We start from the raw sequence: 57,671 nt of genomic DNA, 5'->3' as shown, positions 1-57,671 counted from the left end.
TCTCGGGGCTTTCTAACTCCACAGTTATTCTATTTGCAGGTATGTTTGTGATTGGCGGTTCTATGTTTCACACAGGTCTCGCTCAAAAAATGGGAGAAACCGTCGTGAAATATGCCGGTAAGAGTGAAAATGGTTTGATGATTGCTGTGATGCTTATTACTGCAGTTCTATCGGCTGTTAGCTCCAATACAGGCACAACAGCAGCACTTATGCCTGTCATTATTGGTATCTGCGCTGTGGCTAAGATTTCAGCTTCTCGTCAGCTTATGCCTCTGGCATTTGCTGCTGGCTTAGGAGGCATTATAACTCTTGTTGGTACACCGCCTAATATTATTGCGGCTGGTGCGTTAAAAGCTGCCGGTTTTGAGCCTTTTGGTTTCTTCGAATTTGCTTGGATCGGTATTCCGCTTACGATTGCTGGTATGTTATACATGATGTTTATCGGGAAACATTTGTTACCGAAAATGGAAATTTCAACGGATCAAGAAATTGAACAAGAGATTGAAGTGAGTGTGAATGATCCTAAAAAGATGTGGATTTCGGGTATCATCTTGCTTGCTGTAGTGATTGTTATGGGACTTGATCTTAAATCAATACCTCTTGAGATTGCTGCCATAATTGGGGCGATTCTTGCTGTGCTTACGGGCTGCTTAAAGGAAAAACAAGCCTATCATAGTATTGACTGGGTAACTATTTTTCTCTTTGCAGGTATGATGCCGATTGCTGCTGCTATGGAAAAGAGTGGGGCTGGCAAGATGATAGCGGATATTGTTGTGAATGCGATGGGGGGGAGTCCATCACCGATGGTAGTGACTGCAAGTCTCTTTATTCTTTCTTGCGGATTGACCCAATTTATGTCTAATACTGCTTCAACTGCTTTGTTAGCACCGATTGGTATTTCCATTGCCAAAGGAATTGGGGCCAGTCCCCATGCTGTATTGATGGCGATTGCTGTTGCTGCATCCTGCGCTTTTGCCACTCCTGTTGGAACTCCGCCGAATACGCTGGTGCTCGGTCCTGGTGGATATAAATTTATGGACTATGTGAAAGCTGGGAGCGGTCTTGTTCTTGTCTGCTTTATCGTTTCCATTATTATTATTCCGATTGTATGGCCATTTTTTCCGAAATAAGATAATCTTTTATCGAGGGGGCAAGAAGATACTTGCTCCCTTGATTGTATTTACGATATGATAATAGTAAGAGTTTTCTTGAATAAGGGTCTTGCATTCTAAAAGACTGGAACACAGGAGGTATTATGGTAAAATATCAAGAAACATCACAATTTTGTAAAGAGAAGCTTTTCTGGATGGGTTTATCTGTCATTGCACTTATCATATGGATGGGAATTGAGGTTCAATCATATATTGCAGGGAAACCCAGTTTCCTTGGTATAGCCTATATTGGTTTGTTTTGTGGATTATTACTGTGGCGTTATGCTGTACGCTATACCTATGTGCTAACCAATCAAGAGCTAATCATTACAAGTCAATTCCTCTATGCTTCTCGCACGTTTACAGTCAACTTGGACTCTCTGGAGAGCTATTGTAATCAATATAATTGTAGTCAATATAAAGGAAGCATCTTTAAACGTAAGGGTGTAAGCCGTCTTATTCATCGCTATTCTGCTGCTGATGGCAGAACTACTCGAATTTTGACATTTTCTGAAAAAGAAAAACCCTGTGGTTTGCTCCTTAAAATCAGCGATACATTTATGAATAAGCTGAAGACCTTGCGACCGAAGATATATGAAACCATGTAAACCAATAGAATCACTAACTTGGATGTAAGAATGGCTCGGAAAAGTGAGGCATTCTTACATCTATTTTTTGATGCGAAGAAGAATTTAGACTGTGAACTTTACGGAGATAATGATATACTACAAAGTATACTATTTTAGTAGCTATATTTTATTATAGAGAGGAGCAGTGCGCAACTAGCGCCAAAGGATAATGGATTTTGTTGCAATTGATTTTGAAACGGCCAATGCCAGCCGAGCGAGTGTATGTAGTATGGCGGCTGTAACAGTAGAAAATGGACAGATTGTGCGCTCGGCTTATTCGTTAATTCGGCCACCTGTGCTAAAGTTTGATTTTCGGAATATACAGGTTCATGGTATATATCCAGAGCAGGTAGTAAATAAACCCACCTTTGATCAACTGTGGGAAAGAATCCGGCCGCATCTTGAAAATAAGATCGTGGTCGCTCACAATGCGACCTTTGATATTAGTGTATTACGAAGTATCTTACGAGAATATTCTTTACCTGTTCCTGCGTTTAAGCATGCTTGTACGGTTCAAATTGCCAAAAAAGCATGGCCAGGTGGAGAAAACTATAAGTTAAATACCTTGGCTCAGCGTTTTCGGATTGATTTTGATCATCATAATGCTTTGCATGATGCTCGAACTTGTGCTCAAATCGCTCTGCTTGCCGGGCAGGAATTAAAAGCGAATAATTTTTTGCAGCTGATGCATTTGCTAAAGCTTTCGGTAAAAGATTTTATGTGAGTGTAATGGACATGAAAAGTAATCTTGTGGTAAAATGTTTTTAGTTTACGTAGCCTGATATCGTTATTTATATGGTGCTAATATATACTTGGAACAAATACATATGGGAACGTTTATGGAGGAGTCTGTCACCCGATAGGCTTCTTTTTGCATTTTTGGGGAAGACTAAGGGAGAAAAGGGGTTGAATTTAATGATTGGAACAAAATTGCAATGAATAAATTTATAGGATAATTATCAAATACGAGGAGATAAGAGGAGACGTTATATGGAAAAATCACTTATTGCGGTTATCGTTTTTTTAGTGGCATATGCCTTAATTATTTCAGAAAAGATCCATCGTACTGTTACTGCTTTGGGAGGGGCTGTTTTATTAATTCTATTTCAGGTAATTAATCAAGAAACCGCGTTTCATCATATTGATTTCAATACGATTGGTCTTTTAATCGGGATGATGATTATGGTCTCGATTGTTAGTCAAACAGGCTTATTTAATTATTTAGCAATATGGGCAGCTAAAAAAGTGAATGCTGATCCTGTGAAACTCTTAGTTTCTCTTGCTGTTTTAACTGCTGTAAGTTCGGCACTTTTAGATAATGTAACAACGGTGCTTTTAATGACTCCTGTTATTTTTAGCATAACAGCTCAGCTGAAAGTTCCGCCAATACCTTATTTAATCACAGAAATTATATCGTCAAATATTGGCGGTACGGCAACCCTGATTGGTGATCCTCCGAATATTATGATTGGCAGTGCCGTGAAAGAGTTAACATTTGCAGCATTTGTTAATAATTTAGCATTGATTTCATGCTTCATTCTGATTATTACCTTAGGGATATTGGTGCTTATTTATCGCAATCGTTTGAAGACTACGGAAGAACTTAAAACGAAAGTAATGGAACTGGATGAGAAAAAGCAACTTCAAGATATTCCTCTGCTTAAAAAATCGTTGTTTGTACTTTCAATTACTATCGGTGCTTTCTGCTTCCATCAGGTTCTTCATTTAGAGTCGGCTACGGTTGCCCTTTCCGGAGCAGTACTATTATTAGTGATGACTTATGCCCAATCGGAGCATGAACTGGAAAGAATTTTTCACAAAATCGAATGGTTAACGATTTTCTTCTTCGTTGGCTTGTTTATCCTGGTCTCTGGGTTAGTCGAGACGGGTATTATTTCCGTATTAGCCCAAGATCTAATGAAATTAACGGCAGGTAATTCCGTGGCTACTGCAATGGTGATCTTGTGGCTGAGTGCTATTGCTTCGGCTTTTGTTGATAATATTCCTTTTGTGGCTACGATGATTCCCCTTATCAAAGAAATGGGAACCATGGGCGTTGCTAATCTTGAACCTCTCTGGTGGAGTTTAGCCCTGGGAGCTTGTTTAGGAGGAAATGGAACGTTAATTGGAGCTAGCGCTAATGTAATAGTTGTGGGGCTAGCCGCACAAAATGGTCATAGCATTTCTTTCATGAAATACTTTAAAGTGGCATTTCCTTTAATGATACTATCAATTGTGATTTCTAGTATCTATATTTATTTAAGGTATCTTGGATAACTATAGGCATGAGATAAGCTGCTAATTGACTAGATATTTATTTTCTAGAGTATAGAATCTTGTATGTATTCTTGACAAATACTATATACTATGGGTATAGTATATAGTATATATTTTTAGAGGCTATGATAGGAAGGAGTACGTTATTGCCGCCGTATAGAGAGGAGATCCGTGGCTGAAAGATCTCTCGGAAGTGGGATAGCGGAAGGTAGTCCTGGAGCTATTGCATTGAACTGATAGTAGGTGCAGTCGGTATGCCCCGTTATGGCGTCGGAGTTTGAGTGATTCTAAAGAGTAGAGTTATCTCAAAGAAACAAGGTGGTACCACGAAAGTATGCTCTTTCGTCCTTTTAGGATGAAAGAGCTTTTCTATTTTTTCAGTGTTTTTAGTGCTTCTGTGGTTAAAAGGACGCCTAAATATTAAAATGGTAGGAGGATCTCTAGATGGAAAAGAATATTCCAACTGTGTATGACCCACAGGCAGTGGAAGAAAAGTGGTATAAATATTGGGAAGATAATGGTTTCTTTCATGAGGAAGTAAATAAGGACAAAAAACCTTTTAGCATTGTGATTCCCCCGCCTAATGTAACTGGGCAGTTACATATGGGCCATGCTTTAGACAATGCCTTGCAGGACATTCTAATTCGTTTTCGCCGTATGCAAGGCTACAATACCTTGTGGATGCCAGGAACCGACCATGCTGGTATTGCTACGCAAATAAAAGTAGAAGAAATGTTGGTTAAAGAAGGCAGCTCTCGCCACGATCTGGGGCGTGAGAAGTTTATCGAAAAAGTTTGGGAATGGAAAGAGCAGTATGGGGATCGGATTATTAAACAATTAAAAAGTTTAGGTGCTTCTTGTGATTGGCAAAGAGAGCGCTTTACCATGGATGAAGGCTGCTCTGAAGCAGTGCGTGAGGTTTTTGTCTCATTATACGAGAAGGGACTTATTTATCAGGGCAACCGCATTACCAATTGGTGTCCTCGTTGTAATACTGCACTTAGCGATATTGAAGTAGAACATGAAGAAAAACCAGGGAATTTATATCATGTTCGTTATCTGGTAAAGGGAAGCCAAGGGGAATATGTGACGGTGGCTACGACTCGGCCAGAAACCATGTTGGGTGATACAGCAGTAGCTGTGAATCCAGAAGATGCTCGTTATCGTGATTTAATTGGGAAACAATTAGTATTGCCTTTAGTAGGACGACTGATTCCAGTTATTGCAGATGAATATGTAGATCCTGCTTTTGGTACAGGTGCTGTTAAGATTACGCCTGCTCATGATCCGAATGATTTTGAAATGGGGCTGCGTCATAATTTACCCCAAATCGTTGTAATTGCTAACGATGGTACAATGGCAGCGGATACTGGTAAATATGCAGGGCTGGATCGTTATGAGTGTCGTAAAATATTGGTTGCTGACTTAGATGAAATAGGCTCTTTGGTAAAAGTGGATGACCATATGCATGCTGTAGGGCATTGTCAGCGTTGTACTACTGTTGTAGAACCATTAGTATCTAAGCAGTGGTTTGTTAAAATTCAGTCATTAGCAGAACCAGCGATTGAGGCTGTGACAACAGGTGCCATTCAGTTTGTGCCTGAACGATTTACTAAAACCTATATTAATTGGATGGAGAATATTCGGGATTGGTGTATTTCTCGCCAGCTTTGGTGGGGACATCGTATTCCAGCTTGGTATTGTGAATGTGGTGAAACCATTGTAGCCCGTGAAGCAGTTACTGCATGCCCTAAATGTGGTAGTCATCGTATAGAACAAGATGAGGATGTATTAGATACTTGGTTTAGTTCCGGCTTATGGCCTTTTTCTACCATGGGATGGCCAGAAGATACAGAAGAATTAGAGCAGTTTTATCCTACAAGTGTACTGGTAACTGGTTATGATATTATTTTCTTCTGGGTAGCCAGAATGATTATGATGGGTTTAGAATTTAAGAAGGAAATTCCTTTTAAACATGTATTTATTCATGGTTTGGTGCGTGACTCACAAGGACGTAAAATGAGTAAATCCTTAGGAAATGGGATTGATCCACTAGAGGTTATTGACAAAAATGGTGCAGATACTCTGCGTTTTACATTAGTGACTGGTAATACGCCGGGAAATGATATGCGTTTTTATTGGGAGCGGGTAGAGTCTAGTCGTAATTTTGCCAATAAGCTTTGGAATGCATCTCGCTTTGTATTGATGAATTTAGAAGATGTAACCACTGTGGAACAATTAGCAAGTTATGGTGCCACAGCCAAGAAGGAGGATTATTTTACATTAGCAGATAAATGGATCTTAAGTCGTTGCGCTAAGACGGTGAGTGAGGTAACTCGTAATTTAGAACGCTTTGAATTAGGAGAAGCAGCTCGTCTGTTATATGAATTTATTTGGAATGAATATTGCGACTGGTACATTGAAATGGCAAAAGCCAGATTGTACAACAAGGAAGCAGTCGAGGCTCGGAATACTGCTCAGTATGTCTTATGGTATGTATTAGAAAATACGTTAAAACTATTGCATCCATTTATGCCATTTATTACAGAAAGTATTTGGCAGCACTTGCCTCATGACGGACAGAGCATCATGGTAGCTGATTGGCCTACTGACAGTTCAGCAACACTCATTAATGAAGATACGGAACAACAGATGGTTATAATGATGGAAACCATTAAGTCAATTCGTAATATGAGAGCGGAAGTGAACGTGCCACCAGGGAAAAAGAGTGAAGTTATTTTGCAAATTACAGCTAGTGAATTTCAGCAGGTGTTTGCAAGTAATTTACAGTATATAAAAACTCTGGCTTCAGCAGAGTCGGTCCAATTGTTAGGAGCCGATGACGCCAAACCAGATAATGCGATGACTGCAGTAGTGAGTGGTGTGGAAATTTACCTGCCATTAAAAGGTTTAATTGATATAGAAAAAGAATCTCTTCGATTAAATAAAGAATTAACAACATTAGGGAAAGAAATTGCTCGTATTGATGGAAAGCTTTCCAATGAAGGTTTTGTAGCGAAGGCTCCAGCAGAAGTGATTGCAAAAGAAAAAGCAAAAGCAGAAGAGTATCAAGAAAAGCAAACAGCAATTCGGGAACGCTTGGCTTATTTGGCTACGCTGTAGAGAGTATAAGGTAATAAATATAGTGGTATGATTTGTGAACCACAAAGGTAAGTGTCGATATAAGGCATATAAAGTAGGTATGTAGAGTTAATTATAGTTTCCTTTGTGTCCTTTGTACTTTTGTGGTTCCATTATTTTTCTCTACTTTGTCAGTTTATTTCGGAAGGTGTGAAAACAATGACATATGAAGAATCCCTAACCTATTTAGCTAATCTAACTAAGTTTGGAATTAATTTAGGTTTAGCTAGAATTGAAAAACTATTAGAATTAATGGACCATCCTGAAAGAAAATTTAAAACCATTCATGTAGCAGGTACTAATGGCAAAGGATCAACGACAGCAATGTTAGCATCCATTCTAAGGGCTTCAGGAATAAACACAGGTATGTATACATCGCCGCATTTATCTGCGTATACAGAACGTATGATTGTGAATGGAAAAGAAATTGCTCCTGATGAATTTGGAGAGGCTATTGCGTATACAAGTAGATTTATGGGTAAAATAGTAGCACAAGAATTAGGTCATCCGACTGAATTTGAAGTGCTAACGGCAGCTGCGTTTTATTATTTTGCAGCCTGCGGCGTGGAGTATGCTGTCATTGAAGTTGGTTTGGGCGGGCTTTTAGATTCAACTAATGTGATTATGCCTGAAATATCAGTGATTACCAACGTTACTTTGGACCATACAGATAAATGTGGCAACACCGTAAGGGAAATTGCCCATCATAAATCAGGAATTATTAAAAAAAATGTCCCGGTGATTACAGGTGCCCAAGGAGAAGCTTTAGATGTTATAAAAAATATCTCACAAAAAAGCGCAGCGACTTGTTACGTATACAGAGAAGATTTTTCAGCAACATTTCTTGAAATGGAAGGGGAATGTCAAAGAATAGTGGTAGCGGTTGGAACCGAAAGAAAAGCAGTTCCCTTTCTTGTTAATCTTCTGGGTGGACATCAAGTCGATAATTGTGCAGTAGCAGTTATGACTGCAATGGTTCTGGGAAAAAATGAAAAACGTATTGATCTATCTGCAATCGAAAAGGGACTACTAACAGTACGATGGCCTGGACGGTTTGAGGTAATGCCTGGAAGACCTACTGTGATTATTGATGGTGCACATAATCCTGATGGAATAAGAGCACTGCGGGAAAATTTAGATCGATTTTGTAAAGGGAAAAAAATAGTTTTCTTGTTAGGAATTTTACAAGATAAAGATGTGAAGACTATGGTTACGACATTAATACGATCGCAAGATAAAGTAGTCGTTGTGGCCCCTATGTCTGAAAGAGCAGGAAAACCAGAAATAGTTGCCCGGGAAATAAAGGCTGAACATGTAGAAGTCGCCTCTTCAATTGAGGAGGGGGTAAAACGTGCCAAATTATTAGCCGGTGAAGAAGATATTCTCTGTGTTGCGGGTTCCTTATATCTAATTGGTGCCGTTCGAAAAATAATATGTAGCTAGACAAATGACTCTTTCTTAGCTATAATTAAAAATGGTATTGAATTTGGCAGTTACTAAATAGTATGAGTACGTAGAAAATACTAAATGGTAAGTGCTATTAGACGGGTGAATTTATGTATATAACATATAGAACTACCCATACTCAGTATTTTTTAGAATATTTGATTGAGCACTGCATACTGGCGGTGACCTTTTTTTTGCCATTGTCCCTCAAATGGAGCAGTATCTTTCTAGGTCTGGGTGCTTTATTATGGCTGGGAAAGATCATAGTTCTACAAAAACTGGATTTTAAGGCGACCCCCTTCGATGCTGGTATAGCCTTGTTAGTTCTATTATCAGCTGCTTCTATTTTGGCATCTCCTGATAGAGACTTTAGTTTTTATAACTATTACAACTTAATGGGACGATACCTATTACTTTACTATTTGGTTGTCAATAATATGCGTTCTAGCAGTCAAGTAAAGCGGCTTATATGGAGTATGTTAGCATCAGCGGTAGTGGTTGCTATGTATGGCTTTTATCAATATTTTTTTGGGGCTACCCTCTCAGCTCTTGAGTGGGTAGATGGAGAGCAGTTTCCAGATCTAAAGATGCGAATTTTTTCTACTCTGGAAAATCCTAATTTGTTGGCTGGGTTTTTAGTTACCATGATGGCGATTGCTTCAGGTATGGGATATAAAGCGCAGGAGAATAAGTATAAAATAGTATATTCTGTGTTAGTAATCATGTTTGGGGGATGTTTACTTCTTACCTATTCGCGAGGTGCCTGGCTTAGTGTATTAGCCATTGTGGCTATGTATGGTATGTTGTGCAATCGTAAAGTATTTTGGCTACTGTTGTTATTGCCTGTTATTGCATTTTTTGCTCATGATGCATTACTAGAGCGACTTATGTCAATTATGAATCCTACCGATACTTCATCAACGCTGCGGCTGGCTCTATGGGAAAGCACAATCGCTATGATTGTGAATAAGCCATTTCTAGGCATTGGTTGGGGAGCCTATTGGATGGTATATCCCGACTATGATTTTTTCATAAATAATCCGAATACTAAGATTTTTCATGCTCATAATATGTATTTAAATATTGCTGCTGAAATTGGTATTCCAGGTTTGATTACTTTCTTAACGATCATGTGTGGACACTTGCGTTTAGCCTTATCTTCAGTAAGAGAGTCTATTCGATGGTCATCCGGAATTATGTTAGGAATTGTGGGAGCGATATTTGGTCTGATTGTAAATGGATTTACGGATTATGTAATGTTTAATATACAGCTATCCATGTTGTTTTGGTTGCTGAATGCACTCATTGTAGTAGTGTGGCAGCAAAATTCTCAGCGGCAAGATCAGAATTATCGATTGAAAAAAGTAATATAGGTATTGTTACAAAAAATAGAGCCATTGTGCTCTATTTTTGCTATCAAGGGAAACAAAGCCTTTAAGAATGCGGTTTATGCGTTAATTGCATATTACATAGAATAGAAGGAGTTAAAATGTATTTTTGGCATAAGAAGTAAGAATATGTTGAAAATAATTAAAAAATTTAAATAAAAATAAAATAATATCTTAATAAGAGGCAGGATTTTTTAGTTTATGTGAGAAATTGTACATACTAGAGAAATGAGAGAAAATAGAGAAAAGAATGTTAACTGCTCATTCGCCACTTACATTCGAGGGAGGATTCTGGGTTGAAAGACAGTAAAGACAAAATTTCCATTTCCAAGGCTACGATAGATCGTTTACCATTGTATTTTCGGACCTTGAGGCTAAGTCAGGAAGAAGGTATGGAGATTATTTCTTCTGAGGAGCTGGGGCAACGTCTAGGAGTGACTCCGGAACAAATTCGTAAAGATTTAGCTTCTTTTGGTCAATTTGGTAAAAAGGGTGTTGGCTATTATGTGAGTGAACTCATTCGCAATATAGGAGAAATCTTAGGACTTGATTACAATTGGCATATTGCTGTGGTGGGTGTAGGACACTTAGGCTGGGCATTGGCTAATTACCGTAATTTTGATTCGCTAGGTTTCAATTTAGTAGCTATGTTTGATGTTGATCCCAATAAAATTGGGCAATGTATAAAAGGTACAGAGGTCTTTCATTTAGACCGCTTAAAAGAGGTGATGGAGGAAAGGACAATTCACATTGGCATTATTGCCGTGCCCGAAATGTATGCTCAGGAAGTAGCTGATCAATTAGTTGCTGCTGGAGTACGGGGCATATGGAATTTTGCCCCGAGAAAAATTAAGGTGCCTGAAGCTGTTCGAGTTATCAATGAAGACTTGTCAGTAGGATTAAGTAGCTTATCCTTTTACTTAGCCCGCCAGACACCAACAAATTAATCACTCAAATGTATGGAGGAAAGTGTTAAAATGATTGATATCAAAGATCGTGTGCGTAATAAAGCGCTTCATGCCAAAATCGTGAGCGCCGAAGAAGCAGCGACAGTTATTAAGCCTGGAATGAACATCGGAACCAGTGGATTTACGCCATCTGGTTATCCAAAAGCCGTACCGTTGGCATTAGCTGAACGAATCAAAAAAGAACATTTCCAAATTAACCTTTGGACTGGTGCATCCGTAGGAAAAGAATTAGATGGTGCGTTAGCCGCTGTAAATGGGATTAATAAACGATTACCCTATCAGACCAATAATGAGGTTCGCAAATCCTTAAATTCAGGTGGCGTAAAATACTGCGATTTACATTTGAGTCACACAGCTCAAATGTCTCGATATGGATTTTTAGGTGGTAAGGTGGATGTAGCGATTATTGAAGCGTGTGCCATTACCGAAGAAGGACATATTATACCGACCACATCCATGGGCAACTCTGCCTCCTTTGTGCAAAGTGCCGACATTGTGATAGTGGAAGTCAATACAAGCCAGCCCTTAGCCTTAGAAGGAATGCATGATGTATATATTCCACTAGATCCTCCTCATCGTCTGCCAATTCCGATTGTTAAGGCCGATGATCGTATTGGAACCAATTATATTCCATGCGGTCTTGATAAAATAACCTACATCGTTCCATGTGATATTCGGGATGATGTTCGTGATTTAGCAGCCATTGATGATGATGCTAGAGCTATGAGCGCACTTTTTATTGACTTTTTGAAAAAAGATATAAAAGCTGGACGCATGCCAAAAGGACTCTTACCGCTGCAATCGGGTGTAGGTTCCGTTGCCAATGCAGTAGTAAGCGGCTTTGCTGAATCTGATTTTACAGATTTAGAAGTTTACACTGAAGTCATTCAAGATGGAATGTTGGATTTAGCGGATGCTGGCAAGTTAAAATCTGCTTCTGGTACTTCGTTCTCCCCATCTCCTGCTGGATTAGAACGATTCTACAAAAATATTGATACCTATCGTAAAATCATGATGCTGCGTCCTCAGGAAATAGCAAATAGTCCTGAAATTGCCAGAAGGATTGGTGTTATTGCCATGAATACAGCCATTGAGCTTGATATTTATGGAAATGTGAATTCGACCCATATCATGGGTACAAAAATGATGAATGGTATAGGCGGTTCAGGAGATTTTGCTCGTAATGCGTATCTAACCTGCTTCTTTAGTACCTCCACTGCCAAAAATGGAGCCATTTCATCCATTGTTCCGATGGTTTCTCATGTGGATCATACAGAACATGATGTTGATATATTTGTAACTGAATTGGGTGTGGCCGACGTCCGTGGACTTAGTCCCAAAGAACGGGCGCGGGTAATTATAGAAAATTGTGCTCATCCGGACTATAAGCCTATGCTGATGGATTATCTGGAAAGAGCCGAAAAAGCGACCAAATACGCACAAACACCACATATTTTAACAGAAGCACTTTCATGGCATACCCGGTTTATAGAGACCGGCACCATGAAGAAGCAGTAAAGGAGGATTATTAGTATGGATAATGAAAGCTTAAAATTAAAAGTGGCAGAGTATACTGCCAAAGTAGAAAAAGCAAGTGCCAAATTCCCAGAACGTAAAAACCTGGAGTATAACCGATTGTATACTCCACTAGACCTTGAGGGTCAAGATTATGAAAAAGATTTAGGAGTACCAGGATCCTATCCATTTACTCGTGGTGTGCAGCCGACTATGTATCGCGGTCGTTTCTGGACTATGCGTATGTATGCTGGCTTCTCAACAGCTGAAGAATCTAACAAACGGTATCGTTACCTCTTAGAATCCGGTGGTACAGGTCTATCTTGCGCCTTTGACTTACCTACTCAAATCGGATATGACTCTGATGATATCATTTCCGAAGGTGAAGTCGGTAAAGTAGGGGTAGCCATTGACTCTTTGGCAGATATGGAAATTTTGTTTGACCAAATCGATTTGGCCAAAGTATCCACTTCGATGACCATTAATGCACCAGCATCTGTACTTCTTGCGATGTATATTGCAGTAGCTGAGAAAAATGGCATTGGACCAGAAAAATTAAATGGTACCATTCAAAATGATATTTTGAAAGAGTATGCAGCTCGCGGTACTTACATTTTCCCTCCAAAGCCTTCCATGCGTTTGATTACCAATATATTTGAATATTGTTCAAAGAATGTACCGAACTGGAATACCATTTCCATCTCTGGTTATCACATTCGTGAAGCTGGTTCAACTGCAGCGCAAGAAATTGCTTTCACCATTGCAGATGGTATTGCGTACTGCGAAGCCGCAATTAAAGCTGGACTTGATGTAGATGCCTTTGCTGGTCGTTTATCCTTCTTCTGGAATGCTCACAATAATGTATTAGAAGAAGTAGCAAAATTCCGTGCTTCTCGTCGTGTATGGGCTAAAATCATGAAAGAACGCTTTGGTGCTAAAAATCCTAAATCCTGGATGCTTCGTGTACATACACAAACAGCAGGATCCATGCTAACTGCGCAACAGCCTGATAACAATGTAGTACGTGTTGCCTTGCAGACCGCAGCAGCCGTTATGGGTGGTACTCAGTCCTTACACACAAACTCTAAAGATGAAGCATTGGCATTGCCAACGGAAGCTTCCGTACGTGTTGCTCTTCGTACCCAGCAGATTGTAGCCTATGAAAGTGGTTTAGCAGATGTAGTAGATCCTTTAGCTGGTTCTTACTATGTAGAAGCGATGACCAACCAAATCGAAGCAGAAGCATTGAAATACATTCAGAAAATTGATGACATCGGCGGTGCTGTTGTTGCGATTGAAGAAGGTTATATCCAACGAGAAATTCAAGACAGTGCTTATAAATGGCAAAAAGAAGTAGAAAACAACGATCGAGTGATTGTTGGTGTGAACAAATTCCAAATTGAAGAAAAACCAGTAGAAGGCCTCTTGCGTGTAGATGCTTCTGTAGGTGAATTGCAAAAGAAAAAGCTTGCTGATCTAAGAGCAAAACGAGATAATGCTGCTGTAACTGCGGCTTTAGCAAAACTAGAAGCAGCTTGCGGTGATGACAGCGTTAATTTGATGCCAATCATCTTGGAAGCAGTAAAAACCTATGCAACACTTGGTGAAATTTGTGGCGTAATGCGTAAAGTTTTTGGTGAATACCAAGCGCATGCAACACTGTAAGAGGATAGGAGGAATAACGATGGAAAAACGTGTTAGAGTATTAGTTGCAAAACCTGGTTTAGATGGACATGATCGGGGAGCGAAAGTAGTAGCTCGCGCTTTGCGTGATGCTGGCTTTGAGGTTATTTATACGGGCTTGCGTCAAACTCCCGAGCAAATAGCAGAAGCTGCGTTGCAAGAAGACGTAAATGTAATTGCCTTAAGTTTATTATCTGGTGCTCACAATCACTTGTTCCCACGTATTGTTGAGTTAATCCATGAAAAGGGTATGACGGATGTATTAATAATTGGTGGTGGAGTTATTCCTGATGCTGATATACCTGTTCTTAAAGCAGCTGGTATATCCGAAGTGTTTACGCCAGGTACATCAACAACTACTATCATTGACTACATCAAGGAAAATGTGAAATAAAAATAATATAGCCTAGGCTGTGTTACAGTAGCATAAGGTGGTGTAACCAATGAATATTGCAGATGAATTATTAAAAGGTTCTCGATTAGCCCTGTCCAGGGCTATCACGGCTGTGGAGAATGAATATGATGATGCAGTATCGATTATGCAAACGTTATATTCACATACTGGTAATGCTCATATTATTGGTATTACTGGACCACCAGGCGCAGGAAAGAGTACATTAACGGATAAACTAGCTAAAGAATATCGCCGCCAAGGGAAAACCGTAGGTATTATCGCAATTGATCCTACAAGCCCCTTTTCAGGTGGAGCTATCTTAGGTGACCGTATTCGCATGAATGAACTAACCTTGGATCAAGGTGTTTTCATTCGCAGTATGGGTACTAGAGGGAGTTTGGGTGGTTTATCCCGTAAGACATCGGAAGCGATTAAGATTTTAGATGCTTTCGGTTTTGATGTGGTTCTTGTTGAAACCGTTGGTGTAGGGCAGTCAGAAGTCGATATTGTCAAAACCGCTGATACTACTTTAGTAGTATTAGTACCTGGTTTAGGTGATGATATTCAGGCAATTAAAGCCGGTATATTAGAAATTGGTGATGTTTTTGCCATTAATAAGGCAGATCATGAGGGGGTTGACCGCCTTCACACCGAGCTAGAAATGATGCTAGACTTAAATCAGGATAAAATAGAGTGGCGTCCACCGATTCAACGTGTTATAGCAAATCGTGGTGAAGGTATAAACGAGTTAGCTGAAGCGATTGAAAAGCAGATTGTTCACTCAAAAGAATCGGGTCAATTTGTCAACCGTCGCACCAATCGTACCAAAAGTGAATTGTTAGCGATGCTTGATGAGCAGGTTGGAAGATATGTGCGAAAACAGCTTTCGGATTATGGAAAATTCGATGAGTTGGTAATCAGTGTAGAAAAACGCGAAAAAAATCCGTATGCTGTTGTTGGCGACATAATGACAACTATTTTACGATAATTGAAAAAGGAGGATTAACTATGTTTAAAACATTAAAGGTAGACCATATTGGTATTGCCGTAAAAGATCTAGAACAGGCTAAGAAGTTTTATAGCGAAGTACTTGGTATGGAAGCAGCAGGCGAGGAAACTGTAGAACAACAGAAAGTGAAAGTTTGTTTCTATCCTTGTGGAGATAGTGAGATTGAGCTTTTAGAATCCACTTCACCAGATGGTCCTATTGCTAAATATATTGACAAGAATGGTGAAGGTATACAGCATCTTGCTTTGCGTGTGGATAATATCGAAGCTGCGATTGCTGATTTGAAAGCAAAAGGCGTACGTATGATTGATGAAGTACCTCGTTACGGTGCAGGCGGGGCCTCAATTGCTTTTGTTCATCCTAAAGCGACTGGCGGCATTTTACTTGAGTTATCAGAACGTAAATAAGAGTTGATAGAGTTATATAATGTATACAATTAGAAAATATTGCGAATTATATAGTCTTACTATATGTGATATTTGAATGTTGTTGGAGGTGTAAAATGGCTACAGTCCAAGAGAAGATTGAAGATTTAAAAGCAAGGCAGGAAAAAATCAAATTAGGCGGCGGTCAAAAGCGGATCGATAAGCAACATGCTACTGGCAAGTTAACTGCTCGTGAGCGTGTAGAAAAACTATTAGATCCTAATACGTTTGTTGAATTGGATCAGTTTGTTACTCATCGCTGTGTAAATTTTGATATGGCTTCCGTAAATGCTCCTGCTGAAGGCGTTGTTACTGGCTATGGAACAATTGAAGGACGTTTAGTGTATGTATTTGCTCAAGATTTTACTGTAGTAGGTGGATCGTTAGGTGAAATGCATGCTGCTAAAATTGTTAAAGTACAACAGTTAGCCTTGAAAATGGGGGCTCCTATCATTGGTATTAATGATTCAGGCGGAGCACGTATCCAAGAAGCAGTAGATGCACTCGCCGGCTATGGTAAAATATTCTATAATAATACACTGGCTTCAGGGGTAATTCCTCAGATTTCAGTTATTATGGGACCATGCGCTGGTGGTGCAGTGTATTCTCCAGCTCTGACTGATTTCATTTATATGGTTAAGAACACCAGTCAAATGTTTATTACTGGTCCGCAAGTAATTAAGTCTGTTACGGCGGAAGAAGTTACAGCTGAAGCGTTGGGTGGGGCTATGACTCACAATACAACCTCCGGGGTAGCTCATTTTGTTGCGGAAAATGATGAGGATTGCTTAGAGCAAATCCGTTGTTTGATGAGCTTCTTGCCTGGTAATAACCTAGAAGGATCTCCAGTCGTCTTAAATACAGATGATGTAAATCGTATGGAAGAGTCTTTAAATACGCTGTTACCTGATAATCCAAATCAACCTTATAACATGAAAGATATTATTTCTGCCATTGTTGATAATGGTGATTTCTATGAAGTACAGCCATATTTTGCAAGAAATATTCTTACTTGCTTTGCTCGTTTCGATGGTCAAACAGTAGGCATTATTGCTAACCAGCCGTCAGTAATGGCAGGTTGCTTAGATGTGGATGCATCTGATAAGTCTGCTCGCTTTATTCGTTTTTGTGACGCCTTTAATATTCCTTTGGTCAACTTAGTTGACGTTCCAGGATTCTTACCAGGTGTTAGTCAAGAATATGGTGGAATTATTCGTCATGGTGCCAAAATGCTGTATGCTTATTCAGAAGCAACAGTGCCAAAAGTGACAGTAATTACTCGTAAAGCTTATGGTGGTTCTTACTTAGCAATGTGTTCACAAGATTTGGGTGCGGATCAGGTCATGGCTTGGCCAACATCTGAGATTGCTGTTATGGGACCTGCCGGTGCAGCAAACATAATATTCCGTGGCGATCCAGACGTTAAAGCCAAGACTGAACAATATATAGCAGAATTTGCCACTCCATATAAAGCGGCAGAACGTGGTTTCGTTGATCAGGTTATTGAACCAAAAGAAACTAGGCCTCGTATCATCACTGCTTTAAGTATGCTGGCTAGCAAGCGCGAACAACGGCCACAAAAGAAACATGGCAACATTCCTCTATAAAGGAAGGTGTGGAATAGTATGAAGATAGATGCAAAAGGTGTTTCCCCAGAAGTAGTAGCAGTTATTACTGCGGCTATTTATGAAATGTTGGGCACAGGTTTTCAGGCTGTAAAAATTATACGTAGTAGTAATGAATGGTCTATTGCTGGTCGCAAAAACGCATAAAACAAGCATATTATAAATATTTGGAGGTTAGTAAAATGAAGAAATTTAATATTACTGTGAATGGTACTGCATATCAGGTTGAAGTAGAAGAAGTAAAAGAAGCAAAAGCAGTGGCTGCTCCTGCAGCAAAACCTGCTGCTGCTCCGGCTGCTCCTAAAGCAGCAGCTCCAGTTGCCGCTGCTGCACCTGCTGCTGCTGAAGTTGGCGCTGGTGAAACTGGTGTTCCTTCCCCAATGCCTGGCAAAATTGTAAAAGTACTTGCTAAAGCAGGACAAGCAGTGAAAAAAGGCGATGTTTTGTTGATTCTTGAAGCAATGAAAATGCAAAATGAGATTACTGCTCCTGTTGATGGCACTGTAAAATCCATTAATGTAGCAGCTGATCAAAGTGTAAAACCTAACGAAGTTTTGGCTGTTATTAAGTAAATAAAAATTATTTAATATAAATTAAATAATTTTAAGGGCTGTCTCAAGGGATTTCTAAAATCCTTGAGACAGCCCTTTATTTTCAATATAAAACATAAAGTGATTTAGGTAGTTGATCTCATCAAAGATGTGTATGTATATTGTACGAATTTACAAAATAAAATTAAATTATTAGAATTATCAAACAATAACTGTAATATTAGAATAACAAATAGCGGCAAATAACGTGAAAAAAGTAACTGCTGTAGGATATAGAATATTGTTTCTGAATGATTGACAGAGGCTAATTAATTGGTGTAGAGTAAACCTATGTGATTTATATTCCAACAGGCAGTAATGTAGAAAGGAGCTCTTTATGGATAAGCAGCAAGAAGGAATTGTTCTTGAAGTGGTTGGCAATCATTTGGCAAAAGTAAAGACAAGTCGCCATAATGACTGTGAAAACTGTGGAGCTTGTCCCGGAAATTCGGCATTGGTACTTGAGGCGAGAAATGATATAGGAGCCAAGATTGGTCAGCGTGTAGCTATCGAAGTCAGAGAAGTGAATATGTTAAAAGCTGCTTTTATTGTGTATATTTTACCACTAATCTTAGTCTTTATTGGTGCGGTTATAGGTGGAATCTTTGCCGAGCATTTAAGCTATCGGCCATTATGGTTTCAGATTATTGGTGGTACGTTTGCTTTCATTTTATCAGTTGTATATATTAAATTTTTCGATTCTGCTGCCAGATCCGATAGTAAGATGCAACCGATGATTGTACGAATTTTATCTAATGACTAAAGCTTTTAAGGCCTTTATCTGTTGTAGGTCAGAGCTAAGTTAAAGGATAAGAGGGACGAGGTTTAATGAAGGAAGACCTTCATTTGAATTAAGCCTTCCTTTAGCAGGCTGAGGAAAATAAATGACATTAGTTAGTTTAAGAGGGGTGAAATTATGGCAAAAAGCTTTCGTGGGGGTGTACATCCCGACGACCGTAAAAGGTATACCGCAAGTAAACCGATTGAAATTGCGCCTATACCTGAGAAAGTCATTATTCCTGTGAGACAACACATTGGTGCACCATGTTCACCAATAGTAAAAGTTGGGGATTTAATTAAAAAAGGGCAAGTGATAGCTGAAGCTCAGGCTTTCGTTTCAAGCCCGATACATGCCTCTACTTCAGGTAAGGTAGTAGAGCTTGCTGAGTATCCCCATCCAGTATTTGGTACCTGTATGTCCGTTGTCATTGAAAGTGATGGGCAAGATGAATGGGTAGAAGGTTTGCCCCTGCAACGTGATTGGAAAACCTTAGAGGCAGCAGAAATTAAGGAAATTATTCGTCAAACAGGTATGGTTGGTATGGGGGGAGCAACGTTTCCTACACATGTAAAAATGGCTCCACCTGCAGAAAAACCGATTCATACTTTTATATTAAATGCAGCAGAATGCGAACCGTTTCTTACTGCAGATCATCGAGTGATGTTAGAACAGTCAGAAAGAATCGTGACTGGTATGCAAATTGCAATGAAAGTATTGGGCGTAAGTAAAGGATATATAGGCATAGAAGAAAATAAGCCTGATGCAATTGCTGTAATGAATAAAGCCTGTACTGGAATTGCCGGAATTGAAGTAGTACCCCTTCAGACGAAATATCCCCAGGGGGCAGAAAAAACATTGATTGGCGTAATTTGCGGTACGGATGTACCTTCTGGTGGATTGCCCATGGATGTTGGTGTAGTGGTTCAAAATGTTGGTACTGTGGTAGCCATTGCAGATGCTGTAGAAAAAGGAATCCCATTGATTGAACGGGTAACAACTGTTACTGGTGGTGCGATTGCGCAACCTAAAAACTTATTACTACGAATTGGTACTACATTTGCCCAAGCTGTAGCATTGTGTGGTGGATTTACCGAAGTACCAGTTAAAGTGATTATGGGTGGACCTATGATGGGAATGGCACAACGTACTCTTGATGTGCCCATTATAAAAGGGACATCAGGTATTCTGGCACTAAGTGAAGCTGATGTTAATATTGGTCCAGAGCGTCCATGTATCCGTTGCGGGCGTTGTGTAGAGGCCTGTCCAATGGGATTGGTGCCTAGCATGCTGAGTATATTAGCCGAACGCAATGCATATTCAGTAGCTAAGGAAGAATATGATTTATTGGATTGTGTGGAGTGCGGCTCTTGTGTATATGTATGTCCTGCAAAACGTAACATCGTTCATTATATTAAATTGTCCAAAGCGCAAAATGCAGCAATGGCGGCGAAGAAATAAGGAGGTGGCTGTATGAGCATAGAAGCAAAAACAAAAATAGAAATAGATAATTTAATGGTTTCGGCATCACCCCACATCCGGTGTGATGAATCAATTTCAAAGATTATGTGGAGCGTTAACGCAGCGCTAGCGCCTGCAGCACTTTTCTCAATCTTTAATTTCGGAATGCCTGCATTTGTTAATCTAGTTATTTGCATTGTTGCCGCAGTAGTAACCGAATACTTAATTTTAAAATGGCAAAATAAGCCTATGGTTATAGGAGATGGCAGTGCCTTTTTAACAGGTTTGCTGCTTGCAATGAATATTCCTGCAACATTGCCGTGGTATATGCCGCTGGCGGGGTCCATTTTTGCTATTGCTGTTGCAAAACACACTATGGGTGGTTTAGGATTTAACATTTTTAATCCTGCTCTTATTGGGCGTGCATTTATTCTTGCATCCTGGCCGATTGCTATGACTACTTGGCCAATATCACGAGATATGGTTGGTAAAGTGGATGGGCTAACATCAGCCACTCCCTTAGGGATTCTAAAACTGCAAGGGTACGAAAAACTTGTAGCGAGTTTCGGTGATCAAGCTACCATGTACAAGTCTTTGTTTTTAGGTGAGCGCGCTGGTAGTATGGGAGAAACTTCAGCAATTCTTCTCCTTTTAGGTGGAATTTATCTAATCTATAAAGGTTATATCAAATGGCAGGTGCCTGTAGTCATGATTGGTACTGTAGGAGCTTTGACTGCTGCATTTGGTGGAGATCCACTTCTTCATATGATGTCTGGAGGTCTTATCTTGGGTGCTTTCTACATGGCGACAGACATGGTAACCATTCCAATTACTACTAAGGGTCAAATTATTTTTGCTATAGGAGCCGGTGCTCTTACTGTCCTAATCCGTTTGCAGGGCGGTTATCCTGAAGGCGTATGTTATGCAATATTATTGATGAACTGCGTCACGCCCCTGATTGACCGTTTAGTAAGACCTGTAAAATATGGTGCAAGGAGGTAAGGCATATGGCACATGATGCACATGAACAAAATGATAGCGTTTTTAAAGTAGGTATCAATCTTACACTTGCCTGTTTGCTTTCAAGCGCAGTAATTGCAGGCACTTATGCCGTAACGGCACCAATTGCTGCTAAGACAAGGATCCAGCTTGATAATCAGGCACGTAAGGCACTCGTTGCTGATGCCCAGGATTTTAAAGCCATTGAAGGTAAAACAGGCTGGTATGCAGCACTAAAAGATGGTAAAGTAATTGCATATGTTGTACCAGCTGAAAGTAAAGGTTATGCTGGCGCTATAAAAATGTTGGCTGCTGTATCTGTTGATGGCAAAATTATCGATTATGCGATTCTAAGTCATAAGGAAACCCCAGGTCTTGGGGATAAAGCTGAAAAGCCAGCCTTTCGTAAGCAATTTGCTGGCAAAGCAGCTGAAAATTTAGAAGTAGTAAAAGTTCCTAGTGATAAAAATATTCAGGCGTTAACTGGAGCAACGATTACTTCTCGTGCTGTGACCAAAGGAATTAAGGAAGCTGTGGAAGAAGTATCTGCTTTTACAGCCGACAAAAAGAAGTGAGGTGCTGAATATGAAGAATTTATGGGACATCTTTTATAAAGGGTTATTTGATCAGAACCCCATATTCCGCCTTGCCTTAAGTTTGTGTCCGGCATTGGCGGTTACTTCCAATGTCTATAATGCATTGGCCATGGGGTTGTCAGTTATGTTTGTTATCACTGCGAATAACGTAGTCGTATCCATTTTTCGTAAATGGGTTAATCCTAAAGTGCGGGTTCCTGTATACATTACGTCCATTGCCACGATTGTTACAGTGCTTATTTTAACATTACAAGCTTACCTTCCAGATATATATAAGGAACTCTATCTTTATTTAAATCTTATTGTTGTGTTTGCGATTATTTTAGCTAGGGCAGAAGTATTTGCAGCTAAGAATCCTGTTTTTCTATCATTTTTGGATGGCCTGGGAATGGGTGCAGGTTTTGCTGGTGCCATGGTATTCATTGCCATCGTCCGTGAACTATTTGGTAATGGTACACTAATGGGCATTCAAGTTTTCGGGGCGTCTTATGACCCCGCGCTCATTATGATTTTGCCACCAGGTGGATTTATTATCATAGGGCTCATGATTGCTAGCTTTAATTTGATTGGTCAACACCAAGATAAATTAAAGGCGGCTAAGCAAGGGAGTGATGCATAATGGAGGAATATTTAAAATTATTTGTAGCTTCGGCAATTACCAATAATATGGTGTTGACTCAGTTTTTAGGCTTATGTATCTTTTTCGGTGTATCGAAGAATCTCAACGCCTCAATTGGTATGGGGATGGCAGTTACGTCAGTTATGACAATAAGTACTTTGCTTGCCTGGGCAGTATATAATTATGTTCTTCACCCCCTTGGGTTGGAAGTACTCATGTTAATAACATTTGTGGTACTGATTGCCGGGCTTGTACAATTACTAGAAATGGTTATTAAAAAGCATGCCCCAGCTTTATATAATATGTGGGGAATCTATCTTGTGTTGATTGCGACTAACTGTGTTGTAATTGCCGTGCCGATTACTAATGCTGAGTCTCATAATGGTTTTATGACAAGTTTCGTACTTGCAATTGGCTCTGGAGTCGGATTTGCTTTGGCTCTAATCTTAATGGCTAGCCTGCGTGAAAAACTACAATATGCAGATGTACCAAAATCCTTGGAAGGACTGGGTATCTCTTTCATTTTGGCAGGAATGTTGGCATTGTCATTCTTTGGTTTTTCGGGAATGATCACACTATAATGATAGAAGGTGATGAAAAATGAGTACACCAATATTGATATTGATCGTATTGACATCTCTGGGGGTATTTTTTGGTTTTCTATTGGCTTATTCTAACAAAAAGTTTTCCATCGAGGTTAATCCGCTCATCCATATCGTAGAGGATGTTTTGCCGAAAGGGCAGTGTGGTGCCTGTGGTTTTGCTGGTTGTATGGCTTATGCTGAGGCAGTTGTACTCAATCCTGATGTAGCACCGAATTTGTGTTCACCAGGCAAAGATGCAGTAGCAAAGCTTGTTGCTGAGCTTACCGGTAAAGCTGCCGCTCCCATGGAACCACAAATTGCTCAAGTGCAATGTGCAGGTACTCATGATAAGGCTAAAAGATCCTATGCATATACGGGTGTAGAAGATTGCGTTGCTGCCAACTTGCTTTTTGGCGGACCAAAATCTTGTAAATATGGCTGTTTAGGATTAGGCACCTGTGTTAAAAGTTGCCCTTTTGATGCCATGAGTATGAGTCCAGAAGGCTTACCTATTATTGACCCCGAGAAGTGTACTTCCTGCGGTAAATGCGTTAGCGTATGTCCTAAACAAGTTATTTCTCTTATGCCTGTTGGGGCAAGAGTTCGTGTAAATTGCAACTCAAAAGATAAAGGTGCTGTAGCAAAAAAAGCCTGTAGTGTTGCTTGTATTGGCTGTTCCCTTTGTATGCGTCAGTGTCCATATGAAGCGATAAAGATGGTGAATAATTTGGCTATTGTAGATGCTAAGATTTGCGAAGAAAAATGTTCAGATGCTGTATGCTTAAGTAAATGCCCGACAAAGGCGATTCGTCCTTTTGTAACAGGGATTGTGCCTGGTACAGAAAATGAAGCAAGTACGGCTCTTGCTTGTGCATCTTGCGCAAAATAGAAAAAATTACTAATTAACCGCAGAAGAAAAAATCTTCTGCGGTTTTTTATATGTATCTCATTTGCATGTTAAGGGTTTTTGCGGTAAAATAATCTAGACTAACCGACAAGGCGGTAAAGTAGATAACAAAGGCTGATAAATTATGAATCATACGAGACGCATGGTGCTAATGGCTTTATTTGTGGCTATAGCCAGTGTGCTGCACATTGTAGAATCTTGGATTCCTTTGCCACTTCCCATACCTGGAATTAAATTAGGACTAGCAAATATTGTATCTCTAATTACGATTGCAACTTTTGGTTGGCGTGATGCCATATATGTGGTAGTTATACGAGTTTTTTTAGCATCGTTATTTGGAGGAATTCTTATTGGCCCAGCTTTTGCGATGAGTATGAGTGGTGCTATTGCTAGTACGTTATTGATGGCCTATGCTTATACTGCTTGGCACTCCACTTTTTCTTTTATCGGAATTAGTATCATTGGTGCCGTTATACATGGTGTAGCACAAATGATAATGGCGGCTTTAGTGGTATCTAGCCTTACTTTATTATGGTATTTACCTTATTTAGTATTATTGGCAGTGCCAACAGGCTGGGCGACAGGGATGACTGTGGCTTACTTTTTGGCAAAGGTACCAAGATCTATGCCAAAACCATTACAATAAGTAAATAACTACTATAGCATATGTATTTAGACTGTCTTATAATAGATGCAGGGGGGAATAATATTGCGAGGCGCTAAAAGTAATGGATATGGTATGTTTATACTATTTTTGCTTACTGGTGCAGTTTTTGGCGGTATTTTGGGAGAAGTTATTTCTCATTCTGATATAGCAGCTGGCTTTGCTCCCTATTTAGTAAAAACATTTCTTGTCTTAGATGTGCCGCCTGTTACGATTAATTTGTATGTCATAAGATTTATGGCTGGCTTTGCTTTACAGCCTAACTTAATTAGTATTTTAGGTATGGTAGTAGCTTTTTTGCTGTATCGTCGTCTTTGATTTATATCTATGGGAGGTTTTGCTAATGACGATTATTTTGGCATCAGCATCGCCCCGCCGTCGTGATCTGTTAACCCAGGTTGGTTGTGATTTTGTAGTAATGACTAGTGGGGTTGTCGAGGATAATGCGCAAGCTGTGCCCCCTCATGAGTTAGCGGTCTTACAAGCGAAAGAGAAGGCTTTGGATGTATTTTCGAAAGTACAGGCTCATGATGTGGTGATTGGGGCTGATACCATCGTAGTACTGGATGGACAAGTCTATGGTAAGCCTGTGGATAAAAATGATGCAAGACGTATGTTAACTTCCCTAGCAGGTAAAGAGCATCAAGTAATTACAGGAATTGCTGTTGTAACGGCAAAGGAAATTTGGAATGATTTTGTTGTTACCAATGTGAAGATTGGGGATATTAAGGCTGAGGAAATTGAAGCATATCTCACAACAGGTGAGCCTATGGATAAAGCAGGTGCATACGCGATTCAAGGTATGGGTGCGCTTTTTGTGGAGAGCATCAATGGATGTTATGCTAATGTTGTAGGTCTGCCATTAAATAAATTATCTGAATTACTTAAAAAGGCTGGTGTCAAGTTATTATGAATGACAATAAGCCGCTTATGATAAAAGAATTGCCTCAAGAGGAAAGACCAAGGGAGAAAATGCTGAAGAAAGGTGTTCAGGCTTTAAGCAATGCAGATTTGTTGGCTATACTGCTTAGGACTGGTACAAAAAATGATTCTGTTTTGCGCGTAGCGGAAAGGCTGTTAAAAAAGTATGAAGAGATAGGTATAACTGCTCTTTCTGGTCTTGGTCCTCAAGAAATAAGTAAAATCAAAGGGATTGGTCCAGTAAAAGCAGTGACACTTGTTGCTGCCATTGAGCTCGGCAAACGCTTAAATGGAGCGGCAGCAGAACAAAGAGCAATCATTCGTTCTCCTCAGGATGCTGTTGATTTATTGATGGCCAGACTACGCTATGAAGCACGAGAGCATTTTATTGTAATTCTCTTGTCCACCAAAAATCATGTGATAGCGACTCCTACTATTTCCATTGGCAGTTTAAATGCATCGATTGTGCATCCCCGTGAATTATTTCGCGAGGTTATTAATCATTCAGCGGCTTCTGTTATTTTGGCACATAATCATCCCAGTGGAGATCCTACTCCTAGCTCGGAAGATGTTAGCCTAACTCGAAAATTAGTTGATGCAGGGAAAATTTTAGAAATTCCTGTCCTTGATCATATAATTATAGGCGATAACAAGTATGTTAGTCTTAAAGAAAAGGGAATAATAGAATGAATTTGTTAAGTAGCAAGATCAATATGTACTTGCTTATTGAAAGGGGCTATATAGTATGAAGAGTTTTTTTGGATCATTTTCCCGAGATATGGGTATAGATCTTGGCACTGCCAATACGTTAGTGCATGTAAAAGGTAAAGGAATTGTACTGAGCGAACCATCAGTGGTAGCGATTCAGCGAGATACTGGGGAGGTATTGGCAGTTGGAGAAGAAGCGAAACAAATGATCGGTCGTACTCCTGGTAATATAGTGGCGATTCGACCACTAAAAGATGGTGTAATTGCAGATTTTGATGTGACTCAGGCTATGTTAAAATATTTTATTCGCAAATCCATCGATTCGAAATCCTTTATTCGCCCTCGTGTAATTGTGGGCGTGCCTTCGGGAGTAACGGAAGTAGAAAAACGTGCGGTAATTGATGCAACGATTCAAGCGGGGGCGAGAGAAGCCTATTTAATTGAAGAACCTATGGCTGCAGCTATTGGAGCTGGTTTACCTGTTCATGAACCCACGGGCAATATGGTGGTTGATATTGGTGGCGGCACCACAGAAGTAGCTGTTATTTCTCTCGGCGGAATTGTTACCAGCCGTTCCATTCGCGTGGGTGGCGATGAGATGGATGAAGCGATTATACAATATATTAAGCGTACTTATAATTTGATGATTGGTGAGCGTACGGCTGAGGAAGTAAAGGTAACGATTGGGGCGGCAATTATTCCTCCTAGTGATCAAACGATGGAAATTAGAGGACGAGACTTAGTAAGTGGTTTACCTAAAACACTTACTATTAAAGCCAGCGAAGTGCAACAAGCTTTGAGTGAGCCTGTAATGAGCATTGTCGAAGCTGTTAAAGTTACGCTGGAGAAAACACCACCAGAGTTGGCTTCTGATATTATGGATCGAGGTATTGTAATGACGGGCGGTGGTTCCTTATTAAAAGGTCTTGATCGGCTTTTAAGTAGAGAAACAGGTATGCCAGTGCATATTTCTGAAGATGCTCTCTTATGTGTATGTATGGGTACTGGGCGAGCCCTGGAAAGTATAGATTTATTAAAACGTGTGCTAATGTCTCCCAAAAAGTTGGGATAGTGGGATAGAGAGGAGATTACACCAGTGCGCTTGTTTCACAGAAAAATGGCCATTTTATTAGTGGCTGTGTTACTCGTCCTTTGGCTGGCTAGCTCTCTCGCCCAGGGTAAATATAAGTTTGCCTTTATGGAGAAAACAATTACTGTTGTGTTGGCGCCTGTTCAATCTGTTGTTAGCAATGTTGGATTTACCTTTCGTAATATTGGCTTATCCACCGGAGAATTGATGACGGCCTATCGTGATAACAAAGCGCTGCGGATAGAAAATGAAAATCTTCGTCAAAGTAATTTAAATGTGACTGAAATTATGGCAGAGAATGCACGCCTTCGAGGCATGTTAGAGTATAAAAAAGGGGCACCACAGTTTGATTTAGTGACAGCAGCAGTAGTGGGGCGTGATCCTGGAAGCTGGACAAGTACGATTATTATTAATCGTGGAACTGCTGATGGTATTGCTAAAGACATGCCTGTAGTTACTCCTCAGGGACTTGTCGGCAGCGTTGTGAGTGTATATGCGAATGTGGCTAAAGTGAATCTGATTCTTGACCCTCGAAGTGCAGTAGGGGCGTTGGTGCAACGTCCAGAGTCGAGAGTAGCAGCTATCGTAGAAGGACATAGCGCTACACCGTTAGCGCCAAGAATGGTAAATATTGCTCGGGATGCTGATGTGATAAAAGGAGATAAGCTTATTACATCAGGATTTGGCGGTATTTATCCTAAAGGGATATTAATTGGTGAAGTAGTAGACTTGGTTAATGAAGAAGGTGGTTTGTTAAAATATGCTGTCTTGAATCCTGCAGTAGATTTTGATAGACTAGAAGAAGTCTCTATTATTTTACGTTCACGTGAGCCGATTCCTACCTTGCCTCTGACAAATCCAACTGTATCTCCTGATGCTTCGGGAAAAACACCAGTGCCTGCTCAGGGAGTAAGACAATGAATGTATTAATATGGGGTAGCGTACTTCTAATAACGATTATCATACAGTCTACGCTAATACCTCTTATTTCAATTCGAGGTATTTATCCTGATGTACTGCTGATAATTGTGGTATCCTATGCCCTGCTGTCTGGTAAAGAGAATGGAGTCGGTATGGGCTTTTTTGCAGGATTATTACAAGATTTAGCATCTGGTGGTATTTTTGGAATTGGTACTTTGTCAAAATTAACAACTGGCTATCTCTTTGGATTGGCAGAACGCAAAGTATTTAAGGAACATGTGCTGTTGCCAATATTAGCTACGATTGTTGCAACCATATTCAATGGTTTGGTTGGGATGCTGCTATTATTGATCTTTGGCTACAAGGTTGATCTGATTGCTGCACTAACGCAGAATATAATGCCTCTTATGGGCTATAATTTAATTGTGGCAGTTCCCATACATCATGCTGTATATCGTTTGATTAAATTTACTGCAGAATAAAGCAAAAAATATAAGGTCTATGGCTTTCGTCTGTATCTAAAGGACTTGGCACTAGCCAAGTCCTGTTTTAAGTTTAAAAAAATGGGGGGAGAAAGGAAGATGTCATCATGTTGGTGAAACGATCAAATTACAGGCTGGATGTACTGGCAATTATTATTCTTTTAGTATTTGTAGCTTTGGTTAGTCGTTTAGGATATTTGCAAGTCGTCCAGGGAAAATATTATGGAGAAAAAGCAGATGGTAATCGCATCAGACTTGCTCCTATAATGGCTCCTCGCGGCATGTTTTATGATCGAAATGGCATTCCCCTTGTCTCGAATCGCCCTGGTTTTGCAGTATCATTACTGCCGATTTCCGGGCCCGTTCCTGATGATATTATTGTTAAAGTAGCCAGTATCTTAAATATAACTCCTGATGAAATCAAAAAGAAGTTGAGTCAACATAGTGGCAGATTTGAGCCGATTCGCATTAAATCAGATATTGGTCCAGATATTGTAACAAAGATTGAGGAACGTCGTGCAGAATTGCCAGGGGTAGTAATTGAAATTCAGCCGATTCGCAATTATATTAATAACGAGTTAGCTGCTCACTTATTTGGCTATGTCAGTGAAATTAATGATGTAGAATTGGAAAAGGCACAAGAAAAATCCAATGAGTATAAGAGCGGCGATATTATTGGTAAATTTGGTTTAGAAAAAGTATACGATCGTGAATTGCGTGGAATAGATGGAGGGAATCAGGTTGAGGTGGATGTAACCGGCCGTCCTGTTAATGTATTAGGACGAAAGGAAACTGTGCCAGGGAAGAACCTAACATTAACCATTGATTATAAAATACAAAAAGCAGCTGAAGTAGCAATTGACGAACAACTTACATATTTGCAGACAAAGAGTGAGTTTCGGAATGCAAAAGCAGCAGCGGCTATTGCGATGAATCCAAAAACAGGAGAAATTCTGGCGATGGTAAGTAGGCCCACTTTTAACCCTAATTTATTTTCAGGTGGGATTTCTAGCAAGGATTGGAAAGCGTTAAATGAAAATCCCAATAATCCGATGAATAACAAAGCCATTTCAGGAGAATATCCACCCGGATCTACTTTTAAACTGGTTACAGGTGCCGCAGCCTTGGAACTTGGTAAGGTAACTCCTGAAGAAAAAATCCTAGATACAGGGAAACACTGGATTATTGCCAAAGGAAATGCTGAAGGAGAAGCCTTAGGATGGATTAATTTTAAGGAAGCTCTGACTAAGTCTGATAATGTTTATTTTTATGAAATGGGTAATCGCTTAGGAATTGATAATTTAGAAAAATATGCACGTATGTTTGGTTTAGGAGTCACAACAGGCATTAATTTGCAAGGGGAATCAGAAGGTCTGGTTGCAAATCAGCGTTATAAAGAGAAAGTATATGGTGAGGAATGGTATCTATCAGAAACCTTTGATGCGGCTATTGGTCAAGGTTTTCAACTAACAACTCCCTTGCAGGTTGCTGTCTTAATGAGTGAAATTGCTAATGGTGGTTATCGGTATCGTCCTTATTTAGTCAGTAAGATTAGTTCCAATAAGGGAGAGGTTATCAAGACCTTTGCTCCTGAGGAAGTGGGAAGAATACAATTATCGGATAGAACCCTCACCCTTATTCGAGAGTCACTTCGAGATGTTGCACTTGAAGGCGGTACAGCTGCTCAAGCATTTCGTGATTTCCCCATAGCCATTGCTGGTAAAACGGGTACAGCAGAAAATTCTCATGGCAGTGATCATGGCTGGTTTATCGCTTATGGCCCTTACGAGGATCCTCGAATCGTAGTTGTAGTGATTGTAGAACAAGGGGGATTTGGTGCAGGATCTGCTGCGCCAATTGCCAGAAAGATTATGGAGGCTGCCTTTAATCTGAATCAAGATCCTGCAGCAGCACAGCAGACCCATAAACCTCAGACTGCACTATAAGAAAAGAAGGCTATTTCGTTACCGTTTAAGAAATCGTAACGAAATAGCCCTCTTTTCTTAATAGCCTAGAAAGTATAAGTTTCTTTAAAGAGAACTTTAAACGCAGAGGACACAAAGATGCACAAAGGGCACACCAGACATGTTTATTCTACAACTTTGTGTTCTTTGTGTCCGCGTAAGCGGCTTTGTGTCTTTGTGTTTCGAAACGGCTATGTATTAAAAGGACGCAAATTACTTTTCCTATGATAGTCGTTTGGTCCCGTATTTTGGATTTAAAAATTAACTTCTTAAATTTGGCAGGATTATTGACGAAAAGCGCGAATTCTAAGTGGCAGATATATGTAACCTGTAAGAAGACTTGGGAGATGGACATGCGAGAATATGTAATATTTAAGGGCAGCAGAAATGGCTTACAATTAGTACTTGATGCATCTGTAGAATTTGAAGTACTTTTAGAAAATTTAGCAGCTAAACTAGAATCGGCAGTTGATTTTTTCTCTCGAGGGACGATGGTGGAAGTGCCAGCCAAGGTACGTAATCTTTCTTTTCAGGAGCAGGAAGAATTAAGTAAGCTGCTGGCTGGTTATGGATTGGTCTTTCGTGAAGTCAATGACCAGTGTGCAGATGATATTGCGATGTTTGAGCCTAAAGAGATAGAACGGCTAGTTGTTGCAAAAACCATACGCAGCGGTCAAGAAATTATTCATCAGGGTGCCGTGGTTATTGATGGTGACGTGAATCCTGGTGCAGAGGTAATAGCCGGCGGAGATATTATTGTAAACGGGACATGTCGCGGTATGGTACATGCAGGGGCTTATGGAGATATAAGGGCTACTATTACAGCCCAGCGTTTATTAGCTTCGCAAATTAGAATTGCTGGACTAATTGCCAGAGCACCGGATCATTTGGACCAGCCTGATCAAGCTGAGGTAGCACTTATCGAAGACGGGATTGTCATTATAAAAACAGTTAGTATGCAAGAAGATGAGATGCAAAAATTACAAGCATAAGTAAAGCAGACTAAAGTCTTTGGCATTGGTCTGTATATAGGAGGATCTATATGGGGGAAGTTATTGTAATAACATCGGGCAAAGGCGGCGTTGGAAAAACTACCACTTCAGCCAATCTGGGGACTGGTTTTGCATTGCAGGGAAAGAAAGTAGTGTTAGTTGATGCAGATATTGGATTACGTAATTTAGATGTAGTGATGGGACTTGAAAATCGAATTGTATATGATTTAGTGGATGTTACAGACGGAAATTGTCGGCTAAAGCAAGCATTGATTCGGGATAAACGTTATGAATCCCTCTATCTTTTACCTGCGGCTCAAACTCGTGATAAAAATGCAGTAACTCCAGAACAAATGAAACAACTATGTGATGAATTAAAACAAGATTTTGATTTTGTGATTATTGACTGTCCTGCAGGTATTGAGCAGGGATTCAAGAACGCAATAGCTGGGGCTGATCGGGCAATTATTGTGACTACGCCTGAGGTATCAGCGGTGCGTGATGCTGATCGTATCATTGGCTTATTAGAGTCAGAGGGGAAACATAACCCTAAACTGATTGTGAATCGTATTCGTCCTCACATGGTTAAAAAAGGTGATATGATGAGTATCGATGATATTATTGAGATCTTAGCCATTGATTTATTAGGCATTATACCAGAGGATGATTATATTGTCGTTTCAACCAATCGAGGAGAGCCAGCAGTTGTCAATCCTATTTCCAAGGCAAGTACAGCGTATAAGAATATTGTTCGGCGTTTAATGGGTGAAAATATACCATTAATGATTATTGAAGATAATACTAGCTTTTTTAATAAATTAAAGAAAATATTCAATCTTTAAGGGAGGAATAAAAATGCTTGAATTGATTCAAAAACTTTTTGGCAAAGATTCTAATTCTTCGAAAGATATTGCCAAAGAAAGACTACGATTGGTATTGGTTCATGATAGGGTTAATGTTTCTCCCCAATTGATGGAAACATTAAAAGATGATATGTTTAAAGCCATATCGAATTATATGGATATCAATGAAAAGTGCATGGAAGTGAATCTTACTCATACCGAATCATCCGTCACTCTTGTTGCTAATATTCCTGTGACCAGTATGAAAAGAGGCGCTATGTCAAAGCGATAAGCAGGTAGGGAGCAGCTTATACTTATGAATGAGAGCGGTTTCATCATCGTATAAAAATTACCATCAGGCGCAGTATACTATACTGCGCCTTTTAAGTGGACGAAATTGGGAAATGATATTATAATAAAGAAATGACTTGATATGGAAGGTATGTGTAAGGTATGTTAAATCGGCGTCTATTACGAAATTTAGATTTTGTTACAATTACCACAACGGTGATACTGATTTTGATAAGTTTAGTAATAATTGGCAGCGCTACTCATATCAATACACCCGGTGAAGAACGATATTGGTATGTTGAGCGTCAGGGAACGTTTGCCTTGTTTAATGTGATTTTCATAATTATTCTATTGAATTTTGACTATAAAGTACTGGGTAAATTCGCCAATGGGTTGTATGGTATCAATTTAGTCATGTTATTGGCTGTTATGTTTATAGGTCAATCAGCTCTTGGCGCGCAGCGATGGATACAAATAGGTCCTATTAGCTTGCAGCCTTCAGAGTTCTCCAAATTAATTATGATCATTGCATTAGCGGATATGCTGGACAAAAAAACAGGGAAACTCAATTCATTTAAAGATCTGATACCCATTTTTTTATACGTGGGTGTACCTTTCTTGTTAATTTTAAAGCAGCCTGATCTTGGGACTTCTCTTGTGTTTTTAGCTATTTTATTTGGTATGCTCTTTATTGCAGGGATTAAAAGTAAACATTTGATGGTGATTTTTGGCGCTGGTGCTGCTTTCCTACCTATATTTTGGCATTTCTTAAAGGATTATCAAAAAATGCGATTGTCTGTATTTATGGACCCCAATGTTGATCCATTGGGATCTGGTTATCATATTATACAGTCTAAGATTGCCATTGGGTCAGGAATGCTATTTGGTAAGGGACTCTTTGGCGGCACCCAAAGCCAGTTGAACTTTTTACCAGAAAATCATACAGATTTTATTTTTGCTGTGATTGGTGAGGAACTTGGCTTTATTGGAGCGGTTTTGATTTTATTGCTGTATTTCATTCTTTTATATCGGGGTGTAAAAATTGCTGGTGAAGCAAAAGATAATTTTGGGACTTTACTAGCGACAGGCATTACCTCTATGTTGACTTTCCATGTATTAGTGAATGTAGGGATGACTGCTGGTATTATGCCAGTAACCGGTATCCCCTTGCCCTTAATGAGTTATGGCGTTAGTGCTCTTACTACGAATATGATTAGCATTGGTATATTACTAAATATCTATATGCGTAGACAAAAGATTATGTTTTAAAAATATGCAATGCTTTAACCATAGATTGTTAGTCTGTCAAAGATTTATATTAAGTCTCAACATGCATAGAAGATGCAAGAGGATGCGCCGCTAGGTGTATCCTCTTTGAAATTCTAAGCATATATTGCATTCCTTTTCTCATATATATTCTATAGTAATAGGTGCTGGTGTGGGGGTGCTATATGGCAAAGCTATGGAATAAGTTAAGAAAGAACCGCTGGGGCGAAACAAGGGAAACGGATTATTCCTGGCAGTATCCAGAGGAAGAGGTGAACTATAATTGGCTTAAAAAAACAATTATAGCAGGCATTTTATTTGCAATTGTATATTGTGCTCATATATCGGAAACGGCGATAGGGAGAATGATGGATGATGGGATTCGTTATACCTTGACGGCGCAAACAGATGTTAATTATGTAGTGGAAAAAATCATTAGTATGGCTCCGGAAAATTTAGATCTCTCAGTACTTAAAAGAGTTCAGACTACAATATCCAAACCTGCAGATCCTTTATTGTATATGCATGCGCCTGTTACAGGGAAAATTATAGTGCCATTTGGCTGGGGCATTCATCCTGTGTTAAAACAAGAAAGAATGCATGAAGGAATTGATATGGAAGCTGCTTTAGGAACGAGTGTGCAAGCAGCTGCTCCTGGTAAGGTAAAAATGATTACGGATAGTGCCCAGTTGGGAAAGGTAGTAATCATCGAACATAGTCAGGAGATTGAAACTTTATATGGTCACTTAGGAGAAGTTCTTGTACAGCAAGGGGATGCGATTAGCCAGGGACAGATTATTGCTAAAGTAGGTAAAAGCGGCATGGCAACTGGACCTTTGCTTTATTTTGAGGTGCGGGAAAACGGTAAGGCCATTGATCCTACTACTCGGCTAAAGGGAGAGTTTCCTAAGGGAGAGGAGAAGTGAGTTGATTGCGGGTTGCTAATGTAGCAGGGATAGACTTGATCGTGAGTTATTGGTTTATCGCAATGATCTTATTCTTCTCTTTAGCTGGTATGATGGTGAAAGTACTTCTCGTGTTTAGTGCAGTGCTCTGGCATGAATTAGCTCACGCAGGGGCTGCCATAGCCTTAGGATTTTCAGTGCGTGAAGTTGAGTTGCTGCCCTTTGGTGGTGTGGCACGAATCGAAGGGTTGGGGGCCGCCAGTTCAAAAAGTGAGATGATAATAGCCGCCGCCGGACCAGCAGCAAGTGTGGTTTTGGCGGCTATTGTTTATAGTAGTATGTTTTATTTTAATTTGTGGACTGAAATATGGGATTTTTTTTACAAAGCGAATATCATGCTGGCAATCTTTAATATGATGCCAGGTTTACCTCTTGATGGTGGGCGTATTTTTAGAGCATGGCTGGCTTTATATATAGATTATGGAAAGGCTACTGCTATTGCTGCTGGTATCAGTAAATGTGTAAGTATTTCGTTGGTATGTATTGTGATTTTTCAATATGTGCAAGGCAGCACAGTAAATATCTCTTTTTTAGTAGCAGCTATTTTTTTATACACAACCGCAAAGAGTGAATTAAAGGTGGCTGGATTTCGCACTTTGCGCATCATGGCTCAAAAGAAAACCTTACTGCGTTCAAGGGGAATGATGCCAACAACGCATCTTACCGTTATGGAAGGTGTATTGCTTAAGGATATTGTTCGTTTATTTCGTCCTGATCAGTATTATGTGATGCTGGTGGTAAATGATGATTGCAGAGTCTGCGGCACCTTAACGGAGACCGAGGTATGGGAAGGGTTGCCAAAGAATGGTCTACATGCTAGTATTGGTGAGCTGATAGATTCATGAAGCATCTGTAATGAATAAAGCCATCCATAAGATTATTCGTGAATATAGCATTTTTGGCAGGAATTTTTCTTATTATGTAGAACGTAAGGTAGGATATCTGACTAAACTTTGGATATTTTTGGGCAGTATATATATAATCGAGTAAAATAAACAATATACGTTACTCGATTTTTATACAATAATTTTTGAAGCAAAATTTGGAGGTTAGTATTACTTATGATAACTTTAGATCCTGCCATGTTAAATCGGGTCATAAAACCTGCCCGATACACTGGAAATGAATGGAACAGTATAAAGAAAGACCATGATACGGTCTCTGTAACAGTGGCTTTATCCTTACCGGATGTATATGAAGTCGGCATGTCAAATTTGGGATTAAAAATTTTGTATCAAATACTAAATAACAGGGAGGATACTGCTGCAGAGCGGGTATATGCACCTTGGGTTGATATGGAAGCTGAGATGCGGGAGCGTAATATCCCTCTCTATACCTTAGAAAGTTTAAAACCAGTTAGGGAATTTGATATAGTTGGCTTTTCCCTGCAATATGAAATGAGTTATAGCAATGTACTAAATATGTTGGATTTAGCAGGGATTCCTTTGTTTACAGCAGAGCGGGATGAACACATGCCGATTATTATCGGGGGCGGACCTTGTACATTTAATGCAGAACCTGTTGCTGACTTCTTTGACTGTCTTGTTTTAGGAGAAGGCGAAGAAGTAATGGAAGACATTATTGCGGCAGTCTCATCCTGGAAAAAAGCAGGAAAAATAAATGGTAGATCAGGAATTTTAAAAAGCCTAGCTCAGATTGGTGGAGTTTATGTACCTTCGCTTTATGATGTAACGTATCATGAAAATGGTATGGTAGCCGAAGTGCTGCCTAATTGTCTTGAGGCCCCTTTGGTTGTGACCAAGCGTGTGGTAAAAGATCTAAATACGGTAGAATACGCTACAAGACCCATTGTGCCTTTTTTGGATATTGTCCATGATCGCATTATGCTGGAATTGTTTCGCGGCTGTACCAGAGGGTGCCGTTTTTGCCAAGCGGGAGTGCTGTATCGTCCAGTACGAGAACGTCGTCCAGAATTGCTCTTGAAAATGGCTAAAGAAATGGTAGAAAGCACAGGATATAATGAAATATCTCTCACTTCCCTCAGTTCAGCAGATTATTCTCATTTGCCTGATCTTGTTGATTCTTTGATGGGAGAACTAAAAGAGCAGGGCGTGAGTGTGTCTTTGCCATCCCTTAGAATTGATAGTTTTTCCATCGATCTTGCACAAAAAGTGCAGCAGGTGCGAAAAAGTGGCCTGACATTTGCTCCCGAAGCAGGTTCTCAGCGTATGCGGGATGTGATTAATAAAGGGGTAACGCAAAAAAACCTAGAGGATGCTGTAAGTGCCGCTTTTCAAGCGGGATGGTCCACGGTAAAATTATATTTTATGATGGGATTACCGACGGAAACAGATGAGGATGTGCTGGGAATTGCAGATCTGGCTTACAAAGTACTTGATCTATATAAAGAAATAAAAGGACGCAGAGGAGCAAAAGTAACGGTTAGCGTGTCTTGTTTTGTTCCTAAACCTCATACTCCTTTTCAATGGTTTGGTCAAGATCTTGCCAGTGAATTTGAACGCAAGCAGCAATTATTAAAAGCGCGCCTTCGGGATCGAAGTATTACCTTTAATTGGCACGATGCTCGTACCAGTTTCTTAGAAGGAGCCTTTGCCCGTGGGGATAGAAGACTAGGACAAGTATTGCTGAAAGCCTGGCAAAATGGTGCCAGGTTTGACGGATGGTCAGAGTACTTTAAATATGATGTATGGATGGATGCTTTTAAGACTTGTGAAATCGATCCCTATTTTTATGCAACCCGTCATCGGGATTTCGATGAAGTGATGCCATGGGATCATTTGTCTTCGGGAGCGTCAAAAGAATTTTTGCAGCGTGAATATGAGCAGGCTGTAACAGAAGAATTAACAGTTGATTGTAGAAGAGAACACTGTAGTGCCTGTGGTGTATGTCCAGGACTCGGTGTTGAGGTATTAGATTGGGGGAGTCGGGCATAATGGCAAAACTACGTTTAGAGATTACAAAAGGGGAAGAAATACGCTATATTTCTCATCTGGATTATGCCAGTGCTATGGAAAGAGCGATTATACGAGCCAAATTGCCCGTAGCCTATTCGGAAGGGTTTAACCCTCATATGAAAATATCCTTTGCTTCTGCTTTAGCTGTAGGGGTAACAAGTCAAGCTGAATATATTGATATTGAATGCAAGGCAGAGATTGATGTAAATCAGGCAGTAGAGCATCTCAAAGCTACATTACCTATGGGAATTCGCATAAAAGGTGCTGCCTATATGCAAGGAAATGTTCCTGCATTAATGGCCATTGTCAACCTAGCTACTTATGAAATAACAGTACCGTTGTTAGCAGAAGATATTGGGATTATCGAGGATAGTATCCGATGGTTCAATGAAGCTGAAGCTGTTTTATATATGAGAGAATCTCCTAAAGGGAAAAAAGAAATTGAAATAAAGCAATATATGGTGAAACCCATTACCCTAACAGCCTTGGAAAAGGCCGTACGTCTTATATTGGAGATCCGAATTACCCCGACGGGCAGCATTAAGCCAGGAGAAGTCTTAGGAGCCTTGGTGGCTATGTTTGATTTACCTGTGGACATTGATAATCTATTGATTCACCGTACTGGACTTTATATTAGTAATGTAAATCGGCAGGTGTCACCTGTAGAGCTGTAAGAAAGAAGAATCAGTAATCTCACAAATTCTTCAAGAGCAGTTGTAAAATGATAAAATAATGTAAAAAGTTAAGAAAGGAGGGAATGGGATGGGAAAAATAATTGTGGTGAATATGACACCAGAAGAAACAAGAATGGCAATTCTGGAAGATAAAGAATTGATTGAAGTATCCATAGAACGAACTAAAAGTGGTCACAGTGTTGGCAATATATATAAAGGGAAAACAAAGAATGTACTTCCTGGTATGCAAGCGGCATTTATTGATATTGGGAGAGAAAAAAATGCTTTTTTATATATTGGCGATGCATTGCCTCAGGGGGCTGCTCAGGCGCTTGCTGATACTGCCTTAACAGTGGGCAAAGACGTTATGGTTCAAATTGTAAAGGATGCAATTGGCACTAAAGGACCTCGGGCGACTACACACTTAACCTTGCCAGGACGATATGTCGTATTAATGCCTACCGTCGATTATATTGCGACTTCAAGACGTATAGGGAATGAAGAAGAACGGATACGGCTAAAAAAAATTATTGAGAAAGTGCGGCCGGAAGGTATGGGGGTCATTGTTCGTACCATGTCTGAAGGTAAAAGTGAAGAGGATCTGCAAAAAGATATTGAGTATCTTTACAACCTATGGAAGGCACTCGTCGCTAGAAGTAAAAGAGCTGCTGCGCCAATCTTGCTGTATCGTGATGTGGATTTGGTAATTCGTATCGTACGTGATTACTTAGCAGATGATGTAGAAACATTTATTTTGGATAACCAAGATGCCTATGGGCGAGTTTGTGACTTGCTTAACTATATGTCTCCAGAGCTGGTGAGCAGAGTTACCCTCTATCAAGGGAAAGAAGATATTTTTACTCATTTTGGGATTGATGAAGAATTAAAGAAAATTGGCCAGCGTTCTATTTGGCTTGCATGCGGTGGATATATTGTAATTGATAAAACAGAAGCGCTAACGGTTATTGACGTGAATACAGGAAAGTTTGTCGGGTCTACTAATTTATCAGATACCGTTTTTCGAACCAATTTAGAAGCAGCAAGCGAAATTGTTAGACAAATACGTTTGCGAGATATTGGCGGCATTATCATTATTGATTTTATCGATATGGATAAAGAAGAACAGAAACAGGCAGTATTAGCCGCACTAGCAGAAGAATTTAAACGTGACCGTACAAAAACCAATATACTTGGTTTTACTGGCTTGGGCTTAGTACAGATTACACGAAAAAAAGTTCGGCAAAATGTAGAAGGGATGCTTTATAATGAATGTCCATGCTGCGAAGGACGTGGCAGGGTACAGTCCCCTGAAACAGTAATGATTAACATCTGGCGCAAGATGCGCTATATCATGAGTCAACCCAGGCGGCAGGGACGTCTTGTCATTCAAGTGCATCCTCTTGTTGCGGAAATGATTAAAAGTCAAGGCGAGTTAACCCGTATGGAACACGAACTGGCTTGTTCATTACGTATAGAAGCGTTGGCTGAAATGAATCCTGAAATGTTTTCCATCTTGCATGAAAGTGATCCTTTAGGAAAATAATTGACAAAGCCCATTGCATATGCTATTATCATTCAATGTAGGCGATTATGCTTATGTGTGTCCCAAACCGCACGAAGAGGTTCCATAAATTTACTATGAGATTGCTCAAAAAGCGTCAGGTGCTAGGCGCGACGAGAAGCTGAGTGAAGGCGTACATATTGTACGTTGAACGAAGATTCGCAGGAAGAGCGCTACAGATGATGCTTTTTCAGCAATCTCAGGTGATACCGTATTCGGCGAGTACTAGAACGAGGGAGGTGTAATAAATAATGTACGCAATTATTCAAACTGGTGGTAAACAATATCGCGTTTCTGAGGGTGAGGTTGTTTTCATTGAGAAAGTTGAAGCTGCAGAAGGCGAAGCAGTAGAATTCGATCGTGTACTTACTGTCGTAACAGAAGGTAATGTAGTGATTGGTCAACCTCTAGTAGCTGGCGCTAAAGTAACTGGTAAAGTTCTTTCTCAAGGTAAAGAAAAGAAGATTTTTGTTTTCAAATATAAAGCAAAATCGAATTACCGTAGACGTCAAGGTCATCGTCAACCGTTCACTAAGGTTGTGATCGAGAAGATTGAAGCATAAGAATGATCAAGATAAAGATTATTCGAAACCCAGAACAAGGTATCGTTGAGTTTCGTGTTACTGGACATGCAAATCAAGGTCCTCATGGGCAGGATATTGTATGTGCTGGTGTATCAGCCTTAACGCAGACTGCTGTGCTGGGATTGGATCGTCACTTAAGAGCCAGAATGCATCTGGATATTGCCAGTGGCAATTTAAAGATGTGTTTATTAGATAATCCGGATCGATTAACGAATGCTGTGTTGGAAACGATGCTAATTGGTTTAACCGAGATTGCAAAGGCAAATCCGCAAAGTGTCCGTATCTCTGAACACAGGAGGTGAAGTACAGATGTTTAATTTTAATTTACAGCTATTTGCTCATAAAAAAGGTGTAGGTAGTACTCGTAACGGTCGTGACAGTGAATCCAAGCGTCTTGGCGTTAAACGTCACGCAGGCGAAGTCGTGACTGCTGGCAGCATTTTAGTTCGCCAGAGAGGTACTCATTTCCATACTGGTCAAAATGTTGGCATTGGTAAAGATGATACCTTATATGCAAAAATTGCTGGGCGTGTGGCTTTTGAACGTAAAGGCCGTAACGACCGTCAAGTAAGCGTATATCCTACAGAAGAAGCTATCTAATCATTACACCTGCGGCTATCTTAAAGCCGCAGGTATTATTTTTTTTGAAGTTGTCTTCTTCAAAGTAGTTGCCTTACATACAGCAGACAAAAATATCTATAAAACCACACTGGATTGTTGTATAATAGTATAAAATAGTTTAAGATGGGGCTTACAATAGAAGGGATGATTGAAAATGGAAAATCATGAAGTGTGTGAAGAAATTGTTACTTTATTGAGAAAGCAACGGCATGATTTTGTAAACCATTTGCAAGTTATTCATGCCATGCTGCAGATGGGCCGTAGAGAAAAAGCTCTTTTATACATCGAAGAGTTAGCGAAAGATCCTGCCTTAGTATCTGATGCTGTAAAAGCTTATGAAGAACGCTGTGCTTACCTACATAAAACCTGATTTTTCGTGATGGTTACAGCAACTTTTTTGAAGTGGACAAGTTCTACCAAAGTGCTAACACTCTATCTTTGACTCGGTAAAGGTTTTTAATAAGGTTTTTCTCCTTATTAATGCTTCTAAATCTTTGCTTTAAAAGAATAGAGTTGGCGTGTAATTTATTGCATATTGACATATATTACTGATAATAGAGCATGTTGCAAAACATGCAGCCTTATGAGAGAGTCTATTTCATAATCCGTAATTTTTGATTTTGTAATTGACTCTGATGATGAATACATAGATAGGTTGATACCTAAAGGGGTTTTAAAAAATGTTTATTGATAGAGCAAGAATTCATGTTGTATCTGGAAATGGCGGTAATGGTATGTCTAGCTGGCGCCGGGAGAAGTTTGTTCCAAAAGGCGGTCCAAGTGGCGGGGATGGTGGTCGAGGGGGAGACGTTATATTAATCGTTGATGCCAATACCAACACCCTGATTGATTTTCGTTATAAACGTAAATTTGTTGCCAACAATGGTGTCAACGGTCAAACAAAAAATATGCATGGTCAGCATGCAGAGCATACCTATATTAAAGTACCACCTGGTACATTGGTAAAAGATGCTGATACAGGAGAAGTAGTAGCTGACTTGACGAAAGTAAGTCAGCAGGCTGTCATAGTAAAAGGCGGTCGTGGTGGTCGAGGTAATGCCAGATTTGTTAATAGTGTTAATAGAGCGCCTACCTTTTCAGAAAATGGTGCACCTGGCGCGGAACGTTTCTTACAGCTAGAACTCAAATTATTAGCAGATGTTGGATTAGTAGGATATCCTAGCGTAGGAAAATCCAGCATTATATCCGTTGTATCTGCCGCTAAGCCTGAGGTAGCAGCATATCATTTCACTACCTTGACGCCGGTTCTTGGTGTGGTAAGTCTCGATGAAGGACATAGCTTTGTGCTGGCTGACATCCCAGGTTTGATTGAGGGAGCCAATGAAGGTATTGGTCTTGGACATGATTTTCTTCGTCACATTGAGCGTACCAAGGTTATTCTTCATGTTCTGGACGTATCTGGTTTGGAAGGGCGCGATCCCATAGAGGATTACAATAAAATCAATAATGAACTGAAACTATATAATGAGAAATTAGCGACTCGTCCGCAGCTGATTGTTGCTAATAAAATGGATCTGGCGGAAGCCCAAGAGAACTATCCAAGAGTGGCTGAGCATATGAAAAAACTAGGATATGAACTGTATCCTGTTTCAGCAGCCACAGGAGAAGGATTGCCAGAACTTATGCAGCAGACTGCCAAATTATTATTAGAACATGTAGAGGTGCCAGAAGAAGCAGAAGGTACCATTGTATATGAAGCAAAACAAGAAGAAGACTTTACCATCGGCCGTGACACAGATGGTGCGTTCCTAATTCGTGGCAGGGGAATCGAAAGATTAGTTGCGATGACTAATTTTGATAATGATGAAGGTGTACGACGCTTTCAGCAGCTCTTTAAACGTATTGGTATTGAAAGTGCCCTTAAAGAAAAAGGGGTTCAGGAAGGCAATACTGTACGGATTGGCGAAATGGAATTTGAATTTAGAACATAAAGGGGAACAATAAGTGGAAGAAATTACAACATTAACAGGTAAGCAGAAACGATATTTACGATCCTTGGGAAGCACTATGGACCCTGTAGTGCAGATTGGTAAAACAGGAATGTCAGCTAGTTTGCTGGATAGTACGAAAGATGCATTAATCGCGCGTGAATTAATTAAAGTACGTGTGCTCCAAAATTGCAGTGAGGCACCGAAAGAAATAATTGCACAATTGGCAGAAGCAGCAGGGGCTGAATTAGTCCAGATTATTGGACGCAATGGCCTTTTATATAAACGAAACCGCAATCCAGAAAAAAATCATAAAATAGAATTACCTAGTTAACAACAAAACGTAACCACAAAGGCACAAAAAGAATATTCTTTTATGCCTTGGTGGTTCAAATTTTACATACGGGTGGGAGTGACATGTTTACCAGAGAAAATTTGAAAAGAGCCAAGCGAGTAGTGGTTAAAGTAGGAACCAGTACATTAACACACAGTACTGGTAAATTGAACTTGTGGCGAATTGAAAAATTAGTGAGAGAGTTAGCAGATCTCGCTAATCAAGGAAAAGAAATTATTCTGGTTTCTTCAGGAGCGGTTGGTGCTGGTATGGACGTTTTAAGTCTCAAAGAACGGCCGAAAACGATTCCTGAAAAACAGGCTGCCGCGGCCGTCGGTCAAGGCAGGCTAATGCATACCTATGATAAATTATTTGGTGAGTATGGGCAGGTAGTAGCCCAAGTACTTCTAACTCGTGAAGATTCAGTAAAGCGGACTCGGTATACTAATTCTCGCAATACCTTATTAACACTTTTAAAAATGGGCGTTATTCCAGTGATTAATGAAAATGATGTTGTAGCCATTGATGAATTAAAGATCGGCGACAATGATACATTGTCAGCCATGGTAGCCAGTATTGTGGATGCCGATGTATTAATTATTTTATCGGATATTGAAGGCGTATATACAGATAATCCCCAGACGAACCCAGATGCACAGCTTATTAGTGAAATTGCAGATATTACTCCAGAGATTGAAGCCTTAGCCGGTGGGGCAGGTACACTACGAGGAACTGGTGGTATGCATACGAAAATCCAAGCCGGAAAAATTGCTGTTAATTCCGGGGTTACGATGATTATTGCATCAGGGTTGCAAGAGGGAATTCTGCGCCAGGTACTAGGAGGGGAAAATGTGGGAACCCTCTTTCTCTCAAAAGAAAATCGTTTGCATGTACGAAAAAAATGGTTAGCCTTTGGTGCACGTATTCAAGGAGTGCTTACTGTGGATAAAGGCTGTGAGCAGGCTCTGTTGTCCGGAGGTTCCAGCCTGCTGGCAGCAGGTATTACTGCAGTCACAGGAGAATTTGAACATGGTAATACAATTAGTGTTGTTGCTTCCGAAGGCAGAGAAATTGCCCGAGGAATAGCCAATTACAGCGGTACAGAAACCAGAAAGATTATGGGACTTCATACCAATGAAATCAATGCTATATTAGGGGCAAAACCCTACGATGAAATTATTCATCGGGATAATATGGTATTATTAGTGTAAAGGAGAGAGGTATATGGATCATCTTACAGAACTGCAAATAAAAGGTAAGAGTGGGAAGCAAGCAGCAAGAAAGCTTGCAACACTATCCACTCTTACCAAAAATCAAGCACTTGAAAAGATGGCAGAGGCCTTAGAAAAAGAATATGCCATTATTTTAACCGCCAATGCTATAGATATAGAAAATGGCAAAGGGAAAGGCTTATCTCAGGCCTTACTTGACCGTTTACTTTTAACCCAAAGTAGAATTGAATCCATGGCTGATGGCTTGCGACAGGTTACAACGTTACCCGATCCGATTGGTGAATTACTAAGTAGAGACAAACGCCCCAATGGTCTAGAAATCAGCAAAGTGCGAGTACCATTAGGCGTAATTGGAATTATCTATGAAGCTCGTCCTAATGTTACTGTGGATGCAGCAGGGCTTTGTCTAAAAACAGGAAATGCTGTGATTTTGCGAGGGGGATCGGAAGCGATTCATTCTAATAAGGCAATTATTCAAATCATTGCTCAAGCCGCTTATGAGACAGGAATACCAACAGGGTCCCTTCAATTAGTTGAAACTACGGATCGACAGGCTGTAAATGAGATGTTGAAACTCAATGAGTACCTAGATGTAATTATTCCTCGTGGTGGTGCTGGGCTCATTAAAACTGTAGTAGAAAATAGCACAGTGCCTGTCATTGAAACGGGTACTGGCATCTGCCATACTTTTGTTGATGAATCTGCAGATCTGAAGATGGCAGAGGCCATTGCATTTAATGCTAAGGTTTCTCGCCCAGGTGTATGCAATTCCATGGAAACACTATTGGTACATGAGAAAATAGCAAAGCAGTTTTTGCCAGATATGCTTGAAAAATATCAGCAAGCTGGTGTAGAGCTAAGAGGATGTCCCATAACAATTCAGTTTCATCAAGGGGTAAAGACAGCTACTGATGAGGATTGGGCTACTGAATACTCTGACTTCATCTTATCCATAAGGGTAGTAAAAAATCTAGATGAAGCGATAGAACATATTGACAAATACAGTACTCGCCATTCGGAAGCCATTGTTACAAAGACCCCTGAAAATGCCAAGCGCTTTCAGCATGAAGTAGATGCAGCAGCTGTATATGTAAATGCTTCAACTCGTTTCACGGATGGATTTGAATTTGGCTTTGGTGCTGAAATTGGTATTAGTACACAGAAATTGCATGCCCGCGGACCTATGGGCTTACCAGAACTCACTAGCAGCAAATATATTATTTCTGGTAATGGACAAATAAGAGAATAACAATTACGCTAAATGAAAAGACGTAGAGCCTAAAGATCAGTTACGGACTGATTTTTAGGTTCTTTCTTTATAACAGCAGAAATTATAAATCTTGTAGGGAAATATATGAAGGACAAAGGTCACGAAGATGCACGAAGAACACAGAGTTGTGAGAGAGCACAGAGGTTTTTAACCCTAATTATCTTTTCTCAGCGTTCTCTGTGCCTCTGTGGTTCGGTTCACTTTATGTGTTTTAAGGATGGCAGCGTTTTTCTTATATGGACTCTCACCAAAGTTATGATGATGACATATATTATAATACATATTTGGCAAAGCCTTATTGCTAGGTGCGGAGTTATGGGGATCATCAAATAAGTACAAAGGAGTTGATATTTGTGGTTATGACTAATGGTGAGCCTACGCAATCATTCGATATACAGCAATTTAAATGGGCTCTACGCAGAGGAAAAATGGATGTATGGGAAAGTGAAACTACTCCCGTCGAGAGCCAGCCTGCTCCTGTTGCCGAAACTGTTAACGGTACTGGGGAAAATCCTCCTGTATGTACAACGGTTTTAGATCAGATTACTACTATGGAGAAAACGATGAATCAGCAGATCGCCTTATTTAGAAATGAATTCGCCGTTTTTATTCAAGCACAAGTGAATCAAGAAAAAGCGTTACGTCTTTCAGAAACAGAATGGCAAAAAAGACTTGTAGAACATGAAAGTAAAATGTTAGCTGAAATGTGGGAGATGAGGCAGAGTATTATTGGAGAATTTACAACTTATTTTCAACTAATAGCAGAACAATTACAGGATAGGGATCATTTAATACATAAGGAAATATCTTTGCTTAAAGAACAGTTGATTGAGATGCATCAATACCAAGAATACCACAAAGAAGAAGATCTAGCATTGGCAAAGGAATGGAATCAAAAGATTGAGGCATGCCAAATACAGATAATTGATTGTATGCAGCATATACAAAGAGTATTAGAAGAAATAAATGTTGGTAGCATTGAAAAGCTGAAGCAAGAAGATTTTTTCCTTAATGAAATTGCTCTCGTAAAAAGTGAATTAGCAACTTTACGGCAAGCTTATCAAGGTAAGGATGATAGGTCGATAATTGTAGATATTGAAACTTGCAATCCTGTAACAGAGGAAACAGAGCAAATAAAGGAAGATGTTCAGCAAGAGCTCAAAAGGCAAGAAGATATGATTACAAAGAAAAAAAGAAGGCATCGGAGAGGATAAAATTTATGGGAAAAGTGGCATTGATTACAGGCATAACAGGCCAAGATGGTGGCTATCTGGCTGAGTTCCTACTAGAGAAAGGCTATATTGTTCATGGTATAAAACGGCGTAGCTCGTTATTGAATACGGCTCGCATTAATCATTTATACCAGGATTCTCATGAGAAACATGTAAAGTTTTTTTTGCATTATGGTGATATGACAGATGCGACAAATTTGATTCGTATTATTCAGGAAGTACAGCCCGATGAGATCTATAATCTAGCAGCACAAAGTCATGTGCAGGTTTCTTTTGACACACCAGAATATACTGCTAATGCAGATGCGTTAGGTACACTAAGGTTATTAGAAGCTTTACGCATATTGAATATGGTAGAGCGAGTTAAGCTTTATCAAGCTGCGACCAGTGAGCTATTTGGGAAAGTACAGGAAACACCTCAGAGAGAAACGACTCCCTTTTATCCTCGCAGCCCCTATGCTGTTGCCAAATTATACGCCTATTGGATTGTTGTAAATTATCGGGAAGCATATAATATGTTTGCTTGCAATGGGATTCTGTTTAACCATGAATCACCTATGCGCGGTGAAACTTTCGTCACTCGTAAAATCACGAGAGCCGTAGCTCAGCATAAGTTAGAAGTAGGCAATATATTATATTTAGGAAACTTGGATGCAAAAAGGGATTGGGGCTTTGCGGGTGATTATGTAAAAGCGATGTGGCTTATGCTGCAGCAAGAAAAGCCAGAAGATTACATCATTGCGACGGGAGAGACTCATTCGGTACGTGAATTTGTGGAACTAGCCTTTCGTGCTATTGGAGTGAATATTGAATGGCAAGGAGCAGGTATAGAAGAAAAAGGCATAGATGCAGCGAATGGAAAGACTTTGATTGAGGTAGATGCTCGTTATTTTCGTCCAACAGAAGTCGATTTGTTGTTAGGTGATGCCACGAAAGCCAAAGCAAAATTAAAATGGACTCCAGAAGTTAGTTTGATTGAAATGGTAGATATGATGGTAACGCAAGATATCAAATGGATGGAACGTGAATTATTATGCCAAAAATATGGCTTTAGCACTGAAAGTATACGGAAAGCTAAAGAATAAAAAATAAGCTCTTTTAATAGAAAAATATCTCTAAAGGAATTTTTTCCTATATTATTACATGTGGAGGCAGACTATGGATAAACATGCCAAAATCTATATTGCCGGCCATGGAGGTTTAGTCGGAACAGCAATTCTAAGCAAATTGAAGAATCATTTGTATAAGAATATTATATTTCGTACTAGCAAGGAGCTAGACTTGCGCAATCAAGAAGCTGTGGCTGCTTTTTTTGCCATTGAGCAGCCAGAGTATGTATTTATGGCTGCTGCAAAAGTAGGGGGCATATTGGCGAATGATACTTATCCAGCTAATTTCATCTACGATAATGTAATGATGCAAGCCAATATTATTAATGCTGCTTATCAAAATAAGGTCAAAAAGTTATTATTTCTGGGAAGTTCTTGCATTTATCCTAAATTAGCTCCTCAACCGATAAAAGAAGAATATTTGCTAACGGGTGAGTTAGAAGCTACCAATGCACCTTACGCAATTGCTAAAATTGCAGGAATAACAATGTGCCAAGCGTACAATGAGCAATATGGAACAACTTTTATTTCTGTTATGCCGACGAATCTATACGGACCTAACGATAATTTTGATTTAGCATCATCTCATGTACTACCAGCGCTTATTAGAAAGTTTCATGAAGCAAAAATGAATCATCTATCCAATGTCGAAATCTGGGGTACAGGCAAGCCACGGCGGGAATTTTTGCATGTAGATGATTTAGCTGATGCATGTCTGTTTTTAATGAATCAATATCAAGATAACCAGCCGCTAAATATCGGAGTAGGTAAAGATATTTCTATTGCTGAATTGGCAACCTTAATTGCTGCAGTTGTGGGGTATTCAGGTAACATTATGTATAACACCGCGATGCCTGACGGAACTCCTCGTAAGTTATTGGACGTATCAAAATTAGCAGATCTTGGTTGGCGTCCATCAATAGAATTAGAGGATGGTATACGCCGCACATATCAATGGTATTTAAAGAACTTAGTAATTTGATAATAGCAAGTTTACAGATAGTGTCGCATTAACAGCGTTTGTGTGACAATAAGCAAGATATATTCGGATAATATTAGGGGGAACTACATGTCTATTCCAATTGTTTTTATGCATTATGGCGATAGTGAATATCTGCAGTATAGTTTACTACAAGCAAAAAAATCGAATAAAGATAGCGATATTATATTAATTGGTGATGACAGCAATAACAAATATTCTTTTGTTAAACACGCTAACATAAATGATAGTCAATCTGGACAAGATTTTGCGAAAATTTATCAGCATATGAGTTTTAATGACTATTCATATGAGCTATTTTGCATTCAGAGATGGTTTATGTTAAGAGATTTTATGGCTAAACATCAGATATCCCGGTGTTATCATCAAGATTCTGATGTAATGCTGTATGAGGATATTTCAATGGAAAATGTTGCAAATTCCGATTTTGCTTTCTGCGGCGGAATTTCAGGTGGGATTGCCTTTATTAACAATTTCGAAGCGTTAGATGGTTTTTGTAAATTCATTACTGCATTTTACACGGTGGAACCTCTTACGGAGGAACTAAAGAAAATATATCAAATGGTTATAAAACATGTACCAGATGCTGGTATTTCTGACATGATATTTATTAACCTATATTGTAATACGAGACAACATCCAGAAAAAATTTTTGATTTGTCAATTATTGAAAACAATGCAGTATTTGATTTGAATGTAAATTTAACGAATGAATATGAACAATGGCATGGCCGAAAAAAGATATATTTTACGACAAAGGGAGTATTATGCAAAAATTTATTATTAAATACGTTTATCAAATTTAAAGCACTTCATTTTCAGGGAGAAGCTAAAATGTTTATGAAATACTTTGTGCAAAAAACACCTGAGGAGTGTATTATACCCATAACTTTTGATTATTCATCCTGCCAATGGCAGGAGGTTCATAATTTATAATTCAATTAATTTTAGGAAGAGAGGTGTTTTTTTTGATAAAATCAGCAGTTGCTATTCAGTATGATGATGAGGAGCTAACTGGAAATATAAAAATAGTTTTAAAAAATATTCCCGAAATAACCATTGTTGATAACAGTAATTGTAAAAAGATTGTTTTAGGGGAATGTGGTAAAAAGATAAGATGGTTAAGTAATAAAATAATACAGGATTTTCCTGAGGAAAAGCATATTGGGTTGATTTTTAAAACTTCCGAGGAATTAATATTACATTGGTTTGCGGTTTTGGACGCGGGGAAAGAGCCACTTATCATGCAATACCCAACTAAAAAGCAAAGTATGATTTATTGGCATAACTCCATTAATCATACCATTTCTTCTAGCAATATTCAGGGCGTAATATGTGAAGCAGGTATTAAAACCTTGGGGATTGAAAAATTAGTAAAAACTATTTTCTTTGAAGAAGAAATTCTCGAGGCAGATACCAGCTGTGATGAAATTATTAATGGTACGTTTATTCAGTTATCATCAGGTACCACTGGTTTTCGCAAGGGTATGAAATTTACTTTCAAAGAATTATATAGTTATATACAAAATTATAATGAAGTAATGGATATGAAGGAAACGGATTGCATCGTATCTTGGTTACCTTTGTATCATGATATGGGATTTATTGCTTGCTTTACGATGCCAATTTTTTTAGGTGTTAAACTAGTTTTAATTGACCCGATTGTTTGGGTTACTAATCGCTCTATATTATTTAAAACAATCGCTGATTATAAAGGTACACTTTGTTTTATGCCTAACTTTGGCTTTGAAGTTATGAGTAAGGAAAACTTAGATGTTCCAATTACCACAATGAGAAAATGGGTTTCTGGTGGAGAGCCTGTTAAAAAAGATACGATGGTACGCTTTTGTGAGCATTTAGGTACTAACTTGCAATCGATATCCGTAGTTTATGGATTCGCTGAAACGATTATGGCGATATCCCAAAGCAATGGTATAAAAAGCCATGAAAAAGATGGTAGAGACGTTGTAAGTTGTGGGACGATTATTCCAGGTACTTTTATCAAAATAATTGATAATCAGATATTCGCCAAAAGTGGCTATTCTATACAGTGCTATCTAGATCAAATTAGTATAGTAGATGAGGAAGGGTACATTGCTACTGGGGATATTGGATTTATAGAGAAGGGAGAACTATATGTGGAAGGGCGCAAACATGATATTATGATTCAGGCAGGACAAAAGTTTATGCTCAATGAAATGGATACGATTCTCGCCCAAGTTGCTCCAGAGTGGGCAGGTCGAGGTGTGTGTTTAGCCAAAGATGATGAAGGAACTGGAACCCAGACACTTCTAATTCTTTTAGAAAGAGCAGATATCATTGACAGCGAGCAGTATAGGGAATTGGCAAGTCGTTTAGGTCAATCATTGCCAGTGGAACATTTTGAATTATATTTTGTTCCTGACCAATTTTTAACGAAAACTTCATCAGGTAAAATTAATCGCAAAAAAACATATGAGGATTATCAGAAATTTAAAAATTGGGAGAATCTTAATAAAAGTATTGACGTGCATATGCACGATGAAATCAAGCGACATTTTCAAGGAATACCTTTTGATTTACCAATAGCAGAGGCTTTAGATTCATTAGGTCTTATCATTTTAGACAGTATCGTGAAAAAAGGCAATATTAAGATCAATAAATCTATGACATTAAATGAGGTTATTGAAATGTGTATGCAAAAAAACAGGAATCAGGTTCCTTTACGTTCAGACGCAAGTAAAGTGATATCTCTTGTCTCGATGATGGATTATTCTATTATTCCTCGCTTGACTGAAGAAGATATGAGATTTATTTCAAACACAGTGGGTATGCAGGTTGAATTTGAGCATGTTTGTATGCCGCCAGCACCTATTGTTGCCCAGGATTTAATATTTTGCGATTTTTTCCTATGTCGTAATTATGATGAACGATATTCTTATTATTATGAGTGTGTACAAAAAATTAAGGGAGCTAGCTTGCTTCTTCTGGATGATCATGCAGAATTTGCTGTAGGAGGTGCAGGCGCATTTCCTATTATGGATACAAAGTTTAATAGAAGTGCTGTCAGTGATTATGTAGTATATCGATGGCAAAAATATGCAAAAAATCATCATTTACTACCTGTGGGGGATGTTGTTCATGGCACGTCTCTTTCACCTGAAATGCATTTGGAAGCAATAAAGAAAATCTCGGATTATTTAAATGTGCCCATTTTTAAAGTAGCGGTATGTGAAAAATACAGGCAGCATACTGCTGATTGGGAATATAAGGACTATAAATATAATTTTAATATTATATTTGAGGGTAAACCAGACTATAGTAATCATGATAAGATAGTTGCTGCTTTGTGTAATTTTATAAATCAAAACAAACACAGGATAAAAACTAAGGATGTTGTTAGCGTAAATAACAGCCCTGATTATAACGATTTGTGGCATTTTTGCTCTTATGCTGTCAATCCGCTATTTCTTGATCAAGTTTTAAATCGCTTTAATAGCTTCATTATTCACGGATTTCCTTGCAGTTTGCATTATTTACAAAGGAAATTAGAAGAACAAGGCAAGAAATTCTGTTTTGTTCCTGCTTTAAATGCTAGTGGTGGTTTTGATCCTGCATTAGAAGCAAATTATGAGTGTATATTGCAAACAGGAAGTTGGGGAACACCTAAGACATCGTTACCTGTATTGTCACTTATGGCAGCTGGTGGACCATTGTTCGCTAATTTACCTCCTGATTTTAAGATAGACCAAAAGATACTAGATTTTTCATTTATTGCTTTCCCTGAGGATATTAAGAATTATTTGAGTAATAAGTAAAGTAGAAACCCCGCTGAAGTGATATGATCCCCTTATAGTAGACAGAAATAAGAAAGTACCTTAATCTGTCTATTATGGAGGGGATTTTTCATGTGCAAAATTAAAAGATGCACTCTCTCCGTCTGCAAAGCAGTTGGAAGATGAGGAGATCAAGGAGAAATTAAGAAGTGCCATGAAAAGAAAAATGCAACCGGACCTTTGGTTACCGGGGAGTAAAGACCTGGCTAAAGCGAGCATACAAGCTACACATAAACCAAAAACCAAGCTTATGAAAGAAATAGGAATTAAAGCGATTGTTCGAAGAAAGCGGCCCTATTATGGCAAGAAAAATTAAACAACCTGAGCCCCTATGAATATAGGACTCAGGCTGCGTAATTTTTGCGTTCTAATTACTGTTTACTTGACAGGGGGCACTTCAAAGCGGGGTTTCTATTTTACTTATTTTAATAGGTTTATATCATTTAGTAACATTTCTTCGATAATTGTTGAAAATTTCGTTTTAGGCTGCCAACCCAAATCTTTATATATATTGGAGGCATCACCTAAAAGAGGAATTTGTTCTCCTGGTCTGAAAAAGTTGCTGTCGATTTCTATATATCTTGTATAGTCAAGATCTACCAATGAAAATGCAAGATCCAATAAATCACGAACTGTATGAGGAATACCAGTGGCAATTATATAATCTCTAGGCCCATAGGGGTTATTTAGCATCAGCCACATGGCTTCCACGTATTCAGGGGCGTATCCCCAATCTCTGATGGCATCAATATTGCCCATTTGAATTTTGTCTTCGCGGTTCAAGTAGATCTTAGCAGCTCCTGACGTAATTTTTCGTGAGACAAAGGCATGATTGCGGCGAGGTGATTCATGGTTATAACAAAATCCAGTACAGGCATATAAGCCATGATGTTCACGATAGTTCTTTACCACGTAATGACTGGCTAACTTTGAAATTCCATATATGGAGCGAGGATTAAATCTTGTTGTTTCCTGTTGTGGTGCAACATCAGTGTTACCAAATATTTCACTTGAGCCTGCAAAATAAAATTTACACTGTGGTACCAATTCTTTGATACTAGAAAGAAAAAAATGTGTTGGATTTAAATTGGTTTCAAGAATAGAAGCTTCATCTTCAAAAGAATAGCTAACAAAGCTGGCTGCGGCTAAATGGTAACATTCATCGGGCTTTATGGCATCAATAAGTTTGTAAATTGATAAATGATTATTTAAAGAACATACATGCAGCTTTAATTGGTTAAAATCATTTTTCAAGAAGGAGAGCTTTTGCTGATTTTGAATACTTGAAGGTCTAATTACTCCATGAACTTCATATCCTTTTTTGAGTAATAGTTCAGCTAAATAGGAACCATCTTGCCCATTAATCCCAGTTATAAGAGCTTTTGTCATATTCATCCCACCAGTTTTAAATAAAATTGATTTTTGTAGATGAATTTTCAATAAAATTAAGAACAGTTTGTTGTAAGTTCCCAATATGAATATCGCTTGGTAGCGGGCCAAGAGATAAGTGTGTTGCCATTTGCATAGCAAGGTTCTTATAGATAGCTATTGAATAGTTACTAGGGTGTAATATATGATAACAGATTGGATTTATTACTTTTTTTACAGGTATTTTGGATAAGATAGGGACTAGTGGTACCCAATAATCCCACCAAGGTAAGCCGATGCAGAAATTTGTAGGTGGATACATCTTAAGAAGATCCCTGTCGAAAAAGAAATAGTCGAATCCATTGTAAAAATTTCCATTCAGGTTATCTAAAGACGTAACATCTACTCTAGATCCAAAAACCAGCGAGTTCATTGCTTGCGTATACATGAATTGCGGAATGTTCTCTTTACCGAAATAAATATCTGAATTGACAATACCACAAATTTTACAATCTTGGGTAGTAAAATAAGATAGTATGGTATCAACATAGATATAAGGTTTTCCATATTGTGCTCTAGCATCTCTATTTGCTGGCACAAATTCAATATAAGGAAAATGATGTTTTACCAAATTGATTTCATCTAGGGTATTTATTGAGACTACTTTAAAACCACAATGGAGCCAGCTTTCAATGCATCTCTTTTGTGTTCCAATATCCTTCGTTGCCGCTATGGAGGTAGCAATGGTTATTTGCGTAGTTGATCTATGATGAAAATTTGGGGCTCGCCTAGGTGAATTGAAGATCTGCTGAGCATCTTCTACGAGTTCAGATAACTGATATAGAAAATTCTCTATTTTTTTCTTATAGATCATTTGGGCTTTTATTTCCTCTGAGCTGCTGGGACCAGGTTCGGATACTGGCAGTAAACCAGAAATTTTTCTGGCTAAATCAATTGCATCAGCGCGCGCAAAATAGATTCCAAAGTTTTGCTCCTGGTGTATGGCCAGGTCTGAGAGGATAATCTTTTTACCTAATAGCTGACATTCCTGCGCGGTTAGGTTTAAACCTTCAAATAGGGATGGATGAACGACAAAGAGGCTACGACGCATTAGCTGTATTTGATCTTGACGTGGTATCAATCCAAGAATGTGAATAAGGTCAGCTATATTTAGATCGGTGATATATTTTTGTAGTCCAATAAAATAATCAGGATTACGATAATCAAATGTTGAACCAGTGCATACAAGATGTACATCTTGGCCTGACTGACGTAAAATAGCTATGGCTTTAAATAGCGTTGCATGATTTTTATGCATCCAAAACTGATTTGAGCATAAGATAAATTTATCAGGTAGATTATATTTTAATTGAGTTTGATAAGCATCACCTGCATACCATTCATCTTTTGGATGCACAGGAATGGGTAAAACTTTGACTTTAGCTGCAGAAGAAGGATAAAATTGCAAGAAATCTTTTTTTACATCATTGCTGGTGAAAATAACCATTTTACTATTTTGGGCAATTTTTTGAAATTGCGCATTGCGATTTTCAATATCTGCAGGTAAAAAAAGTTGGGGGAGATAATGATGTTGAAAATCAGGAATCCATGGGATGCCAGGTTGGCCAGGATATATATCTGAATTGATTGGCAGCAATATATTGATATTTTTAAATAAGTCATTAATAGAAGCACAATGAGTAAAAGGATATTGAATTAACGTCTGTGCGGTGGCTAGATCCTTACCAACAAAAATAATACCGTCAGTTAGTGGAATCAGATGCGCATGCAAGGGCAAAAGCTCATAAGAGGACAAAAAAGGTAAATTCTCATCTGTAATAACTAAAAATACTTGGGGACGTTCTTCTTTGGGGATTTGTACAATTGAATGGACTATGGAGTCTACGATTGTAACGCCTGCATACCAATAATTGCTCCCTATTAGAGGCAGTCCTATACGTGTTTCTTTAAGCATATAATCTCCTCTTTGTAAATTTTAATTTGGATCACTTTACTGTAGTATATTATTAAGTTAACCTTTTGGTGCTTATCTGTAAAATGTATATGTATATAAATTATGAATGAAAATGCAGTAACTTATGGTATCTTCTGAGCATCCCTGTAATCATCTTATGAAATCCTCTAGGTTTTACTGTTGAGAGCGCTTAATACTAAATGATATTGTAAAATGACAACACGTAAATAGTGACTAGAGTAAAAAGAGTATTATCAACTGAACTGCTCCCAATCTATTAGACAATAATAGAAAAGCCTATCGTAGAAAAGTTAAAAATTACGCAGACTGACGTCGTTTTTCAAATGGCGTCAGTTTTGTTTTGAGCTGAATACGTTTATAGTTGTAATAATGAATATAGTCATTAATTAGTTCACGAGCTTCTTCAAACGTAGTTAGTTGGTGACGATAGATACATTCGGTTTTTAAGGCACCAAGAAAAAGCATTATCATAACAGTTTCCTCTCCTTGACATCGATGGAGTAATGCCGTAGTCTGTGATTAGGTTGTAATATGCGTGGGACGTATAATCGACTAAAGAAAAGGGATTGCTCCCTTTCCCTCGTCTAAGAACCGTACGTGAGAGTTTCCCGCTCGGTAAGTTGTAAAATGAAATGCCGTGAGATAGAAAAATAAAAGACTCATGGGAATCCGGTATATAATGTTAAGCGACCAAGCAAA

The 57,671-nt window shown here is 39.1% G+C and carries 57 protein-coding genes and 1 other annotated feature (1 of these 58 running past the window's edge); of the genes, 54 read left to right on the top strand and 3 right to left on the bottom strand.

The window, feature by feature from the left end:
• The 54 genes from LMF89_RS15410 to LMF89_RS15145 form a co-directional block, all read left to right on the top strand.
• Positions 1-1,130, top strand: partial view of an SLC13 family permease gene (locus tag LMF89_RS15410; RefSeq protein WP_229535868.1) — the 3' portion only. The gene continues 142 nt to the left of window position 1, outside the view; the window shows 1,130 of its 1,272 coding nt (coding positions 143-1,272); its start codon lies off the left edge, out of view; the stop codon is at positions 1,128-1,130.
• Between the two features lie 125 nt (positions 1,131-1,255).
• Complete coding sequence (locus LMF89_RS15405; RefSeq protein ID WP_229535867.1) at positions 1,256-1,759, top strand: hypothetical protein; 504 nt, start codon at positions 1,256-1,258, stop codon at positions 1,757-1,759.
• A 190-nt stretch (positions 1,760-1,949) separates the two neighbouring features.
• Positions 1,950-2,504, top strand: coding sequence for a 3'-5' exonuclease (locus tag LMF89_RS15400; protein ID WP_229535866.1), 555 nt, complete (start codon positions 1,950-1,952; stop codon positions 2,502-2,504).
• 266 nt (positions 2,505-2,770) lie between these two features.
• Positions 2,771-4,057, top strand: a complete 1,287-nt coding sequence (locus tag LMF89_RS15395; protein ID WP_229535865.1) for an ArsB/NhaD family transporter — start codon at positions 2,771-2,773, stop codon at positions 4,055-4,057.
• 116 nt (positions 4,058-4,173) lie between these two features.
• Positions 4,174-4,410, top strand: a binding site (T-box leader).
• Positions 4,411-4,501: 91 nt separating this feature from the next.
• Positions 4,502-7,180: a valine--tRNA ligase gene (locus LMF89_RS15390; protein ID WP_229535864.1), complete on the top strand. Its 2,679-nt coding sequence runs from the start codon at positions 4,502-4,504 to the stop codon at positions 7,178-7,180.
• Between the two features lie 177 nt (positions 7,181-7,357).
• Complete coding sequence (locus LMF89_RS15385; RefSeq protein ID WP_229535863.1) at positions 7,358-8,641, top strand: bifunctional folylpolyglutamate synthase/dihydrofolate synthase; 1,284 nt, start codon at positions 7,358-7,360, stop codon at positions 8,639-8,641.
• 113 nt (positions 8,642-8,754) lie between these two features.
• The gene (locus LMF89_RS15380) at positions 8,755-10,017 is read left to right on the top strand and encodes an O-antigen ligase family protein (protein ID WP_229535862.1); all 1,263 of its coding nucleotides are present in this window, start codon (positions 8,755-8,757) and stop codon (positions 10,015-10,017) included.
• Positions 10,018-10,328: 311 nt separating this feature from the next.
• Positions 10,329-10,979, top strand: a complete 651-nt coding sequence (locus LMF89_RS15375; RefSeq protein ID WP_007957288.1) for a redox-sensing transcriptional repressor Rex — start codon at positions 10,329-10,331, stop codon at positions 10,977-10,979.
• 30 nt (positions 10,980-11,009) lie between these two features.
• Positions 11,010-12,518, top strand: coding sequence for a succinyl-CoA:acetate CoA-transferase ScpC (scpC, locus tag LMF89_RS15370; RefSeq protein ID WP_229535861.1), 1,509 nt, complete (start codon positions 11,010-11,012; stop codon positions 12,516-12,518).
• Between the two features lie 15 nt (positions 12,519-12,533).
• Complete coding sequence (locus tag LMF89_RS15365; RefSeq protein ID WP_229535860.1) at positions 12,534-14,180, top strand: acyl-CoA mutase large subunit family protein; 1,647 nt, start codon at positions 12,534-12,536, stop codon at positions 14,178-14,180.
• A 19-nt stretch (positions 14,181-14,199) separates the two neighbouring features.
• The gene (locus tag LMF89_RS15360) at positions 14,200-14,592 is read left to right on the top strand and encodes a cobalamin B12-binding domain-containing protein (RefSeq protein WP_229535859.1); all 393 of its coding nucleotides are present in this window, start codon (positions 14,200-14,202) and stop codon (positions 14,590-14,592) included.
• 49 nt (positions 14,593-14,641) lie between these two features.
• Positions 14,642-15,580, top strand: coding sequence for a methylmalonyl Co-A mutase-associated GTPase MeaB (gene meaB, locus LMF89_RS15355; RefSeq protein ID WP_007959487.1), 939 nt, complete (start codon positions 14,642-14,644; stop codon positions 15,578-15,580).
• Positions 15,581-15,600: 20 nt separating this feature from the next.
• Positions 15,601-16,008 carry a methylmalonyl-CoA epimerase gene (gene mce / locus LMF89_RS15350; RefSeq protein WP_007959485.1) on the top strand — a complete coding sequence of 136 codons (408 nt, stop codon included), beginning with the start codon at positions 15,601-15,603 and terminating at the stop codon, positions 16,006-16,008.
• 95 nt (positions 16,009-16,103) lie between these two features.
• Positions 16,104-17,633: a methylmalonyl-CoA decarboxylase subunit alpha gene (mmdA, locus tag LMF89_RS15345; RefSeq protein ID WP_229535858.1), complete on the top strand. Its 1,530-nt coding sequence runs from the start codon at positions 16,104-16,106 to the stop codon at positions 17,631-17,633.
• 18 nt (positions 17,634-17,651) lie between these two features.
• Positions 17,652-17,798: a hypothetical protein gene (locus tag LMF89_RS15340; protein ID WP_229535857.1), complete on the top strand. Its 147-nt coding sequence runs from the start codon at positions 17,652-17,654 to the stop codon at positions 17,796-17,798.
• Positions 17,799-17,833: 35 nt separating this feature from the next.
• Entirely contained in the window at positions 17,834-18,223 is a 390-nt protein-coding gene (locus LMF89_RS15335) for a biotin/lipoyl-containing protein (protein WP_007959482.1), read from the top strand.
• 355 nt (positions 18,224-18,578) lie between these two features.
• Positions 18,579-19,004, top strand: coding sequence for a SoxR reducing system RseC family protein (locus LMF89_RS15330; RefSeq protein WP_229535856.1), 426 nt, complete (start codon positions 18,579-18,581; stop codon positions 19,002-19,004).
• A 153-nt stretch (positions 19,005-19,157) separates the two neighbouring features.
• Positions 19,158-20,480 (top strand): electron transport complex subunit RsxC, encoded by a 1,323-nt coding sequence (gene rsxC / locus LMF89_RS15325; protein WP_229535855.1) that lies wholly within the window; start codon positions 19,158-19,160, stop codon positions 20,478-20,480.
• 12 nt (positions 20,481-20,492) lie between these two features.
• A complete protein-coding gene (locus LMF89_RS15320; protein ID WP_229535854.1) occupies positions 20,493-21,482 on the top strand; it encodes an RnfABCDGE type electron transport complex subunit D in 990 nt (329 codons plus the stop codon).
• A 5-nt stretch (positions 21,483-21,487) separates the two neighbouring features.
• Positions 21,488-22,054 carry an RnfABCDGE type electron transport complex subunit G gene (locus LMF89_RS15315; RefSeq protein WP_007959478.1) on the top strand — a complete coding sequence of 189 codons (567 nt, stop codon included), beginning with the start codon at positions 21,488-21,490 and terminating at the stop codon, positions 22,052-22,054.
• A gap of 10 nt (positions 22,055-22,064) precedes the next feature.
• Positions 22,065-22,694: an electron transport complex subunit RsxE gene (gene rsxE / locus LMF89_RS15310; protein WP_229535853.1), complete on the top strand. Its 630-nt coding sequence runs from the start codon at positions 22,065-22,067 to the stop codon at positions 22,692-22,694.
• Positions 22,694-23,275, top strand: a complete 582-nt coding sequence (locus LMF89_RS15305; RefSeq protein ID WP_007936191.1) for an electron transport complex protein RnfA — start codon at positions 22,694-22,696, stop codon at positions 23,273-23,275. The genes rsxE and LMF89_RS15305 overlap by 1 nt, the downstream gene beginning before the upstream one ends.
• 19 nt (positions 23,276-23,294) lie before the next feature.
• Positions 23,295-24,167 carry an RnfABCDGE type electron transport complex subunit B gene (gene rnfB / locus LMF89_RS15300; RefSeq protein WP_229535852.1) on the top strand — a complete coding sequence of 291 codons (873 nt, stop codon included), beginning with the start codon at positions 23,295-23,297 and terminating at the stop codon, positions 24,165-24,167.
• A gap of 142 nt (positions 24,168-24,309) precedes the next feature.
• A complete protein-coding gene (locus LMF89_RS15295) occupies positions 24,310-24,831 on the top strand; it encodes a Gx transporter family protein (protein ID WP_229535851.1) in 522 nt (173 codons plus the stop codon).
• Between the two features lie 63 nt (positions 24,832-24,894).
• Positions 24,895-25,167 carry a DUF4321 domain-containing protein gene (locus LMF89_RS15290; RefSeq protein ID WP_007936196.1) on the top strand — a complete coding sequence of 91 codons (273 nt, stop codon included), beginning with the start codon at positions 24,895-24,897 and terminating at the stop codon, positions 25,165-25,167.
• A gap of 25 nt (positions 25,168-25,192) precedes the next feature.
• Positions 25,193-25,762 (top strand): Maf family protein, encoded by a 570-nt coding sequence (locus LMF89_RS15285; RefSeq protein WP_229535850.1) that lies wholly within the window; start codon positions 25,193-25,195, stop codon positions 25,760-25,762.
• The gene (gene radC / locus LMF89_RS15280) at positions 25,759-26,460 is read left to right on the top strand and encodes a RadC family protein (protein WP_229535849.1); all 702 of its coding nucleotides are present in this window, start codon (positions 25,759-25,761) and stop codon (positions 26,458-26,460) included. Before LMF89_RS15285 ends, radC begins: the two co-directional genes overlap by 4 nt.
• A 55-nt stretch (positions 26,461-26,515) precedes the next feature.
• Positions 26,516-27,550, top strand: a complete 1,035-nt coding sequence (locus LMF89_RS15275) for a rod shape-determining protein (protein WP_007936201.1) — start codon at positions 26,516-26,518, stop codon at positions 27,548-27,550.
• A 24-nt stretch (positions 27,551-27,574) separates the two neighbouring features.
• The gene (gene mreC, locus LMF89_RS15270) at positions 27,575-28,489 is read left to right on the top strand and encodes a rod shape-determining protein MreC (RefSeq protein WP_229535848.1); all 915 of its coding nucleotides are present in this window, start codon (positions 27,575-27,577) and stop codon (positions 28,487-28,489) included.
• Positions 28,486-28,971, top strand: coding sequence for a rod shape-determining protein MreD (gene mreD / locus LMF89_RS15265; RefSeq protein WP_007959450.1), 486 nt, complete (start codon positions 28,486-28,488; stop codon positions 28,969-28,971). Before mreC ends, mreD begins: the two co-directional genes overlap by 4 nt.
• 107 nt (positions 28,972-29,078) lie before the next feature.
• The gene (gene mrdA, locus LMF89_RS15260; protein ID WP_007959448.1) at positions 29,079-30,917 is read left to right on the top strand and encodes a penicillin-binding protein 2; all 1,839 of its coding nucleotides are present in this window, start codon (positions 29,079-29,081) and stop codon (positions 30,915-30,917) included.
• A gap of 371 nt (positions 30,918-31,288) precedes the next feature.
• Positions 31,289-31,927, top strand: a complete 639-nt coding sequence (locus LMF89_RS15255; RefSeq protein ID WP_036681714.1) for a septum site-determining protein MinC — start codon at positions 31,289-31,291, stop codon at positions 31,925-31,927.
• Between the two features lie 50 nt (positions 31,928-31,977).
• Positions 31,978-32,769 (top strand): septum site-determining protein MinD, encoded by a 792-nt coding sequence (gene minD, locus LMF89_RS15250; RefSeq protein ID WP_229535847.1) that lies wholly within the window; start codon positions 31,978-31,980, stop codon positions 32,767-32,769.
• A 13-nt stretch (positions 32,770-32,782) separates the two neighbouring features.
• Positions 32,783-33,061: a cell division topological specificity factor MinE gene (gene minE, locus LMF89_RS15245; protein WP_007936208.1), complete on the top strand. Its 279-nt coding sequence runs from the start codon at positions 32,783-32,785 to the stop codon at positions 33,059-33,061.
• A gap of 161 nt (positions 33,062-33,222) precedes the next feature.
• Positions 33,223-34,329: a rod shape-determining protein RodA gene (gene rodA, locus LMF89_RS15240; RefSeq protein ID WP_007959441.1), complete on the top strand. Its 1,107-nt coding sequence runs from the start codon at positions 33,223-33,225 to the stop codon at positions 34,327-34,329.
• 182 nt (positions 34,330-34,511) lie between these two features.
• Positions 34,512-35,252: a M23 family metallopeptidase gene (locus LMF89_RS15235; RefSeq protein WP_229535846.1), complete on the top strand. Its 741-nt coding sequence runs from the start codon at positions 34,512-34,514 to the stop codon at positions 35,250-35,252.
• A gap of 5 nt (positions 35,253-35,257) precedes the next feature.
• A complete protein-coding gene (locus LMF89_RS15230) occupies positions 35,258-36,136 on the top strand; it encodes a M50 family metallopeptidase (RefSeq protein ID WP_229535845.1) in 879 nt (292 codons plus the stop codon).
• A gap of 216 nt (positions 36,137-36,352) precedes the next feature.
• Complete coding sequence (locus LMF89_RS15225; protein ID WP_229535844.1) at positions 36,353-38,206, top strand: TIGR03960 family B12-binding radical SAM protein; 1,854 nt, start codon at positions 36,353-36,355, stop codon at positions 38,204-38,206.
• Positions 38,206-38,901: a TIGR03936 family radical SAM-associated protein gene (locus LMF89_RS15220; RefSeq protein ID WP_229535843.1), complete on the top strand. Its 696-nt coding sequence runs from the start codon at positions 38,206-38,208 to the stop codon at positions 38,899-38,901. The genes LMF89_RS15225 and LMF89_RS15220 overlap by 1 nt, the downstream gene beginning before the upstream one ends.
• Positions 38,902-38,989: 88 nt before the next feature.
• On the top strand, positions 38,990-40,444 hold the full coding sequence (locus LMF89_RS15215; RefSeq protein WP_229535842.1) for an Rne/Rng family ribonuclease: 1,455 nt from the start codon (positions 38,990-38,992) through the stop codon (positions 40,442-40,444).
• Between the two features lie 269 nt (positions 40,445-40,713).
• A complete protein-coding gene (rplU, locus tag LMF89_RS15210; protein ID WP_007936218.1) occupies positions 40,714-41,025 on the top strand; it encodes a 50S ribosomal protein L21 in 312 nt (103 codons plus the stop codon).
• Positions 41,026-41,027: 2 nt separating this feature from the next.
• Positions 41,028-41,348 carry a ribosomal-processing cysteine protease Prp gene (locus tag LMF89_RS15205; protein WP_229535841.1) on the top strand — a complete coding sequence of 107 codons (321 nt, stop codon included), beginning with the start codon at positions 41,028-41,030 and terminating at the stop codon, positions 41,346-41,348.
• Between the two features lie 7 nt (positions 41,349-41,355).
• Complete coding sequence (gene rpmA, locus LMF89_RS15200; RefSeq protein ID WP_007936222.1) at positions 41,356-41,646, top strand: 50S ribosomal protein L27; 291 nt, start codon at positions 41,356-41,358, stop codon at positions 41,644-41,646.
• A gap of 175 nt (positions 41,647-41,821) precedes the next feature.
• Entirely contained in the window at positions 41,822-42,037 is a 216-nt protein-coding gene (locus LMF89_RS15195) for a Spo0B domain-containing protein (protein WP_229535840.1), read from the top strand.
• 310 nt (positions 42,038-42,347) lie between these two features.
• Entirely contained in the window at positions 42,348-43,619 is a 1,272-nt protein-coding gene (gene obgE, locus LMF89_RS15190; RefSeq protein WP_229535839.1) for a GTPase ObgE, read from the top strand.
• 13 nt (positions 43,620-43,632) lie between these two features.
• Complete coding sequence (yhbY, locus tag LMF89_RS15185) at positions 43,633-43,950, top strand: ribosome assembly RNA-binding protein YhbY (RefSeq protein ID WP_007959424.1); 318 nt, start codon at positions 43,633-43,635, stop codon at positions 43,948-43,950.
• Between the two features lie 83 nt (positions 43,951-44,033).
• On the top strand, positions 44,034-45,161 hold the full coding sequence (gene proB / locus LMF89_RS15180) for a glutamate 5-kinase (protein WP_229535838.1): 1,128 nt from the start codon (positions 44,034-44,036) through the stop codon (positions 45,159-45,161).
• Between the two features lie 13 nt (positions 45,162-45,174).
• A complete protein-coding gene (locus tag LMF89_RS15175) occupies positions 45,175-46,431 on the top strand; it encodes a glutamate-5-semialdehyde dehydrogenase (protein ID WP_229535837.1) in 1,257 nt (418 codons plus the stop codon).
• Between the two features lie 380 nt (positions 46,432-46,811).
• Positions 46,812-47,666, top strand: a complete 855-nt coding sequence (locus LMF89_RS15170; protein ID WP_229535890.1) for a hypothetical protein — start codon at positions 46,812-46,814, stop codon at positions 47,664-47,666.
• Between the two features lie 5 nt (positions 47,667-47,671).
• A complete protein-coding gene (gene gmd, locus LMF89_RS15165) occupies positions 47,672-48,769 on the top strand; it encodes a GDP-mannose 4,6-dehydratase (RefSeq protein WP_229535836.1) in 1,098 nt (365 codons plus the stop codon).
• Positions 48,770-48,842: 73 nt separating this feature from the next.
• On the top strand, positions 48,843-49,775 hold the full coding sequence (fcl, locus tag LMF89_RS15160) for a GDP-L-fucose synthase (protein ID WP_229535835.1): 933 nt from the start codon (positions 48,843-48,845) through the stop codon (positions 49,773-49,775).
• Between the two features lie 87 nt (positions 49,776-49,862).
• Entirely contained in the window at positions 49,863-50,729 is an 867-nt protein-coding gene (locus LMF89_RS15155) for a hypothetical protein (protein ID WP_229535834.1), read from the top strand.
• Positions 50,730-50,761: 32 nt separating this feature from the next.
• Positions 50,762-53,590, top strand: a complete 2,829-nt coding sequence (locus LMF89_RS15150) for an AMP-binding protein (RefSeq protein ID WP_229535833.1) — start codon at positions 50,762-50,764, stop codon at positions 53,588-53,590.
• Between the two features lie 172 nt (positions 53,591-53,762).
• Positions 53,763-53,924 (top strand): hypothetical protein, encoded by a 162-nt coding sequence (locus tag LMF89_RS15145; RefSeq protein WP_229535832.1) that lies wholly within the window; start codon positions 53,763-53,765, stop codon positions 53,922-53,924.
• Between the two features lie 104 nt (positions 53,925-54,028).
• Here the strand turns inward: LMF89_RS15145 and LMF89_RS15140 are convergent, their stop codons facing one another.
• The 3 genes from LMF89_RS15140 to LMF89_RS15130 all read right to left on the bottom strand — a co-directional run bounded on the left by LMF89_RS15140 (position 54,029) and on the right by LMF89_RS15130 (position 57,443).
• Positions 54,029-54,997 carry a GDP-mannose 4,6-dehydratase gene (locus tag LMF89_RS15140; RefSeq protein ID WP_229535831.1) on the bottom strand — a complete coding sequence of 323 codons (969 nt, stop codon included), beginning with the start codon at positions 54,995-54,997 and terminating at the stop codon, positions 54,029-54,031.
• 16 nt (positions 54,998-55,013) lie between these two features.
• A complete protein-coding gene (locus tag LMF89_RS15135) occupies positions 55,014-56,951 on the bottom strand; it encodes a glycosyltransferase (RefSeq protein ID WP_229535830.1) in 1,938 nt (645 codons plus the stop codon).
• 318 nt (positions 56,952-57,269) lie between these two features.
• Entirely contained in the window at positions 57,270-57,443 is a 174-nt protein-coding gene (locus LMF89_RS15130) for an IS3 family transposase (RefSeq protein ID WP_229535829.1), read from the bottom strand.
• Positions 57,444-57,671: the final 228 nt, after the last annotated feature.

The sequence above is a fragment of the Pelosinus baikalensis genome (assembly GCF_020819555.1).
In the GTDB taxonomy this organism is placed as follows: Bacteria; Bacillota; Negativicutes; order DSM-13327; family DSM-13327; genus Pelosinus; species Pelosinus baikalensis.
The sequence above is the reverse complement of the archived record's forward strand: the minus strand, read 5'-3'. Positions and strand labels throughout refer to the sequence as shown.

Excerpts from the sequence above, each read along its gene's own strand:
- LMF89_RS15405 (WP_229535867.1), top strand. The coding sequence starts at position 1,256 with ATGGTAAAATATCAAGAAACATCACAATTTTGTAAAGAGAAGCTTTTC.
- LMF89_RS15400 (WP_229535866.1), top strand. The coding sequence starts at position 1,950 with ATGGATTTTGTTGCAATTGATTTTGAAACGGCCAATGCCAGCCGAGCG.
- LMF89_RS15395 (WP_229535865.1), top strand. The coding sequence starts at position 2,771 with ATGGAAAAATCACTTATTGCGGTTATCGTTTTTTTAGTGGCATATGCC.
- LMF89_RS15390 (WP_229535864.1), top strand. The coding sequence starts at position 4,502 with ATGGAAAAGAATATTCCAACTGTGTATGACCCACAGGCAGTGGAAGAA.
- LMF89_RS15385 (WP_229535863.1), top strand. The coding sequence starts at position 7,358 with ATGACATATGAAGAATCCCTAACCTATTTAGCTAATCTAACTAAGTTT.
- LMF89_RS15380 (WP_229535862.1), top strand. The coding sequence starts at position 8,755 with ATGTATATAACATATAGAACTACCCATACTCAGTATTTTTTAGAATAT.
- scpC (WP_229535861.1), top strand. The coding sequence starts at position 11,010 with ATGATTGATATCAAAGATCGTGTGCGTAATAAAGCGCTTCATGCCAAA.
- LMF89_RS15365 (WP_229535860.1), top strand. The coding sequence starts at position 12,534 with ATGGATAATGAAAGCTTAAAATTAAAAGTGGCAGAGTATACTGCCAAA.
- LMF89_RS15360 (WP_229535859.1), top strand. The coding sequence starts at position 14,200 with ATGGAAAAACGTGTTAGAGTATTAGTTGCAAAACCTGGTTTAGATGGA.
- meaB (WP_007959487.1), top strand. The coding sequence starts at position 14,642 with ATGAATATTGCAGATGAATTATTAAAAGGTTCTCGATTAGCCCTGTCC.
- mce (WP_007959485.1), top strand. The coding sequence starts at position 15,601 with ATGTTTAAAACATTAAAGGTAGACCATATTGGTATTGCCGTAAAAGAT.
- mmdA (WP_229535858.1), top strand. The coding sequence starts at position 16,104 with ATGGCTACAGTCCAAGAGAAGATTGAAGATTTAAAAGCAAGGCAGGAA.
- LMF89_RS15340 (WP_229535857.1), top strand. The coding sequence starts at position 17,652 with ATGAAGATAGATGCAAAAGGTGTTTCCCCAGAAGTAGTAGCAGTTATT.
- LMF89_RS15335 (WP_007959482.1), top strand. The coding sequence starts at position 17,834 with ATGAAGAAATTTAATATTACTGTGAATGGTACTGCATATCAGGTTGAA.
- LMF89_RS15330 (WP_229535856.1), top strand. The coding sequence starts at position 18,579 with ATGGATAAGCAGCAAGAAGGAATTGTTCTTGAAGTGGTTGGCAATCAT.
- rsxC (WP_229535855.1), top strand. The coding sequence starts at position 19,158 with ATGGCAAAAAGCTTTCGTGGGGGTGTACATCCCGACGACCGTAAAAGG.
- LMF89_RS15320 (WP_229535854.1), top strand. The coding sequence starts at position 20,493 with ATGAGCATAGAAGCAAAAACAAAAATAGAAATAGATAATTTAATGGTT.
- LMF89_RS15315 (WP_007959478.1), top strand. The coding sequence starts at position 21,488 with ATGGCACATGATGCACATGAACAAAATGATAGCGTTTTTAAAGTAGGT.
- rsxE (WP_229535853.1), top strand. The coding sequence starts at position 22,065 with ATGAAGAATTTATGGGACATCTTTTATAAAGGGTTATTTGATCAGAAC.
- LMF89_RS15305 (WP_007936191.1), top strand. The coding sequence starts at position 22,694 with ATGGAGGAATATTTAAAATTATTTGTAGCTTCGGCAATTACCAATAAT.
- rnfB (WP_229535852.1), top strand. The coding sequence starts at position 23,295 with ATGAGTACACCAATATTGATATTGATCGTATTGACATCTCTGGGGGTA.
- LMF89_RS15295 (WP_229535851.1), top strand. The coding sequence starts at position 24,310 with ATGAATCATACGAGACGCATGGTGCTAATGGCTTTATTTGTGGCTATA.
- LMF89_RS15285 (WP_229535850.1), top strand. The coding sequence starts at position 25,193 with ATGACGATTATTTTGGCATCAGCATCGCCCCGCCGTCGTGATCTGTTA.
- radC (WP_229535849.1), top strand. The coding sequence starts at position 25,759 with ATGAATGACAATAAGCCGCTTATGATAAAAGAATTGCCTCAAGAGGAA.
- LMF89_RS15275 (WP_007936201.1), top strand. The coding sequence starts at position 26,516 with ATGAAGAGTTTTTTTGGATCATTTTCCCGAGATATGGGTATAGATCTT.
- mreD (WP_007959450.1), top strand. The coding sequence starts at position 28,486 with ATGAATGTATTAATATGGGGTAGCGTACTTCTAATAACGATTATCATA.
- mrdA (WP_007959448.1), top strand. The coding sequence starts at position 29,079 with ATGTTGGTGAAACGATCAAATTACAGGCTGGATGTACTGGCAATTATT.
- LMF89_RS15255 (WP_036681714.1), top strand. The coding sequence starts at position 31,289 with ATGCGAGAATATGTAATATTTAAGGGCAGCAGAAATGGCTTACAATTA.
- minD (WP_229535847.1), top strand. The coding sequence starts at position 31,978 with ATGGGGGAAGTTATTGTAATAACATCGGGCAAAGGCGGCGTTGGAAAA.
- minE (WP_007936208.1), top strand. The coding sequence starts at position 32,783 with ATGCTTGAATTGATTCAAAAACTTTTTGGCAAAGATTCTAATTCTTCG.
- rodA (WP_007959441.1), top strand. The coding sequence starts at position 33,223 with ATGTTAAATCGGCGTCTATTACGAAATTTAGATTTTGTTACAATTACC.
- LMF89_RS15235 (WP_229535846.1), top strand. The coding sequence starts at position 34,512 with ATGGCAAAGCTATGGAATAAGTTAAGAAAGAACCGCTGGGGCGAAACA.
- LMF89_RS15225 (WP_229535844.1), top strand. The coding sequence starts at position 36,353 with ATGATAACTTTAGATCCTGCCATGTTAAATCGGGTCATAAAACCTGCC.
- LMF89_RS15220 (WP_229535843.1), top strand. The coding sequence starts at position 38,206 with ATGGCAAAACTACGTTTAGAGATTACAAAAGGGGAAGAAATACGCTAT.
- LMF89_RS15215 (WP_229535842.1), top strand. The coding sequence starts at position 38,990 with ATGGGAAAAATAATTGTGGTGAATATGACACCAGAAGAAACAAGAATG.
- rplU (WP_007936218.1), top strand. The coding sequence starts at position 40,714 with ATGTACGCAATTATTCAAACTGGTGGTAAACAATATCGCGTTTCTGAG.
- LMF89_RS15205 (WP_229535841.1), top strand. The coding sequence starts at position 41,028 with ATGATCAAGATAAAGATTATTCGAAACCCAGAACAAGGTATCGTTGAG.
- rpmA (WP_007936222.1), top strand. The coding sequence starts at position 41,356 with ATGTTTAATTTTAATTTACAGCTATTTGCTCATAAAAAAGGTGTAGGT.
- LMF89_RS15195 (WP_229535840.1), top strand. The coding sequence starts at position 41,822 with ATGGAAAATCATGAAGTGTGTGAAGAAATTGTTACTTTATTGAGAAAG.
- obgE (WP_229535839.1), top strand. The coding sequence starts at position 42,348 with ATGTTTATTGATAGAGCAAGAATTCATGTTGTATCTGGAAATGGCGGT.
- proB (WP_229535838.1), top strand. The coding sequence starts at position 44,034 with ATGTTTACCAGAGAAAATTTGAAAAGAGCCAAGCGAGTAGTGGTTAAA.
- LMF89_RS15175 (WP_229535837.1), top strand. The coding sequence starts at position 45,175 with ATGGATCATCTTACAGAACTGCAAATAAAAGGTAAGAGTGGGAAGCAA.
- LMF89_RS15170 (WP_229535890.1), top strand. The coding sequence starts at position 46,812 with ATGACTAATGGTGAGCCTACGCAATCATTCGATATACAGCAATTTAAA.
- gmd (WP_229535836.1), top strand. The coding sequence starts at position 47,672 with ATGGGAAAAGTGGCATTGATTACAGGCATAACAGGCCAAGATGGTGGC.
- fcl (WP_229535835.1), top strand. The coding sequence starts at position 48,843 with ATGGATAAACATGCCAAAATCTATATTGCCGGCCATGGAGGTTTAGTC.
- LMF89_RS15155 (WP_229535834.1), top strand. The coding sequence starts at position 49,863 with ATGTCTATTCCAATTGTTTTTATGCATTATGGCGATAGTGAATATCTG.
- LMF89_RS15145 (WP_229535832.1), top strand. The coding sequence starts at position 53,763 with ATGAAAAGAAAAATGCAACCGGACCTTTGGTTACCGGGGAGTAAAGAC.
- LMF89_RS15140 (WP_229535831.1), bottom strand. The coding sequence starts at position 54,997 with ATGACAAAAGCTCTTATAACTGGGATTAATGGGCAAGATGGTTCCTAT.
- LMF89_RS15135 (WP_229535830.1), bottom strand. The coding sequence starts at position 56,951 with ATGCTTAAAGAAACACGTATAGGACTGCCTCTAATAGGGAGCAATTAT.
- LMF89_RS15130 (WP_229535829.1), bottom strand. The coding sequence starts at position 57,443 with ATGATAATGCTTTTTCTTGGTGCCTTAAAAACCGAATGTATCTATCGT.